We start from the raw sequence: 49,236 nt of genomic DNA on the forward strand, positions 1-49,236 counted from the left end.
GGCTTCTGCCCGGACCACAACCACCAGCGCATGGTCTGCGGCGATGGTGTGAAGCACGACAGGCTGCAGCCGGCTGAACTGAATTTTCCGTGGTTGAGCGCGGCCGGTGACCGCGGCTGCAAGGTCGGCCAGGCCAGCGCGTTCGTGCAGCAGGTCGCGATGGCTCGCGAGTTCAAACGCACCGCGCGCGGTGATGCGTCACCGGGCCTGGTGGCTGCGGCACGGGTGATCGGCGCGCAGGCCGGCGTCAGCCTGGCACCGCCGCCTGCTGCACTGAAGGGCCTGCCCGTGGTGGAAATGCCGGCGACCGGCAGCGGCGATACGCTGGCGGTGTTCGTCTCCGGTGACGGTGGCTGGGCTGGCCTGGACAAGAACGTGGCGTCGTCACTCAACGAGCATGGCGTGGCGGTCGTCGGCATCGATTCGCTGCGCTACTTCTGGAGCGAGCGCACACCGAAGGGCTTTGCGGGCGACCTGCAGAAGATCATCGACCACTACCGCCAGCAATGGCACCGCGACAAGGTGATGTTGATCGGTTTCTCGCAGGGCGCCGACGTGCTGCCGGCCACCATCAACCAGCTCGACGTCGGCACCCGTGAGGCGCTGGAGCGCATCGTGCTGCTGTCGGTGGGCAGGAAGGCCGACTTCGAATTCCATGTCAGCAACTGGCTGGGCGGTGGCGGCGACGGCCTGCCGATCGCACCGGAAGTGGCCAGGCTGCCGGCGGAAAAAACGCTGTGCGTGTACGGCGACAAGGATGAGGACGCGCTGTGCCCGGACCTGCCGGCCAATGACGGCGTGAGGAAGGTGAAGCTGCCGGGCGATCACCATTTCGGTGGCGACTACGACCGCCTCGCCGAAGTGATCCTGAAGGGCGGGGTGTAGCGTTTGGTAGACGCCGATCTTGGTCGGCGCTGGGGCTGAAGGCGCCGCGGGATGAGCGTGTCGACCAAGGTCGACACCTACCGGGTGGCAGGTAGCGCCGGGCCATGCCCGACGGCTGTTGGTAGACGCCGACCTTGGTCGGCGCCGGGGCTGAAGGCGCCGCGGGATGAGCGTGTCGACCAAGGTCGACACCTACCAGGCGCATGTAGCGTCGAGCCATGCCCGACGGCTGTTGGTAGACGCCGACCTTGGTCGGCGCTGGGGCTGAAGGTGCCGTGGAATGAGCGTGTCCACCAAGGTCGACACCTACCGGGTGGCAGGTAGCGCCGGGTCATGCCCGGCGGATCGCGGCTTCAATTCCGTCGCGGATCCAGCGAGATCAGGCGCGTGGCATCCAGCAGCGCGGCCGGCAGATGCATGCCGCCGGGCGCCGCGAGATAGCGCGGCCGCCACTGCGGATCGAACTTCGATTTGAAGCGGCGCAGGCCACTGAACCCGTAGAAGCGTTCGCCGTGCCGCGCCAGCAGACCGGCCAGTCGGTTCCAGCGACCGGCCAGCCGATGCTGTGCCAGCCCGGACAACGGTGCCATGCCCAGCGAGAAACGCGCATAGCCCTGCGCGCGGCCCCACAGGAACAGTTCGATGAAGAGGAAGTCCATCGTGCCCTTCGGTGCTTCGTTGACGTGACGCATCAGGTCGACCGACAGCTCGGCGCCGGCCGGTGCCTGCCACAGGTTGGCGAACGCCACGATCTGGCCCTCGGCCTCGACCAGCGCCACCGGGAAGCGCACCAGGTAATCCGGGTCGTAGCTGCCCAGCGAGAAGCCCTTCTCATCGCCGGCCTTGTCTTCCAGCCATGCATTGGAAATTGCGTGCAGGCGCGGCAGCAGGCTGGGAATTTCCTCCACCGGTGCCACGCGGAAGGTCAGGCCACCGCGCTTGCCCCGGTTCCAGGCTTGGCGCAGATCGGCGCGTTCGCGGCCTTCCAGGCCGAAGTCATGCAGCGGCACCATCGCTTCCTCGCCCAGCTTGACCAGGCCCAGGCCCAGGTCGAGGTAGGTCTGCCAGTAGGTCTCGCCCACCTGGTAGAACACCGGGCGCAGGCCCAGCCGGTCGGCTTCCTCGCGGAAGCGCCAGATCAACGCGCGCGCCACGTCAGGCGGGCCGACTGGATCGCCCATCGCGATCAGCGAACCGCCGTAGCGTTGCATCATCACGAAGCCCTGTTTCGCGTCATCGCGCAGCACCGCCTTGTCGGCGGTCAGTACCAGGCAGGCCTGGGTATCGGTGGCACCGGCCAGTACCGGCGCCAGGGACTGCAGCGTGGCCTCATCGGCGGCTGGCAGCGGACTGCGCGTGCTGTGCAGCAGCCGCGCCAGGCCGAACATCACCAGCGCGATGGCGACCACCAGCAACGCACGCAGTGCGCGCGGTGCATTGCCCGACACCGCGAACTGCCACCACAGCTCGTTCTGGTATTCGACATGACTGTAGGTGAAGAACAGCAGCCAGGTGACCGCAACCAGCACCAGGCCGAGATTGCGCAGCCACGGCCACGACCAGGCTTCGTCCAGCAGGGCACCCTGGCGGTAGAACTCGCGGCGTGCGGCCCACAGTGCCATCGCCACCAGCACTGCGGAAACTGCGATCAGCCATTGGCCACCACGCAGCCACAACGGCAACGGGGTGACCACGCACACCACCATCGCCAGCATCCACGCCGCATGGCTGCGCCGGGCCAGGCCCTGGCCGATCAGCAGCAGTGCAACGCCGCTGAGGCTGCCGATCAGATGGGATGTCTCCAGGATCGGCAGCGAGGCATTGACCAGGTGACGGCGAGGCGTCGGCAGCGTGCCGTCGATGACCAGCGCGGCGCCGATGCTGAACACCGCCAGCGCGATGATCTGCGGCAGCCACGGGCGCAGCGCGTTCCAGCCGGCACGGGTCGCCCCGGCGCTGGCCTGCAGCGGCTGACGCAGGGCAGGTGCGAGGGCGAGCAGGGTGGCCAGCACCAGCGGGAGTACGTAGTAGGTAACGCGGTAGATCAGCGCCGCCGCCAGTACCGCCGCCGGCGCCACCTGCGGCAACAGCTTCAGCAGGCTCCATTCGAACACGCCCAGGCCGGCCGGCACGGTCGAGACCAGGCCGGCCAGCACCGCCACCAGGTACAGGCCGACGAAGCCGGGCAGGCCGGTCGGCGTGGAGTCCGGCAGCAGCACGTAGAACGCGGCACTGGCCAGCACCAGCTCGATCACGCTGAGCACGGTGACACCGATCATGGTGCGGCGGTCGGGCAGCCACAACGCATGACCGAATACGCTGAACTGCCGTCCATCGCGGCCGACCAGCAGCACCGTGGCGAGGTAGGCGAGCAACGCGACGATGCCGACGATACGTACCGCATTGGGATCCAGCGGCAGCGCCAAGGCTGCGGCAGCCGGTTCCATGCACAGCGCCACACTGATCAGCAGCCATGCACCGAACACGAAGCCGAGCGTGCTCATCAGCACCACCTGGCCGATCTGCGCCAGGTCCAGGCCGGCGCTGCGGTAGCCACGCAGGCGCACCGCGCCGCCGGTCAACGCGGCAAAACCCACGGTCTGGCCCAGCGTGTGCGCAAGGAAGGCGGTGATGCCGACGCGCGCGGGGTGCACGCGGATGCCGCTGCGGCGCAGGCCGATGGCATCGAAACCGATCAGGCAGGCGTAACTGGCCAGGCCGAGTACCACGGTGAGCGCGATCTGCGTGCCGCTGAGCTGCCGGAACGCCTGGCGGATGGCGCGATAGCCGTGCTCGTCGAACTCGTTGGCCAGGCCGTGCAGGGCCAGGGCGAGGATCAGCAGGGGGATGACGATGGTGGCAACCCGCTTCCAGGTTGGCGTGGAAGAGGCGGTGGTGGAGTCGACGGGGGCGGTCATCGGCGCAAGGGTGCGGCAGGAGGGGCGAGGGCGGTGTCAACGCGGGCGTGGCGCATCGTGCGCCTGTCATCGTCATTTGACCAGTGGGACCGTCCGAGTCCGGTAGTGACGTGTCGCGGAGGATGCCCGTGCACCCACCGTCGACCGGTTTGGAGGACAATGCAGGCCTGATCAACCGCAGGAGCTACGCCCATGATGGAGCGTTACGACGTCGGACCGCGCATGTCCGAAATGACCGTATACAACAAGGTCGCCTATCTCTCCGGCCAGATTCCGGAAGACACCAGCCAGGACATCACCGGCCAGACCCGGCAGGTGCTGGCAGAAATCGACAAGCTGCTGGCGTTGGTCGCCAGTGACCGCCAGCACGTGCTGCGCGCCGAGGTGTTCCTGGCCGACATGGCTGACTTCGACGGCATGAACAAGGCGTGGGATGAGTGGGTGGTCGAAGGTGCGACCCCGGCGCGTGCCACGGTCGAGGCCAAGCTGGCCCACGCTGACTGGAAGGTCGAGATCGTAGTGACGGCGGCGGTACCGTAACGGCAGGCAAGGTCAGGTCCCACCAGCGGAGGGTAGAGTCGACGGTTAGTCGACTATCGCGCGCAGCGCGGGGTTTTGCGCCGCCGGAACGAAGAGCAGTCGACAAACAGTCGACTCTACCCCGCCGCTCCACTGCCGGTTGGTCTGGTGGCTACGTTGGCACCAGCTCGATGCAGTCCACCGGGCACGGTGGAATGCACAGCTCGCAACCGGTGCACAGATCGGCAATGACCGTGTGCATGTACTTGGCGCCACCGACGATGGCATCCACCGGGCAGGCCTGGATGCACTTGGTGCAGCCGATGCAGTCGGCTTCCACGATCAATGCCACCTGCGGCGCCTTGTGCTCGCCGCGCGAACGATCAAACGGAATGGCGGGTACGTCCAGTACCTGCGCCAGTGCGCGCGCGCCAGCGTCGCCGCCCGGCGGGCAGCGGTCCACGCCTGCCTCGCCGCGCGCCATGGCCTGCGCGTACGGGCGGCAGCCGTCGTAGCCGCATTGCCCGCATTGGGTCTGCGGCAGCAGGCGGTCGAGGCGTTCGGTCAGGGGAGGAATCAGGCTCATGCGTGGCGAAGGCTGCGCGTTGGGGTTACTTCAAGGGCTTGCCACGGAACCAGCGCTCGTGGGCCAGCGCCAGCATCGGCTTGTCTTCGGAACTGTCACCGTAGGCATGGATGCGCACGTAGCGTGACAGATCGAACTGGCGACGGATGTGCTCGACCTTGCGCGGGCCACAGTCACCACCGGCATAGCGACCTGTGAGACGGCCGTCCTGGCTCTCCAGCCGGTTGCAGATCAACTGCAGGCCCAGTTGTTCGCACCACGGCCGCAGATACAGGTCCAGCGAGCCGGACACGATCACCACGGTGTGCTGCTGTTCCTTGTGCCAGCGGATCTGCTCCAGCATTTCCGGGCGCACCACGTCGGGCAGGAACTCACGCGAGAAGCCGGCGGCCAGCGTGGCGATGTCATCGCTGTGGCGGTCGCTGAAGGTCAAACGGGTGACGCGCGCGCGGATGCGCTCGGCCGAGATCAGTTTCAGCTTGTATGCGGCCAGCCACGGGCCGACCTTCCACCACGCCTGTGCCAGCTGTTCGGCCGTGGCCACGCGGCGCAGGAAACGGCCATAGGTATCGCAGGTGGTCACGGTGTGGTCGAAGTCGAACAGCGCCAGTTCCATTCCGTTGCCTCCCATCGCGTTGCCCCGAGGCCGGTGCTGCCGGCGGGCGTGGCCGCAACCACGCCCGCTGCGGGCATCAGCGGACCGGCATGCCCGGCTGCGCGCCGCTGTCGGCGTCCAGCAGCGCCAGCGCGCCGCCGTCGAAACCGGCCGACAGGATCATGCCTTCGCTCAGGCCGAAGCGCATCTTGCGCGGGGCCAGGTTGGCGATGAACACCACACTGCGGCCGACCAGCTTCTCCGGCTCGCCGTAGCTGGCGCGGATACCGGAGAAGATCTGGCGCTTGCCCAGCTCGCCGGCGTCCAGTTCGAAGCGCAGCAGCTTGTCAGAACCTTCCACGAACTCGCAGACCAGCACCTTGCCGATGCGCAGGTCGAGCTTGGCGAAATCGTCGATGCCGATGTAGGCCGGAGCATCGGCACCCTTGGCTTCGTCCTTGGCCGGTGCCGGTGCCGCTGCGGCCGGCTTGGCGGCGTCGGTCTTGGCGGCGGGGGCGGCAGCCAAGACCGGCTGCAGGGTGTCCTTGGAGGCGTCGATCATGGCGTCAATCTTCTTCGGGTCGATACGGGTGAACAGCGGGGTGTAATCGGTGATGCGATGGCTCAGCAGCGGCTGCGCCAGTTCGGTCCAGTCGTTCACCGGTGCGGCCAGGAAGGCTTCGGCCTGTGCGGCGGTGGCCGGCAGCACCGGCTTCAGTGCGGTGACCAGCACGCGGAACAGGTTCAGGCCCTGGCTGCACACCGCCTGCAGCTGCGCGTCGGCGCCTTCCTGCTTGGCGATCACCCACGGCTTGACGTCGTCGATGTAGCGGTTGGCTTCATCGGCCAGGGTCATGGTCAGGCGGATCGCCGCGGCCGGATCGTTGCGCTCGTAGGCTTCACGGATCGGCGCCACGCCGTCGACGAAGCGCTGGTACTGCGCCGCATCGGGCAGCTGTGCGGCCAGCTGGCCGTCGAAACGCTTGCTGATGAAGCCGGCACAGCGGCTGGCCAGGTTGACGAACTTGCCGACCAGGTCGGCGTTGACGCGGGCGATGAAGTCACCCAGGTTCAGGTCGAGATCGTCGACGCCACCGCCGGACTTGGCCGCGAAGTAATAACGCAGCGCTTCCGGTTCCAGGCCGGCATCGAGGAACGTACGCGCCATCACGAAGGTGCCGCGCGATTTGCTCATCTTGGCACCGTCCACGGTCAGGTAGCCGTTGACGTGCAGGCGGGTCGGCGCGCGGTGGCCGGTGCCATGCAGCACCGCCGGCCAGAACAGGCCGTGGAAGTTGACGATGTCCTTGCCGATGAAGTGGTGCAGCTCGGTGGTGGTGCCGGCGCGCAGGTGCGCTTCGAAGTCTTCGCCGAGCTTGCCGCACAGGGTCTGGAAGCTGGACAGGTAGCCGATCGGCGCATCCAGCCAGACGTAGAAGTACTTGCCCGGCTGGCCGGGAATCTGGAAACCGAAGTACGGTGCGTCGCGCGAGATGTCCCACGCGCGCAGGCCACCTTCGGCATTGAGCCACTCACCCAGCTTGGCCTTCACGCCCGGCAGGGCGACATCGCCGGCCAGCCATTCGCGCAGGAATGCATCGAAGTGGCCCACCTCGAAGAAGAAGTGCTCCGAATCGCGCATTTCCGGCGTGGCACCGGAGATGACCGAACGCGGCTCCTTCAGGTCGGTCGGCGCATAGGTGGCGCCGCAGACTTCGCAGTTGTCGCCGTACTGGTCGGGGCTGCCGCAGTTCGGGCAGATGCCCTTGACGTAGCGGTCGGGCAGGAACATGCCCTTGGCCGGGTCGTAGAACTGCGCCACCGAGCGGCGGCTGATGTGGCCGGCCGCTTCCAGCTTCAGGTAGAACTGCTCGGTCAGCGCCTTGTTGGCCGCCGAATTGGTCGAGTCGTAGTGATCGAAGGCCACGCCGAAGGCGGCGAAGTCACGTTCGTGGCTGGCCTGGATGTTGGCGATGAAGGTTTCCGGGGTGACCCCGGCCTTTTCCGCGGCCAGCATGATCGGCGTGCCGTGGGTATCGTCGGCGCAGACGAACCAGGCCTTGCCGCCGCTCATTCGCCGCGCGCGCACCCAGATGTCGGCCTGGATGTAGCCGACCAGGTGGCCCAGGTGGAGCGGGCCGTTGGCGTAGGGCAGGGCGGTGGTGACGAGCGCGGTACGGGTCATGGTCGCGGGGTGAAGCCGAGGGGGAACCGCAGAGTATCGCATGCCCGCAACGACGTGACCCGGCCGAAGCCGGGTCACGGGGATGAAGCGGGGCCTGGGGGCTTATTCGCGCTGCCAGGTCTGCGCGCGGCAGATGAAGGCAATGCAGCCGGACACGTCCAGCTTGGTGCCGCCGGGCTGCAGTTCCATCTTCGACTTGTAGGTCTTGCCGTTGGCCGGGTCGAGAATGGTGCCGCCGGACCACTTGTTGGCGCCGTCGGCCTTCAGGTTCCAGAGAATGGTCATGCCCTTCACCGGCTTGTTCTTGTTGGCGCCTTCACAGCCGTCGCAGACCGGGTTCGGGCCCTTGTCCGAGTGCAGGATGTCGACCACCTTGCCGGTCAGCGTGCCGTTGGCGGCCTGGCTGATCTCGACGATCGACTTCACCTTGCCGGTTTTGTCGTCGATGGTCTTCCAGCGGCCGGCGGCGCCGTCGGCGGCCTGTGCCGACAGGGCGGCCAGGCACAGCGGCAGTGCCAGCAGCAGGGTCTTGAAGGTCTTGCGCATGGTCCCCTCCCAGGGTTCATTCCGGCACGCTGCCGGCATGGGTCGACTGTATACCCATTCGGCGGGGTATGGGGAAGGGGGGCTTTGCAGGGCTGCGCCCTGCACCTGCAGTAGTGCCGGCCGCTGGCCGGCAACCTCAACGGCAACGGCAACGGCAACGGCAACGGCAAAACCGCCCCGCCTCCGACAGATTTCTGCGGCTGTTGGTAGGTGTCGACCTTGGTCGACACGGTAGATCCACGCCATGCGTGGATGAATCTCGATTGAAGAACGCTCAACCGACTTCGTACAGCTCCAGCGGCAGGTCGTCGGGGTCGGCGAAGAAGGTGAAGCGGCGGCCGGTGTATTCGTCCACGCGGATCGGTTCGCACACCACGCCATGCGCAGCCAGACGCTGGATGAAGGGTTCCAGCCGGGCGACGCGGAACGCGAGGTGGCGCAGGCCCTGTGCTTCCGGGCGGCTGGGACGGGGCGGCGGCGAGGGGAAGGAGAACAGTTCCAGCTGGCCACCGTCGGGCAGGGCCAGGTCCAGCTTCCAGGAATCGCGCGCGGCACGGTGGTTCTCGGCCAGCACGCGCAGGCCGAGGATGCGCACGTAGAAGTCCTTCGAGCGTGCGTAGTCGCTGCAGATCAGTGCGGCGTGGTGGATGCCCAGCAGGGCGTCGGCATCGCGGGTCATTGCAGGGTGTCCAGCCAGCGCTGGGCGATCTTCAGCGCCAGCGGATAGGGTTCGGGGTCGTTGCGGTTGGTCAGCACGATCACGGTCAGGTGCTTCTCCGGGTGGCGCACGATCACGTTGCGGAAGCCGATGCTCTCGCCGCTGTGCCATTGCACCGGGCCATTCAGGCGCCAGCCGAAGCCGTAGTGCGGCACGTCCGGTTCGGGTGTTGCGGTGGCCGGGCTGAACATCGCGCGGCGCGAGGCTTTCGACAGCAGGCGGTCGTCGTACAGCGCCGCATCCCAGCGGGCCAGGTCGTCCAGCGAGGAATAGATGCCGCCATCGCCGAGCACGGCGCTGGTGGTGCTCTGGTCGGTGCGTTGCCAACGGCCATCGATCCAGCTGTAGCCATAGGCGCGTGCAGCGACCGTGTCCTCGCCGTCCTGGTGGGCCACGGTATGCGCCATGCCCAGCGGGCGGAAGATGCGCTGCTGCAGAAAGCTCGCGAAATCCTGGCCGGAGGCGCGGCCGACGATCATTGCCAGCAGTGCATAGCCGCTGTTGCTGTAGCGGTACTGCGTGCCCGGTGCGAAGTTCAGCCGGTCCTGGCGCGACAGCAGGGCCAGCACATCGGCATCGTGTACCTGCCGTGTGTCCGCCGGGTCCATCAGGTCTTCGTAGTCGAGCAGGCCGCTGGTGTGCGAGAGCAGCTGGCGGATCGTGATGGCCGCTGCAGCCGGCGGCAACTCGGGCAGCCACTGCCGGGCCGGCTGGTCGAGCCCAAGCCGGCCATCCTCCACCAGCAGCAGCACCGCCGCAGCGGTGAACTGCTTGCTGACCGAGGCCAGCCGGAAGTTGCTGGCCGCGGTGACCGTGGTGCCGTCCTCCAGCACCGCCAGGCCGTAGCCGCGGCGGAATACCGGTTGCCCGTCGTGCAGTACCAGCACGGCGGCGCCGGGTACCTGGCCATCGTAGGCCTGCATCAGGCCGTCGATGCCCGCATCCGGTGGGGTCAGCACCGGTGCGGCGGAGGTGGCCAGCGGCAGCAGGCCCAGCACGGCGGCGAACAGGGCGACGGCAGGGCGCATGGCGGCTCCGGAGGGGTCAGGGTGAAGGCGCGGGTGTGGCGCTGGCCGGCTGCGCCATCCAGCGCTCCATCTTGCGGTCCAGCACGTCCAGCGGCATCGAGCCATCCTTCAGCAGTTCGGCGTGGAAGCGGCGCAGGTCGAAGGCGGCACCCTGGCGTGCCTTGGCCTTGTCGCGCAGGGCGACAATGGTGGTCAGGCCGGCCACGTTGGACAGCGCCTGGCCGGGCTGGGCCATGATCCGCTCGACTTCGGCGTTGGCGTCATCGCTGCTCATGTCCACGGTCTTCTGCAGGTAGGCCACGGCCTGCTGCTTGCTCCAGCCCTGGGCGTTCACGCCGGTGTCGGCCACCACGCGGGCAGCGCGCAGCAGGCGCGAATACAGGTAGCCGATGCGGTCGTAGGGATCGGTGTAGATGCCCAGGTTCTCACCCAGTGTTTCGGCATACAGGCCCCAGCCTTCGACGAAGGCGAGATCGCCACCCAGGCGGCGGAAGCGCGGCAGCTTGGCCAGCTCCTGCTGCAGGCCCAGTTGCACGTGGTGGCCGGGGATCGCTTCATGCAGGTACTGCACCGGCACGTTCCAGCGCTTGCGGCTGGGCAGGTCGCGGGTGTTCACGTACAGCACGCCCGGTTGCCCGGCCGCAGACGGCTGGTAGGCCGCTGCTGCGGCGGTCAGTGCACGCTCCGGTTCCACCGCGCGCACGTCCAGCGTTGACTTGGGCAGGGTATCGAGCACCTGCGGCAGGCGTGCGTTGACCTGCTGCTGCACCTGGCGATAGCGGTTGATCAACGCATTGGCGTCGCCGTACTGGAACTGGCGGTCGTTACGCATGCTGCGCAGCAGCTTGGCCGGCGTGCCGCGCAGCTTGGCGTCCTTCATCACCGTGGCGATCTGCGTCTGCAGTTCCTGCACGCGCTGTTCGCCCAGCGCGTGCAGCTGCGCGGCGGTCTGGTCGCTGGCCGTGGTCTGCACGATCAGGTTGGCGTACCAGGCCTGGCCATCGGGCAGTGCGCCCAGGCCGCTGCTGGTGCGCGAGGCGGGCAGGTATTCGGTGGCGATGAAACCGCGCAGGGCACGATAGGCCGGCATGATGCGCAGTTCGATCATGCGCTTGTATTCGGCGCTGATGCGGGCCTTGTCCTCGGCCGCGATGGTGTTGGGCATGGTGCGGATCGGCGACCAGAAGATGCTCTCTTCAGCAGTCGGCTTGATCACTGCATCCAGCTGCGGCAGTACCTTTTCCATCAGGTCGCGTGGCTGCACCACGCCGGCCTTCATGCCCTGGCGCATGTTGTCGATGGCCTGGTCGAACAGCTCGGGAATGCCCAGCGAACGGCGCGACCAGGTGTCGTAGTCCTGTACGGTGTTGAACGGCTGCGCGCCGGCACCTGCACCGAGGATCGCCATGATGCTGCCGACGTTGTAGTACTGGCTGATCGGCATCATCCAGCTCGGGTAGCGCTCGGCGGCCAGCGAAGCGCGCGCGTCGCGCACGAAGATCTCGTAGCTGAGCAGGTCCTGGCCCTGCAGGCCGTCGCTGCCGAGTTTCTCGACCTTGCCCAGCCACTCGGTGGTGAAGTCGTGCGATTGCTGGCGCCACGCGGCGGACAGGATGTTGGGCAGCTGGTCGTTGTAGCGGGCCTCGCCCTGGAAGGTTGCCTGCAGCGGATTCAACCGCATCGAGGCATCCCAGTATTCGTCATACAGGCGCTCCAGCTGCACCTGCTTGGGTACGGCGCGGGCCGGTGCGACCGGACGCGGCGTGGCGCGGCGCGCCGAACTGCCACGGGCCGGCGCGGTAGCGCGGGCAGGCCGGGCCTTGGGCTTGGCGGCCTGGCGGGTCTGCGCGGCGGCAGGGCGGCTGGCCTTCTTTTTCGCTGCTTCGGCCGACGGCACGGCGCTGAACAGGAACAACGCGGCGATGGCGGCGGCCAGGGCGCGGGTGGGATGCGGCATCAGGAGCTTCCGTGGAACACAGACCGTGGAGCTTGCACGATCCGGCCGCGTACGGCCAGCGTGAAGGCGCAGTCAGCTTTTTGCTGCTGGGGCTTCAGTCAGCCGCAGCGGCGGCGCGCAACGATGCGGCTCGCTCGGCACCCAGATAGCGGGTGATGGCACGCCGCATCAGGTACAGCAACGGAATCAGGGCGATCGCAAAGCCCATCTTGTAGATGTAGTTGACGCTGCTGACCGCCAGGAACAGCGAGGTCGGCCAGTGTTGCGGGCCCAGCACGAAGGCGATCCAGATCACCACGAAACTGTCCACCACCTGCGAGATCGCGGTGGACCCGGTCGCACGCAGCCACACGTGGCGTTCTCCGGTGGCCTGGCGGATGCGATGGAACACCGCCACGTCGATCAGCTGGCCGAGCAGGAAGGCCACCAGCGAACCGGCGATGGTCCACATGCCCTGGCCGAACACCGCTGCGAATGCCGCCTGGTAGTCCGGCACGCCGTGGCCATCCATCGACGTGACCCACCAACTGGCCGGCGCCAGCGAAATAGCCGCGAAGGCGAACAGGAAGCCGTAGCCGATCAGCACCACCGCCAGCCACGAGATGAAGCGCACGCCGCGCTTGCCGAAGAACTCGTTGATGGTGTCGGTCATGATGAACACCACCGGCCACAACAGGGTGCCGGCGGTGAAGCTGAGCGAGCCGGTCTGGCCGAACAGGTTCCAGTTCAGCGGAGCGATGCCCAGGGTGTCTTCCAGCGCGAAGATCTTCACCCCGATCAGCTCGGCCAGCACCGCATTGCCGCAGAAGAACGCGGCCAGCACGATGAACAGCAGGACCGCGCGGTCCTGCAGCGGGCGCTCGATCGGCGCCGGGGTCATTCGGTGCGTTCGCCGGTGCGATCGCCGGCACGGGTGAACGGCACGCTGGACGGCGCCACGGCACCGCCGGAAATGATGAAGCTCATGGCCTGGTCGACGGTCCAGTCGGTCGGCGTCAGCAGTTCCACCGGCACGATTTCCAGATAGCCCGAGGTCGGGTTCGGCGTGGTTGGCACATACACCGCGGCCAGCTCACGGTCGGTGCCGTGTTCCTTGATCACGCGGGTGACCAGGCCGACCGATTTCATGTCGCGGTGCGGGAAGTCGATCAGCACCACGCGCTGGGTGCTGCCCGGCTCGGTCTGCAGCATGTCCAGCAGCTTCTTGGCGCTGTCGTAGATGATGCTGGCCAGCGGAATGCGCTTGATGACCGCGCCCACCCAGCGCAGCAGGCGCTGGCCGAGCACGCGGCGGCTGGCCACGCCCACCGCCAGGATCACCAGCAGGGTGGCCAGCAGGGCGATGGTGTCCTGGATCCATTCGGCGCGGACCCAGCCGAGGTAGTGCGGGAAGCTTGTCGCGATCTGCTCGGACAGCGGTACCACCAAGGGGCTGGAAATGCCCGACAGCAGCACGAACACGAACTTGACCACGACCCAGGTCAGCCAGATCGGCAGCAGGGTGAGCAGGCCGGTCAGGAACAGGCGCTGCAGGGAGGGGCGGGGGACCAGGGCGGGGGCTTCGAGCGACATGCGCGCATTGTAGCGGTCACTGCCGGTCGATTACGCTGGGGAATCGACTGTGGCAACGGCACATGGAAGGGAAGCTGTGTTGAAGATTCTGCGCGGACTGGGCTGGACCCTGGCAGGCCTGCTGGTGCTGGCCATCGTGGTGTGGTGCGCCTCGCGCATGTGGCCGGTGCCCGAATCGCGGCTGCAGGCGCAGCAGCGACTGGAAGCACGCCTGCCGGCGACTGGCCACAACGGTTATGCCCTGTTGTGGACGCTGCCGTTCGACGATCTGGATGCCCGCCAGCGCGAGCAGGCGTTGGCCGAGGACGTGCGCCGTTGGGAGGCCGACCTGCGGGGCAGCGGCGGCGGCCAGACACACTTGGTGGCCAACCATGCTGAGCTGCGCTCGCGGCCCGGTGCCAGTTGCGGGCCGGCCGCCAGCGGCTGCCTCGCCCAGGTCCGCGCGGACCCGCAACGCTTCGTGGAGGCCCATGCTGGGCACCAGCAGTTGCATGCGCGGCTGGATCAGCTGGCCGAAGCGGACTACTTCATGTCGCCGTTCCCGCCGAAGGGCGAGGGCGTTCTGGTTCCGTTGCCGACCTATGGCGTGGTGATGGACGCCACCAGTGCACGCGCGCTGGCGTACGTGCAGGGCGATATCGACGGTGCCCTGCGAGGTGCCTGCAGTGGCCTGCAACTGGGCCGGCGGCTGTTGCCCGGCAGCAGCTATCTGGTCGAGAGCATCATCGGTGCCAGCCTGGTGCAGGCCAATGCCCAGCTGCTGGCCGACATGCTGGTCGAACTGCCGGCCGACCACCCCTTGCCGGCGGAGTGCGAACAGGCCATGCAGCCGCTGCGGGCCGAGGAACAGAGCCTGTGCCGTGCCATGCAGGGTGAGTACGCGATGAGCCGGGCGGCGATCGAGACATCGGCGCGGGAGTTCGGCGGCGTGCTGGTGCTGGATCGCAGCAGCACCCTGGCCCGCGCGGCCGGCAATCTCGGCTGGGCCTGTGGCGCGGCAGCCACGTCGGCGCTGGAAGCGGATCGCCCGTTGCCAGTGCCGGCGCCACCGCAGCATGACTTCGGCTGCCTGTCGAACGTAATGGGCTGCGTGCTGACCGATATCGCCGCGCCGATCTATCCTGCCTATTCGTCACGGCCACAGGATGCCGCGGCGATGGTGCGGCTGCTGGGGGCGCAGCGTTGGCTGCGGCAGCAGACGGATGATCCGGTGGACGCACTGCAGCGGCTGCCGATGCAGTTCCGCTCGCCGGTGCGGGCGCCGCAGCTGTCGGCCGACGGCCGCCACCTGCAGGTGCCGCGTCGCTCTCCAGCGCGCAGCGCTGAAGAGAACCCGTGGCTGTCGGTGCCGTTGCAGAAGGAATCGGCTTCGACTGCGGCGGGACGCGACTGAAGCGCGCTCAGCGTGCGTGTGGCTTCAACCGTAGGTAGACCTGCTTGCGCACCTGGGCGACCACCTCGCCGCTTTCATCGACGACATCATTGCTGAACCATCTCAGCACTTTGTCACCAGCGGCCGCTTCGGCGCGCAGTTCGTCCAGCAGTGCGTCATCGATGCGGAACGACGTACGTACGGTGCCTCTGCCGGGCTTGAGGAAATCGATGGCACCGGCACGGTCCCACACGTAGTAGTCGCGGCCGAGGATGTGCAGCAGGCCAAGCATCCAGAACGGATCGGTCATCGCAAACAGGCTGCCGCCGAAATGCGTGCCGACGTAGTTGCGGTTCCAGGGCCGCATGCGCAGTTCGACGTCGATCTGCCGGTAGTCCGGCGAGACCCGGGTGACGTGGATGCCGGTGAACAGGAACGGCGGCCAGAGATTGATACCGAAGCGGAACAGGCGGGCGTTCATGCGGGTCCGGGGGCGCAGGGCGAGGCGCCCAGTCTAACCATTCGCATGCGTATGTTGCACCCCGGGCGGCGAGGGTCACGCCTCGCCGTCGATGACATACCCGTCGCGGCCGTTGGCCTTGGCCTGGTACAACGCGGTGTCGGCGCCTTCGACGAAATGGTGTGGTTGCAGCGTGCCGTCGGGTACGCGGGTGAACACGCCGATGGTGAGGGTGACGCCTGCTTCGCTGCCGTCACCGGGCGCCGGCAGTGCACGCACGCAGGCAATCAGGTCCTCGATGACCTGGCGCGCGCCTTCGGCCGGGGTATCAGGCAGCACCAGTGCGAACTCGTCGCCACCGTAGCGCGCGGCCATGTCGCGTGGGCGTCGCGCATGCGCACCGATCAGGCGTGCAACATCGCGCAGCACGCGGTCGCCGACCTGATGGCCGTGGCGGTCGTTGTGGCGCTTGAAATGGTCAACGTCGATCAGTGCGAGGCTCAAGGACTTGCCACTGCGTCGCGCGGCATCGCATTCCTGTTGCAGCGACTGCTCGAAACGCAGGCGATTGCCGAGACCGGTCAGCGCATCGCGGTTGGCCAGGCGGTGCCAGGCCGAGATGCGCCAGGTCGCCCAGGCCAGCAGCACCAGCAGGATGCCCAGCATGGCGCTGGCCGGTGCCCACCACAGGTCACCGGCGCGCAACAGCAACCAGCTCAGCAGCGGTGGAAGCGGCAGCGAGCACAGCGCCGCGAGCCATGGCAGGCGCAGGCCGAGCAGGATCACGCACAGTGCCACCAGGACGCCACTGATGGCGTGCTGCCAGAGACGGGGCAGCAGGTCGATCTGCTTGTGCTGCAGCAGCATCGAAGCGATGTTGGCCTGGTACTCGCTGCCGCTCATCCAGAACTCGCGGGTGGTCGGGGTCAGCAGCCGCGGTGCGATGCCGCTGGCGGTCATGCCCACCACGATGCGGCGGCCGTGCAGCATCGCCATGTCCACGTGACCATCCAGCACATCGGCATAGGACACCTGCGGCAGGCGTTCGGGCGGTCCGGCATAACGCACCCGCACGTAGTCGTTGCGCCGCCATTGATAGGGCGAACCGATCTCCGGGTCGGGGTCGGGCAGGCCGTGCACCGCGCCCGCGGGCAGGTCGGCCAGCGCCAGGCCCAGTGCTGGCCAGTGGGCCTGGCCGATGCCGGCACGCAGGTACACGCCGCGCGCGACACCATCGCCATCCACTTCCACATCGGTGTGGCCGATCGCTGCGGCACTGGCCGCGATCTGCGGAATCGGCAGCATTTCCTCGGCCATGCGGTCGCCGGCGGCCGGTGCCGCGAGTACCGGCAGCACCACCCGGCCGTTGCGGCGTATCGCGGCGGCCAGTTCATCGTCCTGGCGGCTGTCGCGACGATCAGGTTCGGACAGCATCAGGTCCAGTGCGACGCGCTCGGCACCGGCATCGGTCAGCCGGTCGAGCAGGCGGGCATGGATCGAGCGGGGCCAGGGCCATTGGCCGATGCGCTGCAGGCTGCCCTCGTCGATGGCCACGATCAGCACGCTGGGGTCGGGGCGGTAGTCCCAGTTGCCGACCATGGCGTCGTAGGCCGCTTCGTCCTGTCGCCACAGCCACTGGCCCTGGCTGGCGATCACCGTCAGCACCCCGGCCAGCAGTGCCAGCAGGATCCGCTTCGGCCACGGCAGCGGCGAGCGCCTCATAACAACAGCAACAGCAGCAGGGCGCCACCACCGGCGCCGTAGCACAGGCGGCAGGGCAGCTTGATCTGCTGGGCCGGTGAGTACTCACCCGCATGACCATCGTCGTCGATGTACTGCACACGCACATGCAGGGTGCCGCTCCACGGCCGCTTGAAGCTGACCTGCGGCTCGCTCACGGTCTGGTCGACCAGGGGCGCCCTGAAGTCGCCACGACGGTCCACCTGCACCCGGTACTGCTGGCCTTCGCTGCCGGCCTGCCAGCGCAGGGTCAGTTCGCCATGCGCGGCCTCAGGCGGCTGCAGGGCAGGGTCGACCGGTTCATTGCTCAGTTGCAGGGGCAGGGCTTGGCCGTAGCGGCCCTGATGGCCGTTGCCGTCGCGCGACGCCACCCGCCAGAAGTACTCTCCGGGCGGTAGCGGCTGCGCCAGGCGCAGGTCGGTACCAGGGGTGCTCTGTTCCTGCAGTGGCTGCACGAAGCTCGGCTCGGTGGCGATCTGCAGCACGCTGCTGCGCGCGCCCGGCGCCTGGCTCCAACGGAAGCGCGGGCGGTCGCTGTTGACGGTCTGCCCATGCAGGGGGGCCACGGTGAGCGGCGGCGGGGGCTGGTCGCTGAGTTCGAAATCGGCGCTGGCGTCGAGGCCTTCCACGCCCTGTGCATCCACCGCGCGCAACAGGATGCGCAGCTGGCCGGGGGGCAGGTCACCGATCGCCAGCCGGGTGTCGGCGGTGGTGGCGGCAAACAGCAGGATTTCCGGCGTCGCTGCCTGTACCACTTCCACGCGGTAGCGCGCGGCGCCGTCGACGGGGTCCCAGGCAAGCAGGGTCGGCAGGGGCGCCAGGCGCACCTCGTCGCTACGCAGCTGCGGCGCTGGAAGAAGGGCGGAGACAGCGTCCGGTGCGGCATCGGCGCTGCTGCTGCGGCTGGCCTGTCCAGGCTGGACCAGGCGCTTGCCGTGGGTGTTGCCGACCTGCACCTTGCCCTGTAGTACTTCGGTGGCAGCCACCTGGCCGGTGTCACCGGCGCTGACCCGGAAGACGGTGCCGCGCACGCTGCTGGTCGCCGTAGGTGCATCGATGATGTAGCGCGAGGCCGGGCCACGGGCAGGTGTCACCCGATTGCTGGCGCGGCCCTGCTGCAGGCGCAGGCGGGTATCGACCATACCGGTGTGGCCGTAGCGGCTGAGCTGGTCCAGGCGCAGCCGGGAGTACTCGCGCAGCTGCAGGCGCGAGGCGTCAGCGAATTCAAGCGTGACGCTGGAGTCGCCTTCGGTCTGCACGGTGTCACCGATGCGAAGTTGTTCCCCGGCGAGTATCGCGCGCGAGGCACTGCCATCGGCGCCTGACAGTTCGACCTTGCCGCGCACCGACAGCACGCGGGCAGGTGCCGGTTCGATGCGCAGCCAGCTGATCGGGAAGCGCAGCAGCTGCCCCGGTGGCAGCTGGTAGGGGTTGTCGATGCGGTTGTGCTGTTGCAGCTGCTGCCAGCGCACCGAAGGCTTGAGGTACAGGCCTCCCAGATCCCACAGGGTATCGCCGGGACGGACCCGGTAGTTCCAGTCCTGGGCGGCGGCCATGGCCGGCAGGAAGAGAAGAGCGCAGAGCAGCGCGCCCTGGAAGCGCATGGCGAACGACAGCGAGCGGACGAAGGTCACAGTTTGCAATCCCGGCAATGCGGGGGCGCAGCTGCAAGACCCCATGGCCCCGACCTCATCCCCCCGAACGGATCGTGGCGACCGTACGGCCGCCATCCCGCGCATTATTGCCCGCGTTCAGTGCAGGGATTCTGAACGAAGTGGGTTCCCGTTCAGAACAGCAGGGAGGCCATCCGGCGGCGGTACTGGCCGACCAGGTCCTCGTCGGAGATCACATTGAAGGCGTCGATCAGGGCCTTGCGCGGCAGTCCGTCCTCGAACGTGCGGTCGATCCGCAGCATTTCCAGGAACTGGGCCAGCGCGGCTTCGTCGTGGCCACCGAGCAGCAGCTGTACGCCACGCAGGTGGCGTGCCTTGAGGTCCTTGCCATCGGCGGCGATGCGCGCGTCCAGCACTTCGGCGGCCGGGGCGTCCTTCAGGGCCGAGGCGAAGGACAGCCGGGCGCGTGCACGCACGGCACGGTCGTCGGTGGCCAGGTTGGCGGGCAGGCCATCGATCAGCAGACCGGCTTCATCCACGCCACCGATCTGCAGCAGGGCCAGCGCCAGGTCGAGCTTCAGCTCGTCCTTGTCCGGCTCGGCGGCGATCTGCGCGCGCAGCACGTCCACCTGCGCCTGCGGGTCCAGCGGCGCTTCGTCTTCGGCGACGGCGTCGCCGATGTCGGCCGGCACGATGCCGTGCTGGGCCAGGAATTCACGCAGCTGGCCTTCCGGGATGGCCCCCGGGAAGCCGTCCACCAACTGGCCGCCCTTCACCAGGAACACGGTCGGCACCGAGCGGATCTGGAAGGCGGCGGCGATCTGCTGTTCCTTGTCGACGTCGACCTTGGCCAGTTCGAAGGCGCCGTTGTACTCGGCAGCCAGCTTTTCCAGCATCGGCCCGAGGGTCTTGCACGGCCCGCACCAGGTGGCCCAGAAGTCGACCAGCACCGGCGTCTGCAGCGACTTCTGCAGGACTTCGGCCTCGAAGGTCGCAGTGGTGGCGTCGAATACGTAGGTCGTCTCGGTCATGGGGGAAAGCATCGTTTGGCGTCTGGAGACTGATTCTATGGTGACGATCGATGCCGGTCTCAACCCGGGTTGTAGTAAATGCCTGACAATGCCGCCTTCCTGTCGCCGTCCTTTCCGGAGCCTGCATGTCGTCCCTGTCCCCGTTGCTGCGCCTGTCCGGTCTGGTCGCCGCACTGCTGTTCGTGCTGGCGGTGCTCGGTTTCGGCGCCGGCCTGGATGGCTACGCACAGGCTCGCCACCCGGTGGCGCTGCTGGGTGCACAGGGGGTGCCGCATGCGCTGGCCTTCAATCTGCTGGGCTTGGTGCTGCCGGGCCTGCTGGCGGTGGTTGTGGCCGAGTGCCTGCGCCGTGGGCTGCCGGCAACCGCCGGCTGGGCGCCCCGGGTGGGCAGCCAGATGCTGCTGCTGGCCGGGTTGGCGTTCGCCGCGATGGGACTGCTGCCGCTGGATGTGGATGACCTGCACGGGCCGGCCAGCCAGCTGCATGCCAGCGCCTGGATGATCTGGGTGCTGGGTTTCGTTGCCGGGACCCTGTTGCTGGGCACGTCGCAGTTGCGCCAGGCGCATGGCCGCGCGCTGGGCGCAGTGGCGCTCGCCTGTGGCGTACTGGCCGCGCTGGCGGCGTTTGCCCTGCAGGGCGTGTTGGCGGCGCCGCTGGCACAACGGCTTGCGTTCGCCTGCTGGACGGCCTGGCTGGCCCTGGCCCTGCCGTTGTCGCGGCCGCGCTGAGACCGGCCTCGGGCGCTCGCGGAGCCGGCCTTCAGCGGGCGGGATTGGAGACGTTTGCCGCACTGCGGTACGCTGTACCGCTTTGCCGCCGCATCCGCGTGTTCCATGACCAGCGCTGAAACCAACGCCTACGACCCGCAGCAGGTTGAATCCGCCGCCCAGCAGTACTGGGACGCCACCCGTGCCTTCGAAGTCGACGAGACTTCGGACAAGCCGAAGTACTACTGCCTGTCGATGCTTCCGTACCCGTCCGGTGCGCTGCACATGGGCCACGTGCGCAATTACACGATCGGCGACGTGATCAGCCGCTACAAGCGCATGACCGGCCACAACGTGCTGCAGCCGATGGGCTGGGACGCGTTCGGCCTGCCGGCGGAAAACGCCGCGATCAAGAACAAGACCGCACCGGCGGCCTGGACCTACAAGAACATCGAGCACATGCGTGGCCAGTTCAAGGCCATGGGCTATGCCGTTGACTGGTCGCGCGAGTTCGCCACCTGCCGCCCGGACTACTACGTCCACGAGCAGCGCATGTTCACCCGCCTGATGCGCAAGGGCCTGGCCTACCGCCGCAATGCGGTGGTGAACTGGGACCCGGTCGACCAGACCGTGCTGGCCAACGAGCAGGTGATTGACGGCCGCGGCTGGCGCTCCGGCGCCCTGGTCGAGAAGCGAGAGATCCCGCAGTGGTTCCTGCGCATCACCGATTACGCCCAGGAACTGCTGGACGGCCTGGACGAGCTGGACGGCTGGCCGGATTCGGTCAAGACCATGCAGCGCAACTGGATCGGCCGCTCCGAGGGCCTGGAAATCCAGTTCGATGTACGTGACGTTGACGGCGGCGTGCTGGATCCGCTGCGCGTGTTCACCACCCGTCCGGATACCGTGATGGGCGTGACCTTCGTGTCGATCGCCGCCGAACATCCGCTGGCGCTGCATGCGGCGAAGAACAACCCGGAACTGGCCGCGATGCTGGCCGACCTGAAGCAGGGTGGCGTGTCCGAGGCGGAACTGGAAACCCAGGAAAAGCGCGGCATGGACACCGGCCTGCGTGCGCTGCATCCGGTCACCGGCGAGCCGGTGCCGGTGTGGGTCGCCAACTTCGTGCTGATGGGCTACGGCACCGGCGCGGTGATGGCTGTGCCGGGTCATGACCAGCGCGACAACGAAGTGGCCAACAAGTACGGCCTGCCGATCAAGCAGGTGATCGCGCTGAAGGATGCGCGCACCGAAGAAGAGCGCACCTGGGATGGCAGCCGCTGGCAGGACTGGTACAGCGACAAGAGCCGTGCCTTCGAGCTGGTCAACTCGGCCGAGTTCGATGGCCTGGATTTCCAGGGTGCCTTCGAAGCCCTGGCCGAACGATTCGAGCGCAAGGCCCAGGGCCAGCGCCGCGTCAACTACCGCCTGCGCGACTGGGGCGTGAGCCGCCAGCGCTACTGGGGCTGCCCGATTCCGGTGATCTACTGCGCCAAGTGCGGTGCGGTGCCGGTGCCGGAAGAACAGCTGCCGGTGGTGCTGCCGGAGGACGTGGCATTCTCGGGTACCGGTTCGCCGATCAAGACCGATCCGGAATGGCGCAAGACCACCTGCCCGGAATGTGGCGGTGCGGCCGAGCGCGAGACCGACACCTTCGACACTTTCATGGAGTCGAGCTGGTACTACGCCCGCTACACCTCGCCGGGTGCCCGTGATGCTGTCGACAAGCGCGGCAACTACTGGCTGCCGGTCGACCAGTACATCGGTGGCATCGAGCACGCGATCCTGCACCTGATGTATTTCCGCTTCTATCACAAGCTGCTGCGCGACGCGCGGATGGTGGACAGCAACGAACCGGCGCGCAACCTGCTGTGCCAGGGCATGGTGATTGCCGAGACCTACTACCGCCCGAACCCGGATGGCTCGAAGGACTGGATCAACCCGGCCGATGTGGAAGTGCAGCGCGACGAGCGCGGCCGCATCACCGGCGCGACCCTGATCGCCGACGGCCAGCCGGTGGTGGTCGGTGGCACCGAGAAGATGTCCAAGTCGAAGAACAACGGCGTGGACCCGCAGGCGATGGTCGACAAGTACGGCGCCGACACCGTGCGCCTGTTCTCGATGTTCGCCGCGCCGCCGGAACAGTCGCTGGAGTGGAACGAAGCCGGTGTGGATGGCATGGCCCGCTTCCTGCGCCGCCTGTGGGCCCAGGTGCAGAAGCATGCTGCCGATGGCGCCGCTCCGGCGCTGGATGTTGCAGCACTGGATGCCAACCAGAAGGCACTGCGCCGCAAGACCCACGAGACCATCGGCAAGGTCGGTGACGACTATGGCCGCCGCCACAGCTTCAACACCGCCATTGCCGCGGTGATGGAACTGATGAACGCGCTGGCCAAGTTCGAGGACGGCAGTGCGCAGGGGCGCGCGGTGCGCCAGGAAGCGCTGCAGGCCATCGTGCTGCTGCTCAACCCGATCACCCCGCACGCCAGCCATGCCCTGTGGCAGGTGCTGGGCCATGGCGAGACCCTGCTGGAAGACCAGCCGTTCCCGCAGGCCGATGCCGGTGCGCTGGTGCGCGACGCGCTGACCCTGGCCGTGCAGGTCAACGGCAAGCTGCGTGGCACCATCGACGTGGCGGCCGACGCCGCGCGCGAGCAGGTCGAGGCACTGGCCCTGGCCGAGCCCAACGCGGCCAAGTTCATGGAAGGCCTGACGGTGCGCAAGATCATCATCGTGCCGGGCAAGATCGTGAACATCGTCGCCGCCTGATGTACCCCGTACCGGCCACCCGCGTGGTGGCCGGTACCATTCCGGTGCAGGGCCCGGCGTTTGATGGCCCTGCATTCACGCGGCTTCGGGCACGCTGTGTGTTGCCGTGATCGCCCGGCTCCGCCAGACTGTCTCCATGACCCGAATCCTGCTTGCCCTCGTTCTTGTCCTCGGCCTTGCCGGCTGCGGTTTCCATCTGCGCAACAAGCTGATGCTGCCGACCGACACGGCACCGGTGAAGGTGGTTTCCACTGCGCCTTACAGCGAACTGGTCAAGCTGCTCAACCGCAGCCTGCTGGCCTCCGGCGCCAGGCTGGCCGATGAGGACAGCAAGGAGCCCAGCGCCCAGCTGCAGGTACTGTCCGAGCGCTGGGGCGACCTGCCGATCGCCATCGACTCGCAGGGCCGTGCGCAGGAATACAGCCTGCGCTACGCGGTGATCTTCATCTTCCGTCGCGAAGACGGCAGCGAACTGGTGCCGCAGCAGGTGATCGAGCTGTCGCGCGACTACGTGTCGCCGCCGACCGACGCCACCGGTACCACCACCGAACGTGAAATCCTGGCCAATGAACTGCGCCGGGAAATGTCCGCCTCGATCATCCGCCGCATCGACAGCGTGGTGCGTGCCGAGATCGAGAAGGGCGGCAGCCTGTCGGCGCCGAAGGACAAGCCGATCGAAGGCGCGGTACCGGCCGAGCCGGTCCCCGCAGCCAAGCACTGAGCCGCGCGCATGGAACTGCGTCCGGAGCAGCTGGCCAGCCAGGGCGCTGATACCGCGCTGGCGCCGGTCTACCTGATTGCCGGCCCGGAAACCCTGCGCGTGCTGGAGGCGGCCGACGCCATCCGCGCACGTGCGCGCGCCTCGGGCATTGGCGAACGTGAAGTGTTCGACGCCGATGGGCGTGATTTCGACTGGAACCAGCTCGACGCCAGTTTCAATGCCCCCAGCCTGTTCAGCGCCCGTCGCCTGGTCGAGGTGCGCCTGCCCAGCGGCAAGCCGGGCAAGGACGGTGCCGAGGTGATCAGCCAGTTCTGCGCCAATCCGGCGCCGGACGTGGTGTTGATGATCACCGCCAACGAATGGAGCAAGGCGCACCAGGGCAAGTGGGCCGAAGCGGTCAACCGCATCGGCGTGCTGTCGGTGGCGTGGGCGATCAAGCCGCACGAACTGCCGGACTGGATCGAGCGCCGCCTGCGTGGCAAGGGCCTGCGCGCGGACCCGGCCGCCGTGCAGCGTCTGGCCGAGCGGGTGGAAGGCAACCTGCTGGCTGCCGCCCAGGAAATCGACAAGCTGGCGCTGTTGGCCGATGGCCAGCCGCTGGATGTGGAGCGCATGGAGTCGCTGGTGGCCGACGCCGCCCGCTATGACGTGTTCCGGCTGGTGGAGGCGACATTCTCCGGGCAACCGCCGGCGGTGCTGCGCATGCTGGCCGGCCTGCGAGGCGAGGGTGAGGCGGTGGCTGCGTTGATGCCGATGGTGATCCGCGAGCTGCTGGCCGGTGCTGGCCTGGCCCGGGTGCAGGCCCGGGGTGGCAACCTGGCCGCCGAAATGAAATCGCGCGGCATCTGGGAATCGCGGCAGGCGCCGTACAAGCGCGCGCTGCAGCGGCATCCGGAAAGCAAGCGCTGGGAGCGCTTCGTGGCTGAAGCGGGACTGGTCGACCGTATCGCCAAGGGGCGCGCCGACGGCGATGCCTGGCTGGCGCTGGAGCGCCTGCTGGTGGCTGTGGCCGAACCGCGTGCCGTGCGCCTGCTGGCGCGGGCCTGAGCAATGAGCCTGCGGATCTACTACGGGGGCACCTTCGATCCGGTGCACCTCGGGCACCTGGCGATCGCGCGGGCTGCCCGTGATGAACTGCAGGTTGCCGTGCGCATGCTGCCGGCCGCCGATCCGCCGCACCGTGCCGTGCCCGGCGCCACGGCCGAGCAGCGCTGCACCATGCTGTCGCTGGCCATCGGCGACGAACCGGGCCTGCTGCTGGACCGGCGCGAGCTGGATCGCGCGGCACGTTTCCCCGGTCGGCCGTCCTACACCGTGGACACCCTGCGCGAGCTGCGCGGCGAGCTGGGGCCGAGCCGGCCGCTGGCCTGGCTGGTCGGCGCCGACAGCCTGCTTGGCCTGTCCAGCTGGCACGAATGGGAGGCGCTGTTCGGGCTGGCTCATTTCGTGGTGGCGGAGCGCCCGGGTAGTCCGTTGCAGGCCGCGGTGGATGGCGAGCTGGGCCGGGCGCTGGAAGGGCGTTGGGCCGACACCGAGCAGGCCCTGTTCGCCAGCCCGGCCGGGCGCATCCTGCGCCTGCACCACCCGCTGCGCGAGGAATCGGCCAGCGCCGTGCGCTCGCAGATCGCCGCCGGCGGCCCCTGGCGCGCCCTGCTGCCACCCGGCGTGGCGGACTATGTGGCTGCACACGGGCTGTACCGCCCGGGCAGGCCGTGAATGGCGCAGCGGCGCCATCCCCGTATAATCGCCCCCACGTTTATCGAGTCGATCCACTTTGAGCAACCAGACCCAGCCCCAGACCATCAAGGTCGATCTGCCCAGCCCGCCGCCGTCCGTGCCGGAACTGCTGGCCAGCGTCCGCCAAGCCACCGAAGACCTGAAGGCCAAGGACCTGGTCGAGATCGACGTGCGCGGCCGGTCCAGCGTTGCCGACTACATGATCGTCGTTTCGGGCACCTCGACCCGCCACGTCAAGTCGATTGCCGACGAAGTCGTGCGCTTCGCCAAGAACATCGACGTGATGCCGCTGGGCGTGGAAGGCGAGCGCGAAGCCGAGTGGGTGCTGGTCGACCTGGGCGACGTGATCGTCCATGTGATGCTGCCGCGCGTGCGTGAGTTCTACGCTCTCGAGCGCCTGTGGACCGTCGGCGACCAGCCGCCGTCCAGCGACGACGAAGTGGCCTGAGCCACGCGTTGATGCATCCCTTCGACGGCGCCGATGGCGCCGTCGACGTTTTGGAGGACCGTTGATGAAAGCCCGCCTGATCGCCACCGGTGAACGCGCCCCCAGCTGGGTGGCGCAGGGCTTCGCCGAGTACCAGAAGCGGCTGTCGCACTGGCTGCCGTTCGAGCTGGTGGAAATCGAGCCCGGCCTGCGTGGCAAGGGGCGCGATCCGCGTCGCGCCACCGAAGATGAAGGCAAGCGGGTCATCGCTGCGCTGCCGAAGAATGCCTATGTAGTGGCGCTGGATGTGCCAGGGCGACAGCTGAGTTCCGAACAGCTGGCACAGCGCCTGGAACACTGGCGCGGGCAGGGAAGGGACCTGGCGTTCCTGATCGGTGGCCCGGAAGGGCATTCGCCGGAGGTGTCCGCGCTGGCCGATGAGAAGTGGTCGATCGGCCCGCTGACGCTGCCGCACATGCTGGTGCGCCTGGTGGTGGCCGAGCAGCTGTATCGGGCTGCCGCAATGATTGCCAATCACCCCTACCATCGCGCGTGAAGAGTTGTTATACTAGTCGTCTGCCCGAATAGCTCAGCCGGTTAGAGCACTTGACTGTTAATCAGGGGGTCGTTGGTTCGAGTCCAACTTCGGGCGCCACCTTGAAAAACCTGCATCGCGAGATGCAGGTTTTTTTTTGCGTCTTTGTAGGGGCGAGCTTGCGCGACTGCTGTTGTGGAGCCGAGCCATGCTCGGCTGCTGCGGATGAACCCAGCCGAGCCTGGGCTCGGGTCTACAGCCCGAGATTGCCTCGCCAGAACGCCACCAGCGTAGCAACCGCCACAACCAGGATCGCAGCGAACAGTACCCCTTCCCAACGCGTAAATACCTGTTCGCCGCGTTGGTGCCGGGTCAATGCGAACAACACCACGCCGGGCACGTACAGCAGTACCGACAGCAGCAGGTTGTCCAGGCCGCCGGCATACACCAGCCACAGCGCATAGGCGCTGGCCAGCAGTGCGACCACGAAATCGCGCCAGCGCACGCCTGGTTCATCGGCATAGGCCTGCCCACGCCAGGCCAGCTGTACGCCGAATGCCGTGGACAGGAAGTAGGGCACCAGGCTCATCGACGCGGCCAGCAGCACCAGCCCGGTATAGCTGCCGGAATTGACCAGCACCAGCAGCAGGAACAACTGGATCAGCCCGTTGCTCAACCAGAGTGCATTGGCCGGCACCCCGCGCGCGTTCTCACGCCCCAGGAAGGCCGGCATGGTGCCGTCACCTGCGGCGGCATAGAGCACTTCGGCACACAGCAGCACCCAGGCCAGCAATGCACCGAGAACGGAGATGATCGAACCGATGATGATCACCGTCGCGCCCCATTCGCCGACAATGGCACGCAGCACATAGGCCATCGACGGATTGGGCAGTCCGGCCAGTTCCGCCTGCGACAGCACGCCCATCGACAACAGGCTGACCAGCACCAGCAGCAGCCACACGCCGAGGAAGCCGATCACCGTGGCGCGACCCACGTCGGCACGGCGTGCGGCGCGCCGCGAGTAGATGCTGGCGCCCTCGATGCCAATGAACACCCACACGGTCACCAGCATCATGCCGCGCAGCTGCTGGCCGAGGTCGCCGAGTGCAGGCGCGCCGAGGAAATCGGCGCGGAACACGTCCATGCGGAACGCGCCGGCGGCCAGGACCAGGAACAGGGCGATCGGCAGCAGCTTGGCCACGGTCACCAGGCCGTTGACGATGGCGGCAGTGCGCAGGCCACGCAGCACCAACAGGTGCACGGTCCACAACAGCAATGACGATGCGGCCACGGCGGCCGGGGTATTGCCTTCGCCGAACACGGGCATGAAGTGGCCCAGGCCACTGAAGATCAGCACGAAGAAGCTGGCGTTGCCGAGCACCGAGGCAACCCAGTAGCCCCACGCAGCGGAGAAGCCGATGTAGTTGCCGAAGCCTTCGCGTGCGTATGCGTAGATGCCGGTATCGAGATCAGGCCGGCGGTTGGCCAGGGCCTGGAATACGAAGGCCAGCATCAGCATGCCCGCGCCGCTCAGGGCCCAGCCGATCAGCGCGGCGGCAGGCCCGGCGCTGCGCGCCACGTTCTGCGGCAATGAAAAGATGCCGGCGCCGACCATCGAGCCGACCACCAGTGCAGTCAACGCGGGCAGGCCCAGGCGTTGCGAAGTTGCGGCCATGCAGATCCTCTGCGGCGGTGATGCCGCGTGCACACGGTAGCCATGTGCCCGTGAACATGCCTGCAAGGGGCGGAACGACGAAGGCCCGGGCAGCTGCCCGGGCCTTCGAAGTTGCTGCGTTGAAAGGTGTTGCCTGTATTACTTGAAGGTGTACTTGGCACCGACGGTGAAGTAGCGACCGATGGCACCACTGAAGTGCATCGGGTTGTAGTTCACGCCGCCATAGGTCAGCGGATCCAGCGGAGCAATGCGGTCGAAGACGTTCTCGACCGAAGCATTCAGCTCGAACGCTTCGGTGATTGCCCAGCGGCCGGAAAGGTCGAAGGTGGTGAACGAAGAGATCTTCTTCACCGGCGAGCCGTCGGCATAGAAGAACTGGTACTTGCCGCCGCGCTTGTCGGTGTTTTCCATGCTGGAGATGTAGTTGGCCACGCCGCTGACACTCCACGGGCCCTGCTTCCAGGTGGTACCGAAGTTGATGCGGTCCTTCGGCGTGCCGATGCAGTTGGTCACGTCGCAGTTGCCGTGCGTGCCCAGGAAGTCATCGGTGCTGGTACCGCTGGTGCGCTCGAACTTCAGCAGGTGGCTCCACTGCAGATCCATCTCCAGCTGGCCCGGGCCGATATCGAAGGTCTGGCGGATGTCGGTGTCGATACCGCGAACGCGCGAGGAACTGGCGTTGATGTAGGCGGTGTTGACGGCCAGGATGCTGCCGGTACCGGCGACGCCGTTGAGCAGGTTGTTGTCGCGCAGGACGTTGCCAGCCCGGATCGCGTCATCGGTATCGCCCTGGGCGATCTCGTTGGTGCGCTTGATCTCCCACGCATCGACGGTCAGCGAGGTGGAGCGGGTAGGCTGCAGCACGATACCCACCGAGTAGCTCTTCGACTCTTCCGGCTTCAGGTCCTTGTTCGGACGGGTGATGATCGCAACCGACTGCGAGCCGCAGTCGTCCGGCGAAGCGCCCGGGGCAGGGTTTTCACCGTCCGGGCAACGGATCGGATCCGAGGCCGTGGAGAACGCGGCCAGGCCACCGTCGCCGTTCTCGGCCGGGTTCGGTGCACGGAAGCCTTCGGCGTAGCTGGCGCGCAGGGCGATCCAGTCGGCCGGCGTCCACTTCACACCCAGCTTCGGCGTGGCCTTGCCTTCACCACTTTCATACTTGTCGTAGCGCAGGGCAGCGGACAGTTCCAATTGCTCCAACACCGGTGCCGACAGTTCGACGTAACCGGCGTACACGTTCTGGGTGCCGTCGTAGGCCGAGTAGCCCAGGCCGATGATGTCACCCGTGTCGGTGTAGGTCTGCGGGGTCAGGCTGTTGCTGGTCTTGCGCCACTCGGTACCGATCGCCAGGCCCAGCGGGCCACCCTTCAGGTCCATCAGGCTGCGCGACACGGTGAAGTCGAACATATCCAGGCTGGACTTGGCACGTGCGCTGATCTTCGGCGAGATGTAGTCATACAGCGCCTGGGAGTTCAGGTTGGCATTGTCGCCAATGCGCCATACGCCACCGGCACAGTTCGCGTCACCCAGTGCACATTTCACGGCGCTGTAGCGCAGGAAGCCGGTGCGCTCGTTGACCAGGTCGGTGCCCGAGTGCAGGTAGGCGGTGTCGTAGCTCCAATCACCCCAGTTGCCCTTGACGCCGACCAGGAAACGATTGAACTCGTTGGTGTTGTCGGTCACGCGGGGGCCGACGTCCCAAGCGCTATAGCGCAGGCGCAACGGGCCAGTACCGAGGCCGGCAGGCCGGTCAGGATGGTTGGGACCAAGCACCACGGCGCCCGGACCGCTGTTGCCGTTGACCGGGCCGCCGGGATAACCCCAGCCGCCGGACGCGGCGGACGGCGTGTTGCTGAAGGTGGTTTCCTTCTTCGAGTAGCCGATCTCGGTGTAGATTTCGCCACCTTCACCGAACGCGAAGCTGGCGCGGCCGAACACGTTGACGTACTTCTCTTCCGGCGAGATATCGCGATACAGCTGTGCCGGATCCCACAGGCAGCCCTGCGCGGCGACAGAGGCGTCGGTCTGGCCACCGATGGTGGTCAAGCCCTGGCAGCCCGGCAGCGGTACGAGGGTGGCCGGATTCGTGTCGGTGACATTGCGGTCGTCGTACACCGAGCCATTGGGACCAACGCCGCCGCGGGTCTTGCCGCTGAGGAAGGCGCCGCCCAGGAACTGGGCATTGTTGCCATAGCCCCACTGGCGGGTGTCGCCGGTGCCGATCCACTTGCGGTTCTTGCGGTCGCTGATCTTGATCGCGTCGCTCTTGCCGACGTCAAGGCTGAAGAAAGCGTTCCAGCCGTCGGTGGCCATGTCGCCGGTACCGGCGGTCAGGGTCGCCTTCTTGGTATCGCCATCGCTGTCGCCGGACAGGCCGTAGGAGCCGCGAAGGATCGCGCCCTGGAAGTCGCTGCGCAGGATGATGTTGACCACGCCGGCGATGGCGTCGGAACCATAGATCGCCGACGCGCCATCCTTCAGCACTTCCACACGTTCAACGGCGTCGAGCGGGATGGTGCTCAGGTCGGTGAAGACCTTCTGGCCGTCATCGGCCAGGCCGTAGGTGGCCATGCGGCGGCCATTCAACAGCACAAGGGTCGAACCCGCGCCCAGGCCACGCAGCGAAATGCCGGCGCCACCACCGGCGAAGCCGTTGCCGAACGATTTGGGAATCGAGCCGGCGCCATTGGCGGTGATGGTCTGCAGGTACTCGGCAACCGTGGTCTTGCCCGTACGGTCGATTTCCTGGCGGGTCACCACCTGCACCGGGGACGGTGTTTCAGTGTTGGTGCGCGGGATGTTCGAACCGGTGACCGTGATGCGGTCCAGGTTGGTGGCCTTTTCCTGCGCGAAAGCGGAGGTGGAAGCCACGGCGCCAACCAGCAGCAGCGTGCCGCCGGTAAGGATATGGGTGATGGACGATGCCAGGGTGGTGCGGCGGCGGCTGGCGGGCCGTTGGATCAGGTGTTTCACAGCTTCTCTCCTAACTGGAAAACCGTAGCGTTGAGGGCTGTCTCCGGAAGATTCCGGGACGGACCAATCTAGGTTTCCGACAGGTGACGAAGTCGTGAATTTTTGCTTAATCAATAACAGTTGATCCTGTTCCGTCCGTACCCGCCCGGATGGAAGCGCCGGCCCGGCAAGCAGCCGGGCCGGCGATCACCTCAGTCCGGCAGCGAAAACTGCACCGGCACCATGCCGATGGCCGGCACGGCCACGCCATCACGCTGGGCCGGCTCGAAGCGCCAGTGCCTGAGCACCTGTTGGCGTGCGGCCTGGTCCAGGCTGCGCGAGCCACTGCTGCGCTCGATGCTGACCACCGCCGGCTGCCCGTGGGAGTCCACCTCTACCCGCAACAGCACCGTCCCCTGCTCGCGGTTGCGCAGTGCCGCCAGCGGGTAGGCCGGCGGCGGGGCGCTGCGGTACTGCAGCTGGGCGCCGGCCAGAGGCGTGGAGGTATCGATGCTCGGTGCCAGCTGGGGCGGGGCCGGTTCGGCGGCCGGCAGTGCGATGCCCTGGGTCTCCTCCACGGTCGCGGTGGGTGCAGGCAGTGGCGGTGCTACCGGCTGCGTCCGGGGTTTCGGCACCACCTGGACGATCTCTTTCGGCGGGATCGGAACCGGCGGCGTGGGCGGTGGCGGGATCTTCTCGATCAGCCTGACCGCAGTCTTGTCACGTGGGACCTGCACGGCCTGGTAGGTCGCCGGGATCAGCAGCAACAGGAAGGCCAGCAGATGCAGGGCGATGGCCGCGCTCCAGGCGGCAACGCGGGCGGGGTCGAAATGCGGGGATGCAACGGGATACGTACGAACCATGGTCCACCTCCATGCCAGTGACGAAGTCCTCAACGCACCAGGGCCCGTGGCGGGGTTGCCGCACGCGGCTGGCAGTCCATCAGTAGCGCGACAGGGCAGCCACTGCCTAGAGGCAGGGGGGCGATCGTTGGGCTGGCCTTCAGCCAACGCCGGCTACGGGCATGAAAAAGGCGGATCCCCTGCGGGATCCGCCTTTGTCGGCAATGGCGAACGGGATCAGCGACCCAGTTCGAACACCACGTCCAGGTTGACCGAGACGGTCGATTCACCCGGTGCGACCGGGGTGGCCTTGTCCATCGCCGCGCCGGCCGACATGGCCCGCATCATCGGCATCGGGCGGTAGCCGCCGCCGGCGTTCTCGGAAATGCTGACGATGCGGCGCACCTGCAGGCCCAGCGACTTCGCATAGGTCTGGGCGCGGGCCTGGGCCTTCTTCAGTGCAGCCAGGCGGGCTTCGTCGTAGACCGGTTCCGGCTGGTCGATCTCGAAGCTGGGGCCGTTGATCTGGTTGGCGCCCTGCGCAGCCAGTGCATCCAGCACCTTGCCCAGCTTGGCGATGTCACGCACCTTCAGGCTGACCGTGTTGCTGGCCTGGTAGCCGGTGATCTTCGGTGCTTCGTTGTCGGCATAGCGGTACTGCGGATTGAGGCTGACGCCACTGGTCTGCACGTCGCGCTCGGCGATGCCGGCGGCCTTGATCGCGGCCAGTACCTTGTCCATCTGCTGGGCGTTCTGGCGCATGGCGCTGTTGCCATCGGCGGCCTGGGTGACCACACCGGCCGATAGGGTGGCCACGTCCGGCACGCGGGTCGCCTCGGCATTGGCCGAGATGTTCAGCAGGGTGCCTTCGGCCGGGGCGGCGATCGACGGCGACGACGGGGCAGCATGGGCGGTCATCGAGGTTCCAAGGGCGAGGGACAGGGCGAGCAGCAGCGGGGTGGCGGTCAGGCGCATGGAGAACTCCTTGTTGTGCCGTTGAGGGTGGTGTCGTAGCGATGAACGCGCTGTGAGCCCGTTCGGGGTTGCGCACGTTCCGGGACGGGTTGCCGACGATTCAGGTGGCGGCCTCAGGTTATGCTGTGCCGATGCTCTATCTTGCTTCCCGCTCCCCCCGACGCAACCAGCTGCTGGCCCGACTCGGACGCCCCTTCCAGGCCCTGGACCTGGAGGTCGTCGAGCAGCGCGCGCCCGCTGAAAGCGCCGAACAGTATGTCTGCCGGGTCGCCGCCGACAAGGCGCGCGCCGGGCTGGCCCGGGTGCTGGCCGATGACCCGCAGGCGCGCGTGCTCGGCTCGGACACCGAGGTGGTGCTGGATGGTGACGTGTTCGGAAAGCCCACTGACGCCGCCGATGCGCGGGCGATGCTGGCGCGCCTTGCCGGGCGCACCCATCAGGTGATGACCGCCGTGGTGGTGGTCGGCGCGGACGGGCTGGACAGCGAACTGGTCATTTCCGAAGTGACCTTCGCCCCGATCGACGCTGCCGACATCGCCGCCTACGTGGCCACCGGCGAGCCGTTGGACAAGGCCGGGGCCTACGCCATCCAGGGCGGGGCCGAGCGCTGGATCGAACATCTTTCCGGCAGCTACTCCGGCGTCATGGGGCTGCCATTGCTGCATACCGATCGTCTGCTGGCGCGCTGCGGCGTGCCGGCCACAACTGCCGATGCCGCCAGGGAGGCTGCCGATGTCTGAGGAAATCCTGGTCAATGTGACCCCGCGCGAAACCCGGGTCGCGGTGATCGAGAACGGCATGCTGCAGGAACTGCACATCGAGCGCGGTTGGCGCCGGGGTGTGGTCGGCAACATCTACAAGGGCAAGGTGCAGCGGGTGATGCCCGGCATGCAGGCCGCCTTCGTCGAAGTCGGGCTGGAGCGTGCCGCGTTCCTGCATGCCAACGACGTGGTGCGGCCGGCGCCGGTGGCCAGTGCCGATACCGAGAACACCACGCTGCCGCCGCCATCCAGCGTGCCGATCGTCGAGCTGCTGCGCGACGGCCAGGACATCGTGGTGCAGGTGGTGAAGGACCCGATCGGGACCAAGGGCGCACGCCTGACCACCCAGATCAGCATTCCCTCGCGCTACATGGTGCTGCTGCCGCAATCCAAGGTCGTGGGCGTTTCCGCACGCATCGAGGATGAAACCGAGCGCGCCCGCCTGAAGGCGCTGGTGACCGAACTGTCGGCGCAGCACGGGGGCTACGGCTACATCGTGCGTACCAATGCCGAGGGCCAGCCGGCAGAGGCCATCGCCGAGGACATCGCCTACCTGTCGCGCGTTTGGAACGTGGTCGAGCGTCGTGGCCGCGAAGCGGCCTCGTGCAGCAACATCTATGAAGACCTGAGCCTGCCGCTGCGATCGGTACGCGACCTGATCCGCAAGGACGTTGACAAGGTGAAGGTGGACTCCAAGGAGACCTTCGCGCAGTTGCAGGCCTTTGTTGCCAAGTACATGCCGGTGCTGGCCGAGAAGATCGAGCTGTACAGCGGTGATCGCCCGATCTTCGACATGTTCGGGGTGGAGGACGAGATCGGCCGCGCGCTGGACAAGCAGGTGCCGCTGAAATCCGGTGGCTACCTGGTGATCGACCAGACCGAGGCGATGACCACCATCGACGTCAACACCGGTTCGTTCCTTGGCCAGCGCAACCTGGAAGAGACGGTGTTCCGCACCAACCTGGAAGCGGCACAGGCGGTGGCACGGCAGCTGCGGCTGCGCAACCTGGGCGGCATCATCATCATCGATTTCATCGACATGGACGATGCCGAGCATCGCCGCCAGGTGCTGCGCACCCTGGAAAAGGCGCTGGCCCGCGACCATGCCAAGACCACGGTGTACGACTTCTCGCCGCTGGGCCTGGTGGAGATGACCCGCAAGCGCACGGTGGAAAGCCTGGAGCGCCAGCTGTCGGAGACCTGCCCGCAGTGCAGCGGCCGCGGCAGCATCAAGACCACCGAGACGGTGACCTACGAGATCTTCCGCGAGATCACCCGTGCCGTGCGCCAGTTCGATGCCGCGCGCCTGCTGGTGATCGCGTCGACCAAGGTGGTCGCGCGCATCACCGACGAGGAATCCGCGGCGGTGGCCGAGCTGGAGGAATTCCTCGGCAAGAGCATCCGCTTCCAGGCGGACGAGCAGTACCTGCAGGAGCAATTCGATGTCGTTCTGCTCTGATCCTCGCCGGCCGCAGGCCGGCGGTGGCCGATGAGCGCGCCGCCGCGCCTGCGACTGCGAAGGATCCGCCGTCATTTCATTGCCGCCTGCGCGGTGGGCCTGGTCGGGCTTGCACTGCTGGTGGGCACCTTCAGCCAGCTGCTGCCGCTGGCCGAGCGCCATCCCGACAGGATTGCCGCCTGGCTGAGTGAACGCGCTGGCCAGCCGGTGCGTTTCGACCAGCTGCAGACCGCCTGGACCCGGCGTGGTCCGCTGCTGCAGCTCAAGGGCCTGCGCATCGGCGCCGGCCAGGGCCTGGCGATCGGCGAGGCCGAAGTGCTGGTATCGATGTACAGCGGCCTGTTGCCTGGCCGGTCGCTGACCGAGCTGCGCCTGCGTGGCCTGGCGCTCGACCTGCAGCAGGGCGAGGACGGTCGCTGGTCGGTACGCGGCCTGCCGCAGGCCGCCAATGGCGGGGACCCGCTGGATGCGCTGCGCCGGCTGGGCGAACTGCAGGTGATCGGAGGCCGCCTGGGCGTGCATGCGCCGGGGCTGGGAATCGACACCACGCTGCCACGCATCGACGTGCGCCTGCGGGTCAATGGCGACCGCCTGCGTGTAGGCGTGCGTGCCTGGGCCCAGACCGAAGCGCTGCCGTTGACGGCGGTGCTGGACGTGGACCGCGTGCGCGGCAATGGCCAGGCCTGGCTGGGCGCCGATCCGGTCGATTTCCATGCCTGGTCGCCGCTGCTGGCGGCCGGCGGTGTGCGCCTGCGCGAAGGCAAGGGCGAACTCAACCTGTGGCTGACCCTGCGCGATTTCGCGCCGGTGGCGGTGACCACCGATTCGGACCTGCGTGATGTCCGCATCGATGGCGCACCGATGCCCTCGATGGCGGCTCCGCAGCTGCAGCTGCAGCGGTTGCAGGCACGCCTGCGCTGGCAGCGCCAGGCTGATGGCTGGGCGTTGCAGGTGCCGCGCCTGCGCCTGAAAACTGAAGAGGGCGAGCAGCAGCTCGATGGCCTGCAGCTGCAGCTTGGCAAGCAGCTGCGGGTCCGTTCTGGCGAAGTGCAGGCCGGCACCGCGCTGCGTGCGCTGGCCCTGAGCGATCGTCTTGAACCGGGCCTGCGTCGCTGGCTGTTCCTGTCCAGGCCGCAGCTGGATGTGCGCGAGTTGCAGCTGGCGGGCGAACGCGATGGCCCGCTGTGGGCGCAGGGCGAACTGCAGTCGCTGGGCTTCGCCAGCGTGGGCAATTCGCCCGGCCTGCGCGGCCTGGGCGGGCGCTTCGAAGGCGACGCGGATGGCTTCAGCCTGCAGTTGCAGCCGCAACGGCAGCTGCAGTTCGATTGGCCGACCGGCTTTGGTGTGCGTCATGACCTGCATCTGGCGGGACAGGTGGTGGGCTGGCGCGACGAGGGCGGTGGTTGGCGTATCGGTACTGCGGCGATGCGCGTGGAAGGCACCGACTATGCGGCCGACGTGCGCGGCGGGGTCTGGTTCCAGGGCGACGGTACGCGGCCGTGGCTGCAGCTGGCGGCCAAGCTGGACGACGTGCCGATGACTGCGGCCAAGCGCTTCTGGATCCACTCCAAGATGAGCAAGGGCGCCACCGACTGGCTGGACATGGCGCTGGCCGGCGGCCAGGTGCGCAATGGCATCGGCCTGGTCAGTGGCGACCTGGACGACTGGCCGTTCGACAACAACGATGGCCGCTTCGAGGCCACCGGCCATATCACCAACGGTGACATCCGTTTCCAGCACGATTGGCCGTTGATGAGCCAGGTCGACGCCGATATCGCCTTCATCGGCCCCGGCTTCGACATGCATGGGCGCGGCGATCTGGCCGGTGTGGCGGTGCAGAAGTTCGAGGCGGGCATTCCGGATTTCGGGCAGCAGCCGCTGTATGTGCGCGCCGATGCGCAGAGCGAGGCGGGCAAGCTGCTGGCGATGCTGCGGCAGAGCCCGCTGCACAAGGATTATGGCGACACCCTGGACAACCTCACTGCTGCCGGCCCGGCGCATGTGACCTTCGATCTGCTGCAGCCACTGCACCACGATGAAGGTGGCGGCCACCTGCAGGGGACGGTTGATCTGGCCGGCGTGAAGCTGGTCGACAAGCGCTTCCAGCTCGCCTTCGACAACATGCAGGGGCCGGCGCGCTACAGCAATGGCGGTTTCGATGCCGAGGCACTGTCGGTGCGCCACCTTGGCCAGGACGGTCGCCTGAGCCTGCGTGCCGGTGGCTACGTGCACGACAGCAGACTGGCCTTCGAATCGCAGCTGTCGGCCACGCTGGATGCTGGCGTGCTGATCGACCGCGCGCCGGAGATGGCCTGGCTCAAGCCCTACATCACCGGAACCTCGCCGTGGACCATTGCGGTCAGCCTGCCCAAGGTCGCTCCAGGGGCGCCTGCGCCGCCCAGCGAGCTGCGGTTGAGCTCCGATCTGGTCGGGACCCGGCTGGACCTGCCGGCGCCGCTGGACAAACCGGCTGCCGAGCCGTTGGCGACCACCGTGGCTGCACAGCTGCCGATGGGGGCCGGCCGCATCGACGTTGCGTTCGGCCAGCGCCTGGCGCTGGCCGCACGCAGCCACAACAACCAGACCGGTGTGCAGGTGACGCTGGGCAGCGACCATGTCGACCGCGAGCCGCCGCCGAGCGGATTGACCGTCAATGGCCGCAGTCCGACCCTGGACGCTCTGGAGTGGATCAGTCTGGCGCGGGGTGGCAGTGATGACGACGCCATGCCGCTGCGTGCGGTGGACGTGCAGGTCGGCCAGTTGAAGCTGATCGGTGGCGTGTTCGAGCAGACCCGGTTGCAGCTGCGCCCGGGCGCGCAGGCACTGGATGTGCGCCTGGATGGCCCGTCGCTGGCCGGGCGCCTGACCGTCCCCAATGCAGACGGCGGCACCATCAGTGGCCAGCTCGACCGCGTGCACTGGCAATCCCTGCCGGCGGCTCCGGGTGCATCGGCCGCACCGGCACGGGTACAGGCCGGCGCCAACGACATGGACCCGGCCAAGCTGCCGCCGTTCGCGCTGGACATCGCCGACCTGAAGTTCGGCAAGGTGGTGCTGGGCCAGGCGGTACTGCGTACGCGGCCGCTGGCCAATGGCCTGAACGTGGACGAGCTGCGCTTCCGTGCGCCCGACCAGGAGATCGACATCAGCGGTCGCTGGCTGGGCCGCACCGGTGGTGCCCGCACCGAGCTGACCGCACAGGTGCGCAGCGAGGACCTGGGCGGACTGATGCAGAACCTCGACTACGGCGGCCAGCTGCGTGGCGGTTCCGGCCAGGCGCAGCTGCAGGCCACGTGGAGTGGGGGGCCGTCGGACTTCCAGCTGGGCAACCTGCAGGGCCGCCTGGACCTGCACGCGCGCAACGGCCAGCTGCTGGAGCTGGAACCGGGCGCCGGCCGGGTGCTGGGCCTGCTCAGTGTCACCCAGCTGCCGCGGCGCCTGATGTTCGACTTCCGCGACTTCTTCTCCAAGGGCTTCGCGTTCAACCAGATCGACGGCAGCATGCAGTTCGGCCAGGGCATGGCGCGCACCGACAAGGTGCTGATCGAAGGCCCGGCAGCCAACATCACCATCCGCGGCCAGGCCGACCTGCGTAACCAGCAGTTCGACCAGACCATCGACGTCAACCCGCGTGCAGGCAATCTGCTGACCGTGGTGGGTGCGGTCGCCGGTGGCCCGGTGGGGGCGGCGCTGGGCGCGGCCACCAATGCGGTATTGTCCAAGCCATTGGGCGAGATTGGCGCCCGTACCTACAAGGTGACCGGTCCATGGAAGGAACCGAAGGTGGAAGTGATCGAGCGCAGCCGCGACAAGGCTCCGCCACCCGTACCGGCACCGGCGCCGGCCATTCCGCCGACCGTCACCGGCCTGCCGCGCTCGCGTTGAGCGCGGCTTTCCTGTTCACGGGGCTTGCCTGAGCGCCCCCGCATCCCCAGATCGAGAACCATGACTGATATCGCCCTGACGCTTGCCCAAGACCGCCTGCTGCGCCCCGGCGGCCTGGATACCGCTGGCCTGGAGCGCACCTTCGGCCAGCTGCTCGGCCCCGGTGTGGACTTCGGCGACCTTTATTTCCAGCATGCCCGCCGCGAGAGCTGGAGCGTGGAAGACGGCATCGTCAAGGACGGCGCCCATTCCATCGAGCAGGGCGTGGGCGTGCGGGCGATTTCCGGCGAGAAGACCGGCTTCGCCTACTCCGACGACATCCATGCCGATGCGCTGCTGACGGCGGCGCAGTCGGCGCGTGCGATCTCGCGTGAAGGTGGCGCCCAGTCCGGGCGGTCGCTGCTGCGCGGCAACGCGCGCGCACTGTACCCGGCGCTGGACCCGATCGATGGCATCGGCAACGAGGCCAAGGTCGAGGTGCTCAAGCGCCTGGATGGCTACCTGCGCGCCGCCGACCCGCGCGTGAAGCAGGTGATGGTGAGCCTGTCCGGCGGCGTCGATACGGTACTTATCGCCCGCAGCGACGGTGTGCTGGGCGCTGACGTGCGCCCGCTGGTGCGCCTGAACGTGCAGGTGATCGTCGAGCACAACGGCCGCCGCGAGTCCGGCTATGCCGGCGGTGGTGGCCGCTACGGGTATGAGGAGCTGTTCGCCGACGGCCGCCCCGAGGCCTTTGCCCGCGAGGCGCTGCGCCAGGCGCTGGTGAACCTGGACGCCGTTCCGGCACCGGCCGGGGTGATGCCGGTGGTGCTTGGTCCGGGCTGGCCCGGCGTGCTGCTGCATGAAGCGGTCGGCCATGGCCTGGAAGGCGACTTCAACCGCAAGGGCACCAGCGTCTACGCGGGCCGCATCGGCGAGCGCGTTGCCGCCCCGGGCGTGACCATCGTCGATGACGGCACGCTGGACGGACGCCGTGGTTCGTTGAACATCGACGACGAGGGCCATCCGACCCAGTGCACCACCTTGATCGAGGACGGCATTCTGGTGGGATACATGCAGGACAGCCTCAATGCGCGGCTGATGGGCATGGCGCCGACCGGCAACGGCCGCCGCGAATCGTTCGCGCATCTGACCATGCCGCGCATGACCAACACCTACATGCGCGCCGGCCAGCACGACCCACAGGAAATGATCCGTTCGGTGAAGAAGGGCCTGTACGCAGTCAACTTCGGTGGCGGCCAGGTCGACATCACCAGCGGCAAGTACGTGTTCTCGGCCACTGAGGCCTACCTGATCGAGGATGGCCGCATCACCACGCCGGTGAAGGGTGCGACGCTGATCGGCAACGGTCCGGAAACCATGCAGAAGGTGCGCATGGTCGGCAACGATCTGGCCCTGGACGAGGGTGTGGGCATCTGTGGCAAGGACGGGCAGAGCGTGCCCGTGGGTGTCGGCCAGCCCTCGCTGCTGATCGAGGGCATCACGGTCGGCGGTACCCAGGCCTGAGCCGGGCGATGGCCAGCGCCACCGCCCAGGCCGGCGCGGACTCAGTCCTCGTCGGCTTCGTCGCTGTCGACGGGGTCGGCGTCTTCGGCGCTGGCCTTCAGGCCCAGTGCGGCCGGCAGCATCAGGGCGCGCAGCACCTGGAAGATTTCGCGGTAGGCGCGTGGCGGCTTGTTCCTGGCCTTTTCGGCCTGGGCATTGCGCACCAGCGTGCGCAGCTGCTGGCGGTCGGCCTGCGGGTAGTCGTCCAGCAGTGCAGCCAGCGCCTTGTCACCCTCGGCCAGCAGGCGCTCGCGCCAGTCTTCCGCGCGGTGCATCATCGCCACTTCGCGGCGGCCGGTTTCGCTGTTGGCGTCCAGCGCATCGCGGATCGCATCCAGCGTGGCGTCTTCTTCGCGGCGCATGTGCTTGGCCAGGAACGCCAGCTGGCGCTTGTGGGCGATGTGGGCGGTGATGCGCTTGCACTCGGCGATATGCGGCAGCAGGTCTTCCGGGATCGGCAGGCGTGCCAGCTGGGCCGGGGTCAACGACACCAGCTTCTCGCCCAGGGCCAGGACGTCGAGCGCGTCGCGCCGGTTCTGGCTGCGGCTCTTGTCGTGGAATTCACCGGTTTCTTCGTCGCGTCCGCGCATCGTTCCTACCTGATCTCAAAAAAAGTCGCCCGGCGTGATGCCGGGCCCAACCCGTACAGGATAAAGCATTGAACGTGATCGCCCCTGAAGTCGCTGTCGGCGACGACAGCCTGGCCCGGCTGGAACGGCTGGCCGACCTCTCCCAGCAGCTGCTCGACCGCGCCCGTGCGCTGGGCGCCAGCCAGGCCGAGGTCAGCTGCAGCGAGGATCGTGGCCTGGAGGTCAATGTCCGCCTTGGCGAGGTGGAGACCGTGCAGTCCACCCGTGACCGCGGTATCGCCGTCACCGTCTATTTCGGCCAACGCAAGGGCAGCGCCAGCACCGGCGACCTGAACGAGGCCAGCCTTGCCGCCACGGTCGAGCAGGCCTGTGCAATCGCCCGGCACACCGAAGATGACCCGGCTGCCGGGCTGGCCGAGGCCGCGCTGATGGCCTCCGACTTCCCGGATCTGGATGCCTGGCACCCCTGGGCGCTGCAGGCCGACGAGGCGGTGGACCTGGCCCTGGCCTGCGAGAACGCAGGCCGTGAGGCCGATGCGCAGATCCGTAATTCCGACGGCGCCTCGGTGTCGAGCATGCAGAGCCTGTCGGTGTACGCCAATTCGCATGGCTTTTTCGGCCGTGAGCGTGGCACCCATCATTCGGTGGGCTGTGCGCTGATCGCCGGCCAGGGCGATGGCATGCAGCGCGATGGCTGGTACACCAGCGCGTTGGCCCGGGAGGACCTGGAAGACGTGGGCCTGGTCGGCCGTCGTGCTGCCGAGCGCACCGTCGCCCGCCTGCAGCCTCGCCCGATGGCCACCGGCACCATGCCAGTGCTGTTCGCCCCGGAAGTAGCGCGCAGCCTGGTTGGACACCTGCTGTCGGCGGTGTCCGGCGGTGCGCTGTACCGCCAGGCCAGCTTCCTGCTGGACAGCGTTCGCCAGCAGCTGTTCCCGGACTGGATGCAGATCGAGGAACTGCCCCACCTGCGCCGTGGCCTGCGCTCGGCCGCCTTCGACGGTGACGGCGTGGCCACGCGTGCTTCGGCCCTGGTCCGTGACGGCGTGCTGCAGCGCTACGTGCTGGGCAGCTACTCTGCACGCAAGCTGGGCCTGCAGACCACCGCCAATGCCGGTGGCGTGCACAACCTGCAGCTGGCCGCCAACGCGGGCTCCCTGCAGGACATCGCCCGGCAGATGGGCGATGGCCTGCTGGTGACCGAATTGATGGGGCAGGGCGTGAACGGGGTGACCGGCGACTACTCGCGCGGTGCCGGCGGCTTCCGCGTCGAGAATGGTGAGATCCAGTACCCGGTGGATGGCATCACCATCGCCGGCAACCTGCGCGAGATGTTCAGCAGCATCGAAGCGGTCGGCAGTGACGTCGACCCGCGCTCGCACATCCGGACCGGTTCGATCCTGCTGGGGCGGATGACCATCGCCGGTAATGATTGATGGCGTCGATGGCGTAAGCTATGCCCGCCTGACGCAACCAGCCTGGTGCTGGTGGGTCAAGACCACCCAATGAAAAGGAGTTTTGTCGTGAGCGAATTCGATAACGTCCCGCCGCCGCCGGCCACCACCGACGTACCGGCCGACCAGCGCACCATGGCCCTGGCTGCCCACCTGCTGGGCATCTTCACCGGCTTCATCGGCGCGCTGATCATCTGGCTGATCAACAAGGATGACGCGGGCAAGGCCTTCGTGACCGACCAGGCCAAGGAAGCCCTGAACTTCCAGATCACCGTGACCATCGCCATGGTCATCAGCATGATCCTGACCATCGTGATCATCGGCGTGTTCCTGGCCCCGATCGTGGGCATCATCAGCCTGGTGTTCAGCATCATCGCAGCGGTCAAGGCCAACAACGGCGAAGCCTATCGCTACCCGTTCGCACTGCGCCTGATCAAGTAATACCGGCGGCATGCGGAATTGAGAACGCCCGGCATTGCCGGGCGTTTTCATGTGCGGGGAGCGACGGGCGGTGCCCGGCGAGCGATCAATGATCGCGTTCGACCGCCAGCGTCGCCAGTGCACGCAGTGCATCGGCCTCTTCGCCATACCCGGCCAGGATCGACTGCATGCGTGCGGCCAGTTCGTGCAGCTGAGCCTTGGCACCGTCCATGCCGAGCAGGGCGGGGAAGGTGCTCTTGTCCTGCGCCTGGTCCTTGCCGGCGGTCTTGCCCAGCTGCTCGGAACTGGCCTCGACATCGAGGATGTCATCGCGTACCTGGAAGGCCAGGCCGAGTGCGTCGGCGAAGCTGTCCAGCTGGGCCAGCTGAGGTTCGTGGGCCTGGCCGCACAGCGCGCCCATGCGCACCGCCGCACGGATCAGCGCGCCGGTCTTCAGGGCATGCATGCGGGTCAATGCCGCCAGCGTCTGCTGCTGGCCGGTGGCATCGATATCCAGCGCCTGGCCGCCGCACATGCCAGCGGCGCCGGACGCGTGGGCCAGGGTCTGCAGGCAGGCCACGCGCAGCGTGGCCGGCAGCGGTGCATCGGCCAGCAGGCCGAAGGCACGGGTCTGCAGCGCGTCGCCTGCCAGAATCGCGGTGGCTTCATCGAAGGCGATGTGGGTGGTCGGCTTGCCGCGACGCAGCGCGTCGTCATCCATTGCCGGCAGGTCGTCATGCACCAGCGAGTAGGCGTGGATGAGTTCGACGGACATGGCGGCCGCATCCAGGCTTTCCGGCTGCGCACCGAACAGGTGGCCACTGGCGTAGACCAGCAGTGGGCGCATGCGTTTGCCACCGCCCAGCACCGAATAGCGCATGGCCTGGTGCAGGCGCTGCGGTGCTTCGGCAGGCGAGGGCAGCGCGGCGTCGAGCTGGCTTTGGATACGGTCGCGCCAGCGCGCGAACAGAACCTCAGCCGTCATGGCTGGGCGGATCGAAAGGCTCGGATGCTTCCGGCTGCGCCGGATCGCTGAGCAGGCGCACGCGCAGCTCGGCCTGCTCCAGCGCCTGCTGGCACTGGCGATACAGACCGACGCCACGTTCGTAAGCACTGAGCGAAGCTTCCAGGCTCAGCTCGCCGGTTTCCATCTGCTCCACCAGCTGCTCCAGCGATTCGAGCGACTGCTCGAACTGGGCGACCGGGGAGGCGTTTTCGGGGGACTTCTTGGCCATGCGGCAAGTGTGGACGGGCCGCGCGCGGGGGTCAATTCACCAGCCGCCCGGGCGCCACTGCAACTGCGCGCCATGCGCCTGCAACCAGGCCTGCAGCGGTGCGGCGATGACCACGTCGGCGGCGGCCAGCAACTGCGGGCCATCAAAGATCAGCGGCAGCTGCGCGCGGCGCCAGGGGGCGAGGTGTTCGCGTTGGAGGCAGTCCTTCAACGCGTGCGAATGCTGGCGACCGGGCAGCAGAATGCGCTCACCGCCCACGCGTGTACGGACCTGCAGCGGGCGTTCGAAGGCCGGGGTGCCCTGCAGGCGCAGTTGTCCACCATCGGGCAATGGCAGCGGTGCGCGTCCATCCCATTCGGCCTGCCACTCGTGGGGAAGCGCAGGCAGCCGGGCCGGCAGCAGGTAGGCGTGGTCGCGCCACTGTTGGATCGCGTGATCGTGCCAGCGCACCCGCGCCTGGCGATCGTTGTCGGCCGGCAGCAGCTCGTCCAGCGCCTGCTGCAGCACGGTGGCCGGCAGCGGTGCCGCGTCGTGGCCGGCCACCCAGGCACGCAGCACGCGTGCGGCACGGCCCGGTGAGACCTGGCGAAGCAGCTGCAGCGACAGCACGCGTGGAGCGACTTCCAGGTGTGCGATCAGCTCGGCGTCTTCCTCGTCAAGCAGTTCGCGGGTCTGCCCGCAGTGGGTTGCGCTGCCCGCCATCGCCGCAGCGGCATGCGGCCAGCGCTGGCGCAACAGTGGCAGTACCTGCAGGCGCAGGAAGTTGCGATCGGCGTGGTCGTCGGCGTTGCTGGGGTCTTCGATCCAGTGCAGTGCATGCTGGCGGGCATAGTCGAGGAGTGCACTGCGTGGCACTGCCAGCAGCGGTCGCCATAGAGGCTTTTCGCCAAGGCGGCTGTGCGTGGACATCGCCGCCAGGCCATCGACGCCGGAAGCGCGCAGGGCGCGCAACAGGAAGGTCTCGGCCTGGTCGTCCTGGTGCTGTGCCAGCGCCAGGGTTTCGCCGTCGCGCAGTTCGGCCGCGAACGCGGCGCGTCGTGCCAGTCGCGCGGCACCCTCGGTGCCCAGGCCTGTGCCGTTCTCGACCTGCACGCGGTGCACGGCCAGTTCGATGCCCCAGGCGTCGCATTGCTGCTGGCAGTGCAGCACCCAGTCATCTGCATCGGGCTGCAGCCCGTGGTGCACGTGCACCGCGCGCAGCGCCGTGCCGGAAGCTTGCGCGCAGCACCACAGCCAATGCAGCAGCACGGTGGAGTCGACACCACCGCTGTAGCCCACCAGCAGCGGCGCATCCAGCGGAACGAGGGCAGGGAATTCACTCACGGCGGCAAGTATAGGGTTGGTCGGCAGGGCTGCGCCCTGCACCCGCAGACGCGCAAGCAACGGCAACGGCCGAAGCAACAGCAGAAGCGGGTTTCCTGAGGGTTGGCGGGGTGGGGCCGGTTGCGGGGCCGCTGCAAGTCCCCCTCCGGGGCCCGGCCCAGCCGCTGGCGGCTGTGCGTTCGAGCGCTTGCGAAGCAGTGCTTCGCAAGCAAAGCGCCCTCACCCATGTAAGCTCGGTCGCCGCTTGCTCGTGTGCGCAGTCCTGCGCACACGGCAAGACCGGGGTTGGGCGTCCTGCCCAACCCGCCCGAGGCATGCCTCGGGCCCATGCGGCTCACGCCCCCGCAACCGGACCCACCCCGCCTTCGACAGGTTTCTGCGATCTGTCGGGACAGCGTTCTCCGCTGCTGCTGGTAGGTGTCGACCTTGGTCGACACGGTAGATCCACGCCATGCGTGGATGAAGCGTTCCTGTAGAGCCAAGCCGATGCTTGGCTCTTTTCGTTTCGGATTACGGCTAGGCTGTGGCGATGAAGATCACTTCCATTCCGTTGGACAAGGCCGTGTCGGATGGTCCGATCGATGCGTTCAGCCACGTCCTGCTGAGCGATTCGCCTACGCTGGATGAGGTGCTCGGTTGCCTGGCCTCGCTGCAGGCGGCTGATCCCCTTCATCGTTATCTATGCACGCTCGACGATGTCGGCCAGTGCCGCTACACCAGCATGCACGCGTCCGATGACGAACGCATCGCGCTGTACGAGGACGAAGACCCGGCGACGCCGGAAGATGCGTTGGCGGCACGCGGGCGGTTGCTGGCGCACGTCGTCGCGCAGCTTGAGCATTCCACGCATCGGCTGCAGTGGACAGCGCTGGCGGGTACGTTGATGTGCAGCGACGAAGACATCGAGGCGCTGGTCGCCGCCAATGCGAAGCCGGATCTCATCATCGATGACGTGGTCTGCGTGCAGCAGGTGCCCGTGACCCGTGATGACCTGCTGATCGCCGCCCTGCCCAACGGCTACTTCAGCGCGGACTGGGACATCTTCCAGAACCACGCCCTGATCCGGCATCTGCAGGAGCGCTACGACTACCGTCTGTTCGGACTCGGCGCATCGTGGCTCGGTTTCCAGCGCGACCGCGCACCGTCGCCTGCAGAGGCGAGCGCGTTGGTCGCGGACCTGCAGCGCGTCTACGCGGCCGGAACGCACGACACGTGGTCACAACTGGCTGCAACGCTGGCCAACCGCACCACACTGCTATTGGGCTACACCGAAGACTTCAGCGAACAACTGCCCTGAGCACCGCTCCACACGAGCGAGCGCAGCGAGCGACCCGCTTTCGCTCCTGATCTGTCTTCCGTGGTGGCCGCACCCGGAAACTGTCAGGGGTCGGGCGGTCCGGGTGCGCGGGGGTGTCCGCCGCATGGATGCGGCGGCCAAGCCTACACGGACGTACTTGCGGCGTCCCCCGCGCACCCGGACCGCCCGACCAGGCACGGCTTGTGCTTCTTCCACCACGAGGGGCTCCGCCGTTGGCCGCAATCTCCGGCACAATCGCACTCCTGATTCCCCAGAAAACGGTGAACGTGCAATGCGCATCCTGATCCTCGGCGCCGGCGGTACCGGCGGTTACTTCGGCGGTCGCCTGGCTCAGGCCGGCGTAGATGTGACCTTCCTCGTGCGCCCCGCACGCGCCGCCCAGCTGGACCGCGACGGCCTGGTCATCCGCAGCCCACTCGGCGATGCCAGCTTCCCGGTGCAGCACGTCACCGCCGATGCGCTACCCGCATTGGCCGCACAGAAGCCGTTCGACCTGGTCATCCTCAGCTGCAAGGCCTACGACCTGGACAGCTCAATCGATGCCATCGCTCCGGCCGTGGGCGCAAACACCACCGTGCTGCCGATCCTCAACGGCCTGCATCACTACAACGCGCTGGACCTGCGCTTCGGCCGCGACGCTGTGCTCGGTGGCCTATGCTTCATCAGCGCCACCAAGGCCCCCGACGGCGCCGTGCTGCACTTGGGCAAGCCGGCCAAGCTCACCTTCGGCAAGCGCGACGGCGGTGCCATCTCCGAACGCGTGCGTGCCTTCGCCGCCGCCTGCGTGCAGGCCAACCTCGATCATCTGGCCAGCGAGCACATTGGCCAGGAACAGTGGATCAAGTACACCTTCCTGACCGCGCTGGCCGCCTCGACCTGCCTGCTGCGCGCGGATATCGGCAGCATCGTCGCCACCGATGATGGCGAGGCGATCGTGCGTGGCCTGTACGACGAATGCCTGGCCGTGGCCGAAGCTGCCGGTGAGCCGATTCCCGATGCTGCGCAGGACACCGCACGCGGCACCCTGACCCAGGCCGGCTCTGCGTTGAAGGCTTCGATGCTGCGCGATCTGGAAGCCGGCCAGCAGGTGGAGGCAGAACAGATCGTCGGCGACATGCTGGCGCGCGCGCGCAAGGCCGACCAGGAAGCCCTGCTGCTGCAGGTCGCCTACAGCAGCCTGCAGGCCTACCAGGCGCTGCGCAGCGCGTGAGCGCCGCGTTGCAGACCAACGCGCTGCCGGCGCGGGTGCTGATCCTCGGCATGGGCTGGAGCGGGTGCGTGCTGGCCACGTATCTGCGGGCGTTGGGCGTACACGTGGCCGGCACGGTGCGCGACCCGGCGTCGGCACCGCACGATGGCCTGCCGCGCCATCAGCTGCGAGCTGACACGCCACCTTCCCCCGCCCTGCTCGATGAGATCGCGCAGGCCGAGGCCGTGCTGTGCAGCGTGCCGCCCGATGCCGAGGGTGACCCGGCACTGCGTCTGCTGCTGCCGGCACTGCAGGAAAGTCCAGCACTTCACTGGGTGGGCTATCTGTCATCCACGTCGGTCTATGCCGATCGGGCCGGCGGCTGTATCAACGAAACCAGCGTGGCCGATGCCACTGAAACGACCGGCATGCAACGCAGACGCGCCGAGGACCAGTGGCGTGCGCTGGCGGAGCAGCGCGGTATCGCCTCGGCGGTATTCCGCCTGCCCGGCCTGTACGGGCCGGGACGCAATGCGCTGCTGCAGCTGGCACAGGGACGTGCGCGCCACGTAGTGCGTCCAGGGTTGGTGTTCAACCGCCTGCACGTGGATGACCTGGCAACGGTCGTTATCGCATCGATGCAGCGGCCGTGCGTGGATGGGCTGTATCTGCCAGCCGATGACGAGCCGGCACCATCGCAGGAGGTACTGGCCTTCGCCGCGCAGCTGGGCGGCTTTGCGATGCCACCTGCAGTGGCATGGGACGACCCTGCACTCAGCCCGACGCTGCGGCGCTTCTACGAGAGCAACAAGCGCATCGACAGCACCGGTACGCGCGAGGCGCTGGGCTGGGAGCCGCGCTTCCCCAGCTACCGTGAGGGCCTGCGCGACCTGCTCCGGTAGTGGCGGGCCGGGGGCCGGCCCCCCCCGGGGGGGTGGGGGGTTATTGATCGGGCGGCCCCCCCGCCCCCCAACCAGAAAAAACCCCCC

General features: G+C 67.7%; 41 protein-coding genes and 1 tRNA gene (1 of these 42 cut by a window edge). 20 read left to right on the forward strand and 22 right to left on the reverse strand.

Annotation, left to right across the window (positions count from 1 at the left end; all coding sequences use genetic code 11):
• Nucleotides 1-885, forward strand: the 3' portion of a protein-coding gene (locus ABE423_RS04190) for an AcvB/VirJ family lysyl-phosphatidylglycerol hydrolase (protein ID WP_275943022.1). The gene continues 462 nt to the left of window position 1, outside the view; 885 of the gene's 1,347 nt are visible here — the last part of the coding sequence; its start codon lies off the left edge, out of view; it ends in the stop codon at nt 883-885.
• A gap of 353 nt (nt 886-1,238) precedes the next feature.
• On the opposite strand, the gene mprF is transcribed toward ABE423_RS04190, so the two are convergent.
• Entirely contained in the window at nt 1,239-3,803 is a 2,565-nt protein-coding gene (gene mprF / locus ABE423_RS04195) for a bifunctional lysylphosphatidylglycerol flippase/synthetase MprF (RefSeq protein WP_346485083.1), read from the reverse strand.
• A gap of 192 nt (nt 3,804-3,995) precedes the next feature.
• On the opposite strand from mprF, the gene ABE423_RS04200 reads away from it, so the two are divergent.
• Nucleotides 3,996-4,343 carry a RidA family protein gene (locus tag ABE423_RS04200; protein ID WP_005410556.1) on the forward strand — a complete coding sequence of 116 codons (348 nt, stop codon included), beginning with the start codon at nt 3,996-3,998 and terminating at the stop codon, nt 4,341-4,343.
• Nucleotides 4,344-4,494: 151 nt separating this feature from the next.
• Here ABE423_RS04200 and rnfB read toward each other — a convergent pair whose 3' ends face one another.
• The 9 genes from rnfB to ABE423_RS04245 all read right to left on the reverse strand — a co-directional run bounded on the left by rnfB (nt 4,495) and on the right by ABE423_RS04245 (nt 13,509).
• Nucleotides 4,495-4,908: an Rnf electron transport complex subunit RnfB gene (rnfB, locus tag ABE423_RS04205; protein ID WP_080291848.1), complete on the reverse strand. Its 414-nt coding sequence runs from the start codon at nt 4,906-4,908 to the stop codon at nt 4,495-4,497.
• Between the two features lie 25 nt (nt 4,909-4,933).
• Nucleotides 4,934-5,524 (reverse strand): HAD family hydrolase, encoded by a 591-nt coding sequence (locus tag ABE423_RS04210; protein ID WP_049463206.1) that lies wholly within the window; start codon nt 5,522-5,524, stop codon nt 4,934-4,936.
• A 76-nt stretch (nt 5,525-5,600) separates the two neighbouring features.
• A complete protein-coding gene (gene metG, locus ABE423_RS04215) occupies nt 5,601-7,688 on the reverse strand; it encodes a methionine--tRNA ligase (RefSeq protein WP_346485086.1) in 2,088 nt (695 codons plus the stop codon).
• Between the two features lie 102 nt (nt 7,689-7,790).
• Nucleotides 7,791-8,234, reverse strand: a complete 444-nt coding sequence (locus tag ABE423_RS04220; RefSeq protein ID WP_071228702.1) for a DUF2147 domain-containing protein — start codon at nt 8,232-8,234, stop codon at nt 7,791-7,793.
• Between the two features lie 274 nt (nt 8,235-8,508).
• Nucleotides 8,509-8,913: a VOC family protein gene (locus tag ABE423_RS04225; protein ID WP_049463208.1), complete on the reverse strand. Its 405-nt coding sequence runs from the start codon at nt 8,911-8,913 to the stop codon at nt 8,509-8,511.
• Nucleotides 8,910-9,980, reverse strand: a complete 1,071-nt coding sequence (locus ABE423_RS04230) for a serine hydrolase domain-containing protein (RefSeq protein ID WP_346485089.1) — start codon at nt 9,978-9,980, stop codon at nt 8,910-8,912. Before ABE423_RS04230 ends, ABE423_RS04225 begins: the two co-directional genes overlap by 4 nt.
• Nucleotides 9,981-9,996: 16 nt before the next feature.
• Nucleotides 9,997-11,937 (reverse strand): DUF885 family protein, encoded by a 1,941-nt coding sequence (locus tag ABE423_RS04235; protein WP_125893964.1) that lies wholly within the window; start codon nt 11,935-11,937, stop codon nt 9,997-9,999.
• 94 nt (nt 11,938-12,031) lie between these two features.
• Complete coding sequence (locus tag ABE423_RS04240; protein ID WP_049437362.1) at nt 12,032-12,817, reverse strand: queuosine precursor transporter; 786 nt, start codon at nt 12,815-12,817, stop codon at nt 12,032-12,034.
• The gene (locus ABE423_RS04245) at nt 12,814-13,509 is read right to left on the reverse strand and encodes a DUF502 domain-containing protein (protein ID WP_049463210.1); all 696 of its coding nucleotides are present in this window, start codon (nt 13,507-13,509) and stop codon (nt 12,814-12,816) included. The genes ABE423_RS04240 and ABE423_RS04245 overlap by 4 nt, the downstream gene beginning before the upstream one ends.
• Nucleotides 13,510-13,585: 76 nt before the next feature.
• On the opposite strand from ABE423_RS04245, the gene ABE423_RS04250 reads away from it, so the two are divergent.
• Complete coding sequence (locus tag ABE423_RS04250; protein ID WP_346485092.1) at nt 13,586-14,902, forward strand: hypothetical protein; 1,317 nt, start codon at nt 13,586-13,588, stop codon at nt 14,900-14,902.
• 7 nt (nt 14,903-14,909) lie between these two features.
• On the opposite strand, the gene ABE423_RS04255 is transcribed toward ABE423_RS04250, so the two are convergent.
• From ABE423_RS04255 to trxA, 4 genes are all read right to left on the reverse strand, one after another.
• Nucleotides 14,910-15,362, reverse strand: coding sequence for a DUF4442 domain-containing protein (locus tag ABE423_RS04255; RefSeq protein ID WP_032128978.1), 453 nt, complete (start codon nt 15,360-15,362; stop codon nt 14,910-14,912).
• Nucleotides 15,363-15,437: 75 nt separating this feature from the next.
• Nucleotides 15,438-17,063, reverse strand: coding sequence for a CHASE2 domain-containing protein (locus tag ABE423_RS04260; protein WP_346485094.1), 1,626 nt, complete (start codon nt 17,061-17,063; stop codon nt 15,438-15,440).
• Nucleotides 17,060-18,760 carry a FecR domain-containing protein gene (locus tag ABE423_RS04265; RefSeq protein WP_032128980.1) on the reverse strand — a complete coding sequence of 567 codons (1,701 nt, stop codon included), beginning with the start codon at nt 18,758-18,760 and terminating at the stop codon, nt 17,060-17,062. Before ABE423_RS04265 ends, ABE423_RS04260 begins: the two co-directional genes overlap by 4 nt.
• A gap of 107 nt (nt 18,761-18,867) precedes the next feature.
• Nucleotides 18,868-19,725: a thioredoxin gene (gene trxA, locus ABE423_RS04270; RefSeq protein ID WP_164080895.1), complete on the reverse strand. Its 858-nt coding sequence runs from the start codon at nt 19,723-19,725 to the stop codon at nt 18,868-18,870.
• A 125-nt stretch (nt 19,726-19,850) separates the two neighbouring features.
• On the opposite strand from trxA, the gene ABE423_RS04275 reads away from it, so the two are divergent.
• The 8 genes from ABE423_RS04275 (at nt 19,851) to ABE423_RS04310 (ending at nt 26,741) form a co-directional block, all read left to right on the forward strand.
• Nucleotides 19,851-20,453, forward strand: coding sequence for a DUF998 domain-containing protein (locus tag ABE423_RS04275; protein WP_164080896.1), 603 nt, complete (start codon nt 19,851-19,853; stop codon nt 20,451-20,453).
• Nucleotides 20,454-20,558: 105 nt separating this feature from the next.
• Nucleotides 20,559-23,201 carry a leucine--tRNA ligase gene (leuS, locus tag ABE423_RS04280; protein WP_121504589.1) on the forward strand — a complete coding sequence of 881 codons (2,643 nt, stop codon included), beginning with the start codon at nt 20,559-20,561 and terminating at the stop codon, nt 23,199-23,201.
• A gap of 136 nt (nt 23,202-23,337) precedes the next feature.
• A complete protein-coding gene (gene lptE / locus ABE423_RS04285; RefSeq protein ID WP_032128984.1) occupies nt 23,338-23,922 on the forward strand; it encodes an LPS assembly lipoprotein LptE in 585 nt (194 codons plus the stop codon).
• A gap of 9 nt (nt 23,923-23,931) precedes the next feature.
• Complete coding sequence (gene holA / locus ABE423_RS04290; RefSeq protein WP_032128985.1) at nt 23,932-24,969, forward strand: DNA polymerase III subunit delta; 1,038 nt, start codon at nt 23,932-23,934, stop codon at nt 24,967-24,969.
• Between the two features lie 3 nt (nt 24,970-24,972).
• The gene (gene nadD, locus ABE423_RS04295) at nt 24,973-25,638 is read left to right on the forward strand and encodes a nicotinate-nucleotide adenylyltransferase (RefSeq protein ID WP_180836606.1); all 666 of its coding nucleotides are present in this window, start codon (nt 24,973-24,975) and stop codon (nt 25,636-25,638) included.
• A gap of 58 nt (nt 25,639-25,696) precedes the next feature.
• On the forward strand, nt 25,697-26,107 hold the full coding sequence (rsfS, locus tag ABE423_RS04300) for a ribosome silencing factor (protein ID WP_005418109.1): 411 nt from the start codon (nt 25,697-25,699) through the stop codon (nt 26,105-26,107).
• Between the two features lie 64 nt (nt 26,108-26,171).
• Nucleotides 26,172-26,642 (forward strand): 23S rRNA (pseudouridine(1915)-N(3))-methyltransferase RlmH, encoded by a 471-nt coding sequence (gene rlmH / locus ABE423_RS04305; RefSeq protein WP_005418108.1) that lies wholly within the window; start codon nt 26,172-26,174, stop codon nt 26,640-26,642.
• A 22-nt stretch (nt 26,643-26,664) separates the two neighbouring features.
• Nucleotides 26,665-26,741, forward strand: a tRNA-Asn gene (locus ABE423_RS04310).
• A gap of 133 nt (nt 26,742-26,874) precedes the next feature.
• Here the strand turns inward: ABE423_RS04310 and ABE423_RS04315 are convergent.
• From ABE423_RS04315 to ABE423_RS04330, 4 genes are all read right to left on the reverse strand, one after another.
• Nucleotides 26,875-28,296 (reverse strand): basic amino acid/polyamine antiporter, encoded by a 1,422-nt coding sequence (locus ABE423_RS04315; RefSeq protein ID WP_180836607.1) that lies wholly within the window; start codon nt 28,294-28,296, stop codon nt 26,875-26,877.
• A 138-nt stretch (nt 28,297-28,434) separates the two neighbouring features.
• On the reverse strand, nt 28,435-31,272 hold the full coding sequence (locus ABE423_RS04320; RefSeq protein ID WP_019338628.1) for a TonB-dependent receptor: 2,838 nt from the start codon (nt 31,270-31,272) through the stop codon (nt 28,435-28,437).
• Nucleotides 31,273-31,463: 191 nt separating this feature from the next.
• Complete coding sequence (locus ABE423_RS04325; RefSeq protein WP_071228714.1) at nt 31,464-32,114, reverse strand: energy transducer TonB; 651 nt, start codon at nt 32,112-32,114, stop codon at nt 31,464-31,466.
• 216 nt (nt 32,115-32,330) lie between these two features.
• Nucleotides 32,331-33,068: an SIMPL domain-containing protein gene (locus tag ABE423_RS04330; RefSeq protein WP_006382138.1), complete on the reverse strand. Its 738-nt coding sequence runs from the start codon at nt 33,066-33,068 to the stop codon at nt 32,331-32,333.
• A 131-nt stretch (nt 33,069-33,199) separates the two neighbouring features.
• Between ABE423_RS04330 and ABE423_RS04335 the strand changes: the two genes are divergently transcribed.
• The 4 genes from ABE423_RS04335 to tldD are packed head-to-tail and all read left to right on the forward strand — an operon-like array spanning nt 33,200 to nt 40,679.
• On the forward strand, nt 33,200-33,808 hold the full coding sequence (locus tag ABE423_RS04335) for a Maf family nucleotide pyrophosphatase (protein WP_032128990.1): 609 nt from the start codon (nt 33,200-33,202) through the stop codon (nt 33,806-33,808).
• The gene (gene rng / locus ABE423_RS04340) at nt 33,801-35,288 is read left to right on the forward strand and encodes a ribonuclease G (RefSeq protein ID WP_010482960.1); all 1,488 of its coding nucleotides are present in this window, start codon (nt 33,801-33,803) and stop codon (nt 35,286-35,288) included. Before ABE423_RS04335 ends, rng begins: the two co-directional genes overlap by 8 nt.
• A 30-nt stretch (nt 35,289-35,318) precedes the next feature.
• Nucleotides 35,319-39,173, forward strand: a complete 3,855-nt coding sequence (locus tag ABE423_RS04345) for a YhdP family protein (protein WP_346485102.1) — start codon at nt 35,319-35,321, stop codon at nt 39,171-39,173.
• A gap of 60 nt (nt 39,174-39,233) precedes the next feature.
• Nucleotides 39,234-40,679 carry a metalloprotease TldD gene (gene tldD, locus ABE423_RS04350; protein ID WP_032128992.1) on the forward strand — a complete coding sequence of 482 codons (1,446 nt, stop codon included), beginning with the start codon at nt 39,234-39,236 and terminating at the stop codon, nt 40,677-40,679.
• 41 nt (nt 40,680-40,720) lie between these two features.
• On the opposite strand, the gene yjgA is transcribed toward tldD, so the two are convergent.
• The gene (gene yjgA / locus ABE423_RS04355; RefSeq protein ID WP_049398682.1) at nt 40,721-41,308 is read right to left on the reverse strand and encodes a ribosome biogenesis factor YjgA; all 588 of its coding nucleotides are present in this window, start codon (nt 41,306-41,308) and stop codon (nt 40,721-40,723) included.
• Between the two features lie 68 nt (nt 41,309-41,376).
• Between yjgA and pmbA the strand changes: the two genes are divergently transcribed.
• Together pmbA and ABE423_RS04365 are read left to right on the forward strand one after the other, a co-directional pair.
• Nucleotides 41,377-42,744, forward strand: a complete 1,368-nt coding sequence (gene pmbA / locus ABE423_RS04360) for a metalloprotease PmbA (RefSeq protein ID WP_346485104.1) — start codon at nt 41,377-41,379, stop codon at nt 42,742-42,744.
• An 87-nt stretch (nt 42,745-42,831) separates the two neighbouring features.
• Complete coding sequence (locus tag ABE423_RS04365; RefSeq protein WP_010482972.1) at nt 42,832-43,203, forward strand: DUF4870 domain-containing protein; 372 nt, start codon at nt 42,832-42,834, stop codon at nt 43,201-43,203.
• Between the two features lie 85 nt (nt 43,204-43,288).
• Here the strand turns inward: ABE423_RS04365 and ABE423_RS04370 are convergent, their stop codons facing one another.
• The 3 genes from ABE423_RS04370 to tilS are packed head-to-tail and all read right to left on the reverse strand — an operon-like array spanning nt 43,289 to nt 45,740.
• Nucleotides 43,289-44,167, reverse strand: a complete 879-nt coding sequence (locus ABE423_RS04370; protein ID WP_346485106.1) for a farnesyl diphosphate synthase — start codon at nt 44,165-44,167, stop codon at nt 43,289-43,291.
• A complete protein-coding gene (locus ABE423_RS04375; RefSeq protein WP_005410522.1) occupies nt 44,157-44,417 on the reverse strand; it encodes an exodeoxyribonuclease VII small subunit in 261 nt (86 codons plus the stop codon). Before ABE423_RS04375 ends, ABE423_RS04370 begins: the two co-directional genes overlap by 11 nt.
• A gap of 36 nt (nt 44,418-44,453) precedes the next feature.
• The gene (gene tilS, locus ABE423_RS04380; RefSeq protein ID WP_185749954.1) at nt 44,454-45,740 is read right to left on the reverse strand and encodes a tRNA lysidine(34) synthetase TilS; all 1,287 of its coding nucleotides are present in this window, start codon (nt 45,738-45,740) and stop codon (nt 44,454-44,456) included.
• Nucleotides 45,741-46,269: 529 nt separating this feature from the next.
• On the opposite strand from tilS, the gene ABE423_RS04385 reads away from it, so the two are divergent.
• From ABE423_RS04385 to ABE423_RS04395, 3 genes are all read left to right on the forward strand, one after another.
• Entirely contained in the window at nt 46,270-47,037 is a 768-nt protein-coding gene (locus ABE423_RS04385; protein WP_253143686.1) for a hypothetical protein, read from the forward strand.
• A 292-nt stretch (nt 47,038-47,329) separates the two neighbouring features.
• The gene (panE, locus tag ABE423_RS04390; protein WP_346485108.1) at nt 47,330-48,268 is read left to right on the forward strand and encodes a 2-dehydropantoate 2-reductase; all 939 of its coding nucleotides are present in this window, start codon (nt 47,330-47,332) and stop codon (nt 48,266-48,268) included.
• 50 nt (nt 48,269-48,318) lie between these two features.
• The gene (locus ABE423_RS04395) at nt 48,319-49,149 is read left to right on the forward strand and encodes an epimerase (protein ID WP_346485111.1); all 831 of its coding nucleotides are present in this window, start codon (nt 48,319-48,321) and stop codon (nt 49,147-49,149) included.
• Nucleotides 49,150-49,236 lie beyond the last annotated feature (87 nt).

Origin of the sequence: Stenotrophomonas sp. TWI1409 (assembly GCF_039673015.1) — a bacterium.
In the GTDB taxonomy this organism is placed as follows: domain Bacteria; phylum Pseudomonadota; class Gammaproteobacteria; order Xanthomonadales; family Xanthomonadaceae; genus Stenotrophomonas; species Stenotrophomonas maltophilia_A.

Coding starts and splice junctions, on each gene's coding strand:
- mprF (WP_346485083.1), bottom strand. CDS start 3,803: ATGACCGCCCCCGTCGACTCCACCACCGCCTCTTCCACGCCAACCTGG.
- ABE423_RS04200 (WP_005410556.1), top strand. CDS start 3,996: ATGATGGAGCGTTACGACGTCGGACCGCGCATGTCCGAAATGACCGTA.
- rnfB (WP_080291848.1), bottom strand. CDS start 4,908: ATGAGCCTGATTCCTCCCCTGACCGAACGCCTCGACCGCCTGCTGCCG.
- ABE423_RS04210 (WP_049463206.1), bottom strand. CDS start 5,524: ATGGAACTGGCGCTGTTCGACTTCGACCACACCGTGACCACCTGCGAT.
- metG (WP_346485086.1), bottom strand. CDS start 7,688: ATGACCCGTACCGCGCTCGTCACCACCGCCCTGCCCTACGCCAACGGC.
- ABE423_RS04220 (WP_071228702.1), bottom strand. CDS start 8,234: ATGCGCAAGACCTTCAAGACCCTGCTGCTGGCACTGCCGCTGTGCCTG.
- ABE423_RS04225 (WP_049463208.1), bottom strand. CDS start 8,913: ATGACCCGCGATGCCGACGCCCTGCTGGGCATCCACCACGCCGCACTG.
- ABE423_RS04230 (WP_346485089.1), bottom strand. CDS start 9,980: ATGCGCCCTGCCGTCGCCCTGTTCGCCGCCGTGCTGGGCCTGCTGCCG.
- ABE423_RS04235 (WP_125893964.1), bottom strand. CDS start 11,937: ATGCCGCATCCCACCCGCGCCCTGGCCGCCGCCATCGCCGCGTTGTTC.
- ABE423_RS04240 (WP_049437362.1), bottom strand. CDS start 12,817: ATGACCCCGGCGCCGATCGAGCGCCCGCTGCAGGACCGCGCGGTCCTG.
- ABE423_RS04245 (WP_049463210.1), bottom strand. CDS start 13,509: ATGTCGCTCGAAGCCCCCGCCCTGGTCCCCCGCCCCTCCCTGCAGCGC.
- ABE423_RS04255 (WP_032128978.1), bottom strand. CDS start 15,362: ATGAACGCCCGCCTGTTCCGCTTCGGTATCAATCTCTGGCCGCCGTTC.
- ABE423_RS04260 (WP_346485094.1), bottom strand. CDS start 17,063: ATGAGGCGCTCGCCGCTGCCGTGGCCGAAGCGGATCCTGCTGGCACTG.
- ABE423_RS04265 (WP_032128980.1), bottom strand. CDS start 18,760: ATGGGGTCTTGCAGCTGCGCCCCCGCATTGCCGGGATTGCAAACTGTG.
- trxA (WP_164080895.1), bottom strand. CDS start 19,725: ATGACCGAGACGACCTACGTATTCGACGCCACCACTGCGACCTTCGAG.
- ABE423_RS04275 (WP_164080896.1), top strand. CDS start 19,851: ATGTCGTCCCTGTCCCCGTTGCTGCGCCTGTCCGGTCTGGTCGCCGCA.
- leuS (WP_121504589.1), top strand. CDS start 20,559: ATGACCAGCGCTGAAACCAACGCCTACGACCCGCAGCAGGTTGAATCC.
- lptE (WP_032128984.1), top strand. CDS start 23,338: ATGACCCGAATCCTGCTTGCCCTCGTTCTTGTCCTCGGCCTTGCCGGC.
- holA (WP_032128985.1), top strand. CDS start 23,932: ATGGAACTGCGTCCGGAGCAGCTGGCCAGCCAGGGCGCTGATACCGCG.
- nadD (WP_180836606.1), top strand. CDS start 24,973: ATGAGCCTGCGGATCTACTACGGGGGCACCTTCGATCCGGTGCACCTC.
- rlmH (WP_005418108.1), top strand. CDS start 26,172: ATGAAAGCCCGCCTGATCGCCACCGGTGAACGCGCCCCCAGCTGGGTG.
- ABE423_RS04315 (WP_180836607.1), bottom strand. CDS start 28,296: ATGGCCGCAACTTCGCAACGCCTGGGCCTGCCCGCGTTGACTGCACTG.
- ABE423_RS04325 (WP_071228714.1), bottom strand. CDS start 32,114: ATGGTTCGTACGTATCCCGTTGCATCCCCGCATTTCGACCCCGCCCGC.
- ABE423_RS04330 (WP_006382138.1), bottom strand. CDS start 33,068: ATGCGCCTGACCGCCACCCCGCTGCTGCTCGCCCTGTCCCTCGCCCTT.
- ABE423_RS04335 (WP_032128990.1), top strand. CDS start 33,200: ATGCTCTATCTTGCTTCCCGCTCCCCCCGACGCAACCAGCTGCTGGCC.
- rng (WP_010482960.1), top strand. CDS start 33,801: ATGTCTGAGGAAATCCTGGTCAATGTGACCCCGCGCGAAACCCGGGTC.
- ABE423_RS04345 (WP_346485102.1), top strand. CDS start 35,319: ATGAGCGCGCCGCCGCGCCTGCGACTGCGAAGGATCCGCCGTCATTTC.
- tldD (WP_032128992.1), top strand. CDS start 39,234: ATGACTGATATCGCCCTGACGCTTGCCCAAGACCGCCTGCTGCGCCCC.
- yjgA (WP_049398682.1), bottom strand. CDS start 41,308: ATGCGCGGACGCGACGAAGAAACCGGTGAATTCCACGACAAGAGCCGC.
- ABE423_RS04370 (WP_346485106.1), bottom strand. CDS start 44,167: ATGACGGCTGAGGTTCTGTTCGCGCGCTGGCGCGACCGTATCCAAAGC.
- ABE423_RS04375 (WP_005410522.1), bottom strand. CDS start 44,417: ATGGCCAAGAAGTCCCCCGAAAACGCCTCCCCGGTCGCCCAGTTCGAG.
- ABE423_RS04385 (WP_253143686.1), top strand. CDS start 46,270: ATGAAGATCACTTCCATTCCGTTGGACAAGGCCGTGTCGGATGGTCCG.
- panE (WP_346485108.1), top strand. CDS start 47,330: ATGCGCATCCTGATCCTCGGCGCCGGCGGTACCGGCGGTTACTTCGGC.
- ABE423_RS04395 (WP_346485111.1), top strand. CDS start 48,319: ATGGGCTGGAGCGGGTGCGTGCTGGCCACGTATCTGCGGGCGTTGGGC.